A 57,671-nucleotide genomic window follows, 5' to 3' on the forward strand; every position below is an offset into this window, starting at 1 on the left:
ATTAGTGGCTTGCATAATTTCTAATGTTTCCACGCTTGTTTGATCGTTAAACATCACGCCACCGCAGCCGTTTAATTGCAGATCAATAAAGCCAGCCGTGAGATTATGCCCTTTTAAATCAATGGTTTTAATCCCACTTTCTAATTCGCTTTGTGGAATAACGGATTGAATATATTCCCCTTCAATAACCACCGCATAATCTCTTAACACCTCATTTTTGGTGTAGATTACGCTGTTAATTAATGCATACTTCATCATACCTTCCTAAAATCAAATTAAAATTAACCGCACTTATAACACACTATGAATCGCGCGCCCTTCCAATTCAGTAAAATATTTCACTGTTTTCACTTTCAATTCTTGCAATGCAGGCTCATCACATACTAAAACAAAATGGCGATGGAGCTGTAAGGCACTCACTGTCCAAAGGTGATTAATACTGCCCTCTACGGCGGCTTGTACGGCTAAGGCTTTATTATGGCCCGTTGCTAAAATCATCACTTCTTCTGCATCAAGTAATGTCCCTACACCGATTGTTAAGGCATATTTTGGTACTTGATTTACGTCATTATTAAAGAAACGAGAATTCGCGATAATAGTATCTGGCGTTAAGGTTTTAATACGGGTACGTGAACTTAAAGAAGACGCAGGTTCATTAAAAGCAATATGCCCATCAACACCTACACCGCCCATAAACAAATGAATTTTGCCGTAAGATTTAATTTTTTCTTCATAACGTCGGCATTCTTCATCATGGTCATTGGTATTACCATTTAAAATATTGATATTTTGCGGTTGAATATCAATATGGTTGAAGAAATTATTATGCATAAAACTGTGATAGCTTTCTGGATGTTCTTTTGGCAAACCCACGTATTCATCCATATTGAAGGTCACCACATGTTTAAAACTCACTTCTCCCGCTTGATTTAATTTAATCAATTCTTGATAGGTCTTAAGTGGCGTACCACCTGTTGGTAAACCTAATACAAAAGGACGTTCTGCAGTAGGTTTAAAATGATTAATTCGATCAGCAATATGACGCGCCGCCCAACGGCTGACTTGTTGTTCATTGTTCAGAGGAATGAGACGCATAATAACCTTCCTTATCAATACCACACCGACATTCTTTCCTCCCCGATTGAAGAGAGAGGAAAGAAGTAAGTGCGGTCACTTTTCCATTAATTTATAAATATTTTGCTTTTAACTCTTTCGCTTTCGCTAATTGCTCTGGTGTTGCTTTCGCTGTCATTGGCTCACGGCAATAACCTGCATCCACACCATCTAGTTTCAATAACTCTTTGATAGTGAGATATAAGCCATTCGCTAAAATGCCTTCGATAAGATCATTGGTCACATGTTGAACTTGAAGCGCATCAGCCAATTTACCTTGTTTGGTTAATTCAAAGATTTGTCTTGCGCGTACACCATTAACGTTGAATGTACTACCAATTGCACCATCCACACCTAAAGATACTGCAGGTACCATCATTTCATCAAAACCAGCCCAAATGAGGTGATTTGGATAAGCTTTTTTCAAACGTTCTAATAAATAGAAATCCCCAGCGGTAAATTTCACACCAAGCACTTTCGGGTTTTTATAAAGTTCGCCGAATTGCTCAATACCCATGTTCACACCTGTTAAGAACGGAATTGAGTACACGATCATGTTATTGCCTGTTTCCGCAATAATGGTGTCGTAGTAATGTTTGATTTCAGGGAAGCTGAATTTGTAGTAGAAAGGCGTTACCGCAGAAAGACTGTCATAGCCTAATTCGGTTGCATATTTACCTAATTCCACTGCTTCATGTAAGTTCACGCTACCCACTTGTGCGATTAATGCGACTTGGTCTTTTGCTTCATCTTTCGCGATACGGAAAATTTGTTTTTTCTCTTCCGTAGAAAGCATGAAGTTTTCACCTGTTGAGCCGCCTACATATAAACCATCAATTTTCATCTTATCAATGTTATAGCGAATAATTTCACGCAAGCCTTTTTCATTGATAGAGCCATCTTCATTGAATGATACTAATAACGCACTAAAAATACCTTTTAAGTTACGCATTTTTCTCTCCTATTTAATACGTTGTTCTAAAATGACATTTAATGTTTTTTGCTTTATTTTGACCGCACTTTCCTGCGATGCCTGTACCAATAAAGCATAAATTAAATCTAATACGAATAATTGAGCAATCTTCGTGCCGATAGAGTCGCCTTGTAACTTGCCTTGCTTATTGCCATTCACCAAAACAAGATCAGCATATTCAGTGATGGGAGAACGCAAGCTGTGCGTAATCGCAATGGTTTTGGCGCCATTTTCTTTCGCGATTTTCATGGTATGAGTGGTTTCTTGAGAATAGCCGGAATGGCTCAAACCAATTGCCACATCTTTTTTCGTCAATAAAGATGCCTGCATATACATAAAATGGTTGTTACCTGTCGCATCCACTTGCACACCGATACGCATGAGTTTATTTTTAGCATCTTCCGCAGTAATACCCGATGTGCCTACACCAAATAAAAAGACACGATTTGCTTGCTGAATGGCTTTTACTGCTTCTTCCAGCTGCTCAAAATCCAATAAATTAATGGTTTCATCCATCACGTTATTGATGGCTGATTTAAGTTTATGCGCAATATTCAAGGAGTTATCAGAATCGGTAATATCTGAATCTAATACGGTGTTATCTTTGCCATCCTTCGTCGCAAGCTCGATGGATAATTCCAATTTAAAATCACTGAAGCCTTTAAAGCCAAGAGTGCGACAAAAACGCACAAAGGTTGCTTCCCCGACTTCTAAATGGGCGGCAATTTCAGCTAGAGGACATTGCACCGCAAGATCAGGATTCAGTAAAATCGCATCCGCAATTTTCTTTTCAGTTTTCGTTAAACTGCGATATAACGAGCTGATGGTATTTAAAATATTGCCATTTTTAGCCATAAACCACTCCCGTATTTTTTGCTTGTAATAAGCAATCTTTTACCCAGTAAGCTGCACCAATCAAGCCAGCATCTTGCCCGAATTTAGCACTTTCTAATTCACAATGATAAACAGCGGGAAGTTCACTTAATAAAGATTGAACCAACGGTAAATAACCTTCTGCTAATCCGACACTACCACCAACTACGACTTTCTGCATATCTAAGCCAATCTTCAAATCTGCAATTAAATTCGCGATGGCTTGAGCTGAACGAGTCACAAGTGCGGTCGCTTTTTCATCATTTTGACGGAAACGCGCAAAGACTTCTTTCGGATCACAAGGCTCATCCCACTGAGAAGAAACCGCTTCAATCGCGCGACCAGATGCAATGGCTTCAACACAACCACGGCGACCACATCCACAAACGGGGCCATTAGGATCGGCTAAAGTATGACCAATATGTCCTGCTATGCCATTTGGCTCAGTAAGTAAACGATGATTTAAAATTAAACCGCCCCCTACTCCTGTAGAAACCGTAATAAAGGTAAAGTTTTGAACATCATTAGGATTTTGTAGTTGATACTCGGCATAGGCTGCCGCTTGCACATCATTAAGTAAGCCAATTGGTTTATCGGTGTGCTGTGCAATACTGTCTTTTAATGGGAATTGGGCTAATCCACCCAAGTTTTTAGGGTTAAGTGCGGTCAGAATGCCTTGATTAATAATGCCTGTTGAAGCAACGGCGACATAATCAAACTGCCCTTCATATTCTTTTAGCAACTGAGCAAGGGTTTGATGCATCGCTTGCGCAGCATCATCTTGTGGCGTGGAAATCTGTTTTCGCTGCTGAATCTCACCATTTTTCACTATAGCAGAAGCGATTTTCGTGCCACCAATATCTAATGCCAAACAACGCTGTAATGTCTGACCACTATCCACTGTTAATGACATATCTTCTTCCTTTATTTTTTCGCTGAATGAATGGCTTCGGTGAACCAACTTACGATATGCTCTAAACGAGTCAATGCAGAACCAACTGTCACGCAATAAGCACCAATTTCAATCGCCGTTTTCGCCAATTCAGGGGTGTTATAACGTCCTTCCGCCATGACTCGACAGCCTGCTGCTTTCAAATCTTTAACTAATTGATAATCCGGTTCTTCCGGCACAGCGCCACCTGTATAGCCTGACATCGTACTCCCCACGATATCAAAACCGAGTTTTTGACAGTACAAGCCTTCTTCTAAATTCGAACAATCCGCCATGGCTAAACAGCCTAATTCGTGGATTTTTTTGACCGCACTTTCAATATCTACTGGTCTAGGGCGATTTGTCCCATCCACGGCGATAATATCAGCACCAGCTTTCGCTAAATCTTCAATATCATGCAAAAATGGCGTGATTCGTACAGGGCTGTCAGGTAAATCACGTTTCACAATACCAATAATCGGTACATTCACAGTAGGGCGTGTTGCCTTAAGATTTTCTATGCCCTCGATACGCAATCCAGCGGCACCACCAACAACAGAAGCCTGTGCCATGGCTGCCACGATTTCTGGTTTATCCATCGGACCGTCATCGACAGGCTGACAAGAAGCAATAAGACCAAATTTGATTTTATCTAAGACTTCATTATGTGATAATTTCGACATATAAACTCCTACATTAGACAGTAACACTTGGTTTCCTTTTGGCTTTTTGGCCATTATAGTAAAACGCAGTAAAACTTGCACCATAAAAAAATATTTTTTGAAGTACAATTTCAAAATTTGTGATCGGCTTCTCAATTTTGAGATAAAGTTGCCACATTTGTACAAAATATTTTTTTTTACTTTAGAATATGAAGTAATACTTCATTACTTATAAATAGGAGAAAAAAATGAATGTGTTAGGTTATGCGCAAAAAATTGGGCAAGCCTTAATGGTACCTGTTGCTGTCTTACCAGCAGCGGCTGTACTGATGGGTATTGGTTATTGGCTTGACCCAGATGGCTGGGGAGCTAACAGTCAACTTGCTGCATTTTTAATTAAATCAGGCGGTGCTATCATCGATAACATGGGCCTGCTTTTTGCCGTTGGCGTTGCTTTCGGTTTATCTAAGGACAAACATGGTTCCGCTGCACTTTCAGGTTTAGTAGGTTACTATGTGGTAACCACTCTACTTTCACCTGGCAGTGTTGCTCAACTACAACATATCGATGTGAGTGAAGTGCCAGCTGCCTTCGGGAAAATCAATAACCAATTTATTGGGATTTTGATCGGAGTGATTTCAGCTGAACTTTATAACCGCTTCTATCAAGTAGAATTGCCAAAAGCACTCTCCTTCTTTAGCGGAAAACGCCTTGTGCCAATCGTCGTTTCTTTTGTCATGATGTTCATCAGCTTCGTATTGCTTTACATCTGGCCATATATTTTCGGCGGTTTAGTATCATTCGGTGAAAGCATTAAAGACTTAGGCGCGGTTGGTGCTGGTCTTTACGGTTTCTTCAACCGCTTACTCATTCCTGTTGGCTTACACCACGCATTGAACTCCGTATTCTGGTTTGACGTCGCAGGTATCAATGACATTCCAAACTTCTTAGGTGGTGCAAAATCACTTGCTGAAGGTACTGCAACGGTTGGTGTAACGGGTATGTATCAAGCCGGTTTCTTCCCTGTTATGATGTTCGGTTTACCGGGTGCCGCATTAGCGATTTATCTCAGCGCTAAACCAAGTCAAAGAACTAAAGTGGCATCAATCATGCTTGCGGGTGCGTTTGCCTCATTCTTCACTGGTATCACCGAGCCATTAGAATTCTCTTTCATGTTTGTTGCACCAGTGCTTTACTTCATCCACGCGGTATTGACCGGTATTTCCGTCTTTATCGCGGCGACAATGCATTGGATTGCAGGCTTCGGTTTCAGTGCGGGTCTCGTGGATATGGTGCTTTCATCACGCAACCCATTAGCCGTTGAATGGTATATGCTAATCGTACAAGGCTTAGTATTCTTCGTGATTTACTATGCAGTATTCCGTTTTGCAATTAAAGCTTTCAACTTAAAAACATTAGGTCGTACAGAAGAAGCAGAAGAAACCACTGCAGCACAACCAGCAGCGAGCCAATCTCGCGAAGAAAGAGCGGTCAAATTTATTGATGCTTTAGGTGGTGCTGATAACTTCAAAAATATTGATGCTTGTATCACTCGCTTACGTTTAAGCTTAGTGGATCAACACAAAATTAATGAAGAACAGCTCAAGTCTCTTGGCGCAAAAGGTATCGTGAAAATCGGTAATGATGGCTTACAAGTGGTTCTCGGCCCTGAAGCTGAACTTGTGGCAGAAGCCATGAAACAAAAAGTGAAATAATACACACCAAATGAAATGCCGACTCAGAAATGGGTCGGTATTTTTTTGCTAAAAATAAAGTAAAAAATGACCGCACTTTAGCCAATGATTTATCAGTTGAAGTGAGTTAAATGAATGTTTGAAAAGTGAAGATTGTTTTGAAGGGTGGTGGAACTAAGCAGAATTGGTCTTAACAGCAAGTGGCTTACTGCATCGCATCCCTGCGGGATTTCTACCTAGCCCACCATAGATTTAAAGCATCTCTGGGGTTCCAGTCTGCGATATAAAATTAAAAGATTAAGAATCTTTTAAAAGCCACTTATATATTCAGGAGACCAATCCTGACTTCCAAACAAACCACATTGGAAGGCTGTATTATGATAGAAGTCTTCCGCAATTTTGTCAATTAAGATATTGCACTAAAAGAAGTATTTTTTCGCTTTTTGTATAAAAATTAACAAAGGCATTTCAACTATCACATCAATGTAACAAAAACAAAATAACCGTCTGATTAAAGACGGTTATTTTTGCTATCGAGTGCCGTAAACAACAATGGTTTTGCCGTGCGCATGAATGAGATTCTGATCTTCCAGCATCTTAATTATTCGCCCTACGGTTTCACGTGAACAGCCCACCATTTGACCGATTTCCTGACGCGTAATTTTAATCTGCATACCATCAGGATGAGTCATAGCTTCAGGTTGTTTTGCTAGATGCATAAGCGCCTGAGCAATACGCCCTGCCACATCTAAAAAGGCCAGGTTAGTCACTTGTCGAGACGTGTTTTGCAAACGTTTTGATAACTGAGAAGTAAGGAACATTAAAATCTCAGGATTAATTTGAATAAGCTGACGATATTTTTTATAGGAAATTTCCGCAATTTCACAAGGGGTTTTCGTTTTCACCCAAGCAGAACGTTTCGAGCCTTCATCAAATAAACCTGCCTCACCAAAAAATTGTCCGGCACCTAAATAAGATAAAATCATCTCTTTGCCTTCATCATCTTTCGATGAAACCATCACGGTTCCTTTAATTAAGAAATATAAAATATTGGCATCTTCCCCTGCATGTATTAAGGTCGATTTTGCAGGATATTTATGCAAATGACAGTGAGTTAGGAACCAATCCAGAGCAGGATCGCGCTGCTGATCATCGTCTTGTAACTTTTGTTCTTCAAGTAATTCTACATCTTCTGACATATAAGCTCCTATTGATTCATTTTAGAAATTCCATTTTATCTTTTATATCAATGGATTCATGTAATTCTGACCAAACAATCACTGCACTTCCATTGTGAATCTTATTTAGTAGGTGTTGTTTTTTTTGTTCTAAAGAAAATTCGTGTGAACCATAATCGGTGCCTTCCCTAAGTACCACACTTTCCACAATATTTTCTAAGGTTTCTTTTGGCAGTTCTTGCCATGGAATAATCATATATTTATCAACTAAAGTCAATTAAGCAAAAAGCGGTTCAAGAAAACGCCATTGCTGTTCAAAACTTTGATTTGCGCCTAAACGGAAATTTGTACGGACATAACGCATAAACTGCCCTTCACAAAGCGTCACTAAATGCCCTGCAATAATACGTTCATCGACATTAAAACCACGCCCTTCGCGTAATTTTCGCATTTGTAAAATATTCACAAATTGCATTTCAAGGCGATCGAAAAATTGCGCGACACGAGCCTGTAAAAGTGGCTCTTCAAACATCAAGGCATGTCCGGTCAAAATACGTGTCAAACCAGGATTTTTACGTGCAAAGTCGAGGATCATCTGCATAATGTCACGCACTCGATTCATGGTGTTTGTTTCATTACGAATTGATGTGGTGATACGGCTAAATAAATTCGCTTCAATATTATCGATCAACGCTTCAAACATTTTGGTTTTACTTGGGAAGTAACGATAAAGTGCCGCCTCTGACACCCCCACTTCTTCCGCTAAACGCGCTGTTGTCATACGCTCCATTCCACGTTCAGAATGTAGCATATGCGTAAGTACCGTCAACACTTGTTGACGACGTTCTTTTACCGTGCGTTTTTCGATTTTTGGCGGTTTGATTTCCGCCGCAATCTCATCAACTTCAACGAGAGATAATTGTTCTACCATAGTTTATTTTTTACCTGAATGACCAAAACCGCCCTCACCGCGTTCAGTTTCGGTAAATTCACTAACAATATTGAATTCCGCTTGTACGACTGGCACAAAAACTAACTGTGCGATGCGATCACCGACTTCAATTTTGAACGGTTCATGGCCACGATTCCATACCGAAACCATTAATGGACCTTGGTAATCTGAATCAATTAAGCCCACTAAGTTACCTAATACGATACCGTGTTTATGACCTAAACCCGAACGAGGCAGAATCACTGCTGCAAGGTTCGGATCGGCAATATAAATTGAAAGGCCTGTTGGGATAAGTTTAGTTTCGCCTGGCTGAATTTCAATGCCCTCTTCAAGCAATGCACGTAAATCCAAACCTGCTGAACCTTCGGTTGCATAGGTTGGTAAAGGAAATTCGTTGCCAATGCGGCTATCTAAAATTTTTACATCAATTTTTTTCATGCTTATTATCCTTTAAAAGAAATCTTAAATACAAAAGTGCGGTCACAAAATCTAACGAATTTTGAGCCTATTTTATTTGTGATAATGCTCAACAATTTCTGTGACTAACACTTCTGCCAATTTATTTTTATCAGCTAACGGCAACGATTTTTCGCCTGTTTTCCAAAAGATCTGCAAGGCATTTTGATCTTGTCCGAATACTTGCCCACCCGATACATCATTCGCACAAATCATATCTAAATTTTTTCGTTGAAGTTTGCTCTTCGCATATTCAGCGACATTTTGCGTTTCAGCTGCAAAGCCTACAACAAACGGACGATCTTTTTCTAAACTTGCCACACTTGCGATAATGTCTGGATTTTTCACCAATTTAATAGAAAGCTCATCGTTATCATTGGTTTTCTTGATTTTTTGTTCAGCAACTTCCGCGACTCGATAATCTGCTACTGCGGCACAGCCAATAAAGATACGATTTTTGACCGCACTTTCAAGAGAGGCTTGCCACATTTCATGGGCGGTTGTCACATCAATACGATGAACGTTTTTCGGCGTAGCGAGATTAACAGGACCTGCAATTAAGGTAACATTAGCCCCACGCTTAGCAAAGGCCTCGGCAATCGCAAAGCCCATTTTGCCTGAGCTGTGATTAGAAATATAACGAACAGGATCAATAGCTTCACGCGTCGGGCCTGCTGTAATGGTAACGCTTAAATCAGCTAAATCTTGTTGAACGGCAAAAAGTGATTGAAGCGACTCAAAAATTTCAGCGGGTTCAGACATTCTCCCTGCGCCCACATCACCACAAGCCTGAAAGCCACTATTTGGTCCAACAAAATGAATGCCTCGAGCAGAAAGGGCGGTCAAATTTTGTTGTGTAATCGCCTGGCGGTACATTTGCTGATTCATAGCCGGTGCGAGCAAAATAGGGGCACTTGTCGCAAGACAAATCGTACTTAGTAAATCATTTGCCATTCCAACGGTTAAACGTGCAATAAAATCGGCGCTGGCTGGTGCAATCACAATCGCATCAGCCCATTTTGCGAGCTCAATATGCCCCATGGCTAATTCGGCTTGAGGATCAAGTAAAGATTGAGAAACCGCATTGCCCGAAATGGCTTGTAGCGTTAAAGGTGTGACAAATTCAGCGGCAGCGGGTGTTAAAGCCACTCGAACTTCTGCGTTAGATTTGCGTAATAAACGAATAAACTCAATGGTTTTATAGGCGGCGATGCCTCCTGTAATCCCGACAACAATACGCTTTCCGCTCAAGCTCATTTGCTACTCCGCTACGACTTAATAGAATGGATATGTTTTGTGTGTTAGTACTTAACAACTTAAGGTCGCCTATTTTACTTCAAATTTCACCAATAAAAAATTTTATTTTTGCGATCGCTATACCAAAAATAAAACTGACAATTCGCAATACTTAAAAACATCATGAAAATTGACCGCACTTTTTTCTTTTCATTAATTAATATGCAGACAAACTCCCCCTTAATGCCTCGTGAAAAACTGTTGAAATATGGTGTTGAAGCCCTAGAGGATCACGAATTACTTGCTATTTTCTTACGCACTGGGATTAAAGGTTGCCCTGTCATGGCATTATCACATAGCGTGCTGCAACATTTTGGCTCTCTTCGAGCCTTATTAAGTGCAGATAAAGAAGCCTTTTGCAAAGTAAAAGGATTAGGCATTACGCAGTTTATTCAACTACAAGCCACCACAGAAATGACCAAACGCTATCTCAAACAAGAATTGCTGATAGAACATGTATTTAGCGACACATCCACGGTAAAACTTTATCTTCAAGCAGAGCTTCACCACGAAGAACGTGAAATTTTTATGGTGTTATTTTTAGATAATCAACATCGTTTGATTAAAAAAGAGCGGTTATTTTTAGGCACAATTAATGTGACGAATGTTTATCCTCGTGAAATCATCAAAGAAAGCCTTTACTGCAATGCAGCCGCATTAATTTTAGCTCATAATCATCCTTCTGGTATCGCAGAACCCAGTTATTCAGATAAAATGATCACACAAAAAATTATTGAAGCCGCCGAGTTAATGGAGATTCGTATTTTAGATCATTTTATTGTCGGCAAAGGGACTTGTTATTCTTTTGCAGAGCATAATCTGTTATAGTTTTAGGGAATTTGATGATTTTTTTATCGTTCATTTCCATTTAAAGACGGAAAAATCGCTTTTAGACTTGAGAAATGAAAATAAAGTCAGTATAATTTGCGACCTTTAATATAGTAAGTGGGTCGGATACTGCGACCTGACGAGGAAGCAAGCTTAGTTTTAAGCTTCATTATCCGAACCATAAGCTCGAGCTTATATTTAAATTATTGGAGATTATTATGTCTAGAGTTTGTCAAGTAACAGGCAAGCGTCCAGCTGTGGGTAACAACCGCTCACACGCGTTGAATGCGACACGTCGTCGTTTTCTTCCAAACCTTCACACTCACCGTTTCTGGGTTGAAAGTGAAAACCGTTTCGTGACCTTACGTTTAACTGCGAAAGGTATGCGTATTATCGATAAAAAAGGCATTGATGCAGTGTTAGCTGAAATCCGTGCTCGTGGCGAAAAAATCTAAGGAGCTAAAACATGGCAGCTAAAGGCGCTCGTGAGAAAATCCGTTTAGTTTCTACAGCAGAGACTGGTCACTTCTACACAACTGATAAAAACAAACGTAATATGCCTGAAAAAATGGAAATCAAAAAATTTGATCCAGTAGTGCGTAAACACGTTATCTATAAAGAAGCAAAAATCAAATAATTTTGCTGATTTGAAAAAAGCCCGACATTGTTCGGGTTTTTTTATACCACAAATTCATTACCGAGATTATCTATGCCTGAACTTCCTGAAGTCGAAACAGCCCTGCGTGGTGTCAGCCCCTATTTGAAAGGTTTTACCATTGAAAAAATTGTAGTGCGCCAACCACAATTACGTTGGGTTGTCTCTCCTGAATTAACAACGCTTAAAAACGTCAACATTTTGGATACTTCTCGTCGTGCGAAATATCTCATTATTCACACAGAAAAAGGTTATATCATTGGTCATTTAGGGATGTCCGGCTCTGTTCGAATTGTGCCGCATGATAGCCCCATTGATAAACACGATCACCTTGATATTGTGATGAATAATGGCAAATTACTGCGTTATAACGACCCGAGACGCTTTGGTGCATGGTTATGGACTGAAAGCTTAGATGAATTTCATCTTTTTCTAAAACTTGGTCCTGAACCACTTTCAGATGAATTTAATGCCGAATACCTTTTTAAAAAATCACGCAAGAAATCGACCGCACTTAAAACATTTTTAATGGATAATGCTATCGTCGTAGGCGTAGGAAATATTTATGCCAATGAAACGCTTTTTTTATGTGGTTTACACCCCATGAAATTAGCCGAAAACCTCACACGAAAACAATGTGCTTTGCTCGTTGAAACAATTAAAGACGTCTTAGCAAAAGCCATTACGCAAGGTGGTACAACATTAAAAGATTTCTTACAACCTGATGGTCGCCCCGGTTATTTTGCACAGAAATTGTTGGTTTATGGAAACAAAGATAAACCTTGTCCAAAATGTAGCACTAAGATTGAAAGCATGGTTATTGGGCAACGCAATAGTTTTTATTGCCCTCATTGTCAGAAAAAGAAATAGGCGTTATACACGCCTATTTTTTAGAAAAAGGTGCTCCAGAAATGAGAAATTGGCATGGCGAGGAAAAGAGCCGGCAACATATTTGCCACATGGAACATTTGAATATTACAAATGCGAAAACCTGCCGCTATCATTAGCATACCGCCTACTGCGGCAAAATCACCTCGCATTTCAGGTGTCACAAAAGGAATAATAAACACCGCAGAATAAGCTAAAATCACTTGAACCAATGTTTGTGGCACAAAAATACTTGCGACAGAAATACCAAGCGATGTAGCAAAGATCATCGCGGTGAAAAAATCTAAAAAGGATTTCACAATAAGGATATCAAAATTACCACTCATCCCCTCATTCATCGCCCCGAAAATCCCCGTTCCACTAAATGAAAACAAAACCACAATCGCAACAAATTTAGATAAGAACTCTTCTTGGTTATGCATACTACTTGGTGTATCAGGGAACATCTTTTCAACAAGGCCTTTGGCTGATGATGCCAGTTTATTGATCCCCTGTTCCAATAAAAGCAACTCGCCAATTATCGTCCCTAATAACAGCGATAAAATCATTGCCGGCATATTGGTGGTTTTCGCCACCATCACAATACCCATGCCCATCGAACATAAGCCAAAGATTAAGGTTAGATTAGTGCGTAAACGCTCTGGAATGCGCCCACCGAGCACCGCACCGATAACTGCACCACCGATAATCGCCAGTGCATTGATATAAGGTCCGATAATCATATTCTTCTCCGAGTTGACTTACCCTATTATACGAAAAACAAGATGAAAATCGACCGCACTTTTGGCAATAAAAAAGGCATGGTTCCCCATGCCTTTTGTTTATTTACGATAAATTACCAGTGGTAACCTGCACCAACTGCTACCCCCACTTTACCTTGTGTATCGCTCGTACCGGCTAAACGAATAATAATTTTACCGTTGTCTGAAATACGTGACATACCTAATGCCACTGCATTTTGACCTTGGTAATTACCCGCTGCCACAGATACCATGCTCTTACCTGGAATGTAAGCCTGTGGTAATTGAGACGCCGCTAACGCGCTTGCTGTACCTGCATTGACACGTTTACCTAACTTGTTCACTTGACCATTTAAGTGGTTGATCTTGTTATTCATGTCAGCTTTTACTTCGTGTAATTGGCTGCCGTTTACCGCATCAGTACTGTCTGCTGCAATGCGTCCTGGTGCAACATTGGTAATTTGTTTATTACCTGCATCAATACCATTTTTAGTCATACTTGGACCATTTTTAATGGTGACGCCATTGCCATCAATCACAGTATCACCCGCAGTGAATTTGTTTGCAGTTACGCTTTCCACTTTAAGGTTTTTCTTGATACCTACACGAATATTGCCGCTCTTATCAATGTTGGTCATCACATTATCGCCACCATCAAACTCACTCCAGTTTGTGTTGCTATCTGCGCCTTTCACATTGATTTGGCTATTTAATTTCGCACCGTAAACATCACCTACATTTGCACCAAATTTTAAGCCATCGCTTAATGTTGCGATAGTTTCACCACCAAAGTTCATACGATTTGGTGTTTTACCATCAAGATTTGGTGCTGCATCTTTACCACTTACTACTGTAATTGGCGTTGAATTATCACCTTCACCAAGATTGATTGTTGTGGTATTAACTGTTTTCGCGGTGACATTTTCAGCTTTCAAGTCTTTTGTGGTAGAAATCGTGAAGTTAATACCATTCTGTTCAAGTTTGATATTATCACCTGCGATATAGTTTACAGTCGCACCTGGCGCTACATTAGCAACTTCAGTACCACTTACTTCACCAGTAGAGCCTTCTTTCTTCGTTGCAGTTGCATTCCAACCTTTACCCGCAAGCTCCTTCACTTCGTATAACTGACTACCATTCACAGCGTCTTTGCTATCAGGTGTCACACTTCCATCAGCCACATTACTAATTTTCTTACCAGCAGCATCAATACCTGATTTAGTAACATTCGGGCCACCAGTAATAGTTAAACCATCCTTATTAATGGTTGTATCACCTGCTTTTAAGCCATCTTTTGTTAAAGCAACATCATCACCAACTTTTACACCATCGTTATTTAAAACGGTATCGCCAGCTGTTACGCTTTCCACTTTAAGGTTTTTCTTGATACCTACACGAATATTGCCGCTCTTATCAATGTTGGTCATCACATTATCGCCACCATCAAACTCACTCCAGTTTGTGTTGCTATCTGCGCCTTTCACATTAATTTGGCTATTTAATTTCGCACCGTAAACATCACCTACATTTGCACCAAATTTTAAGCCATCACTTAATGTTGCGATAGTTTCGCCACCAAAGTTCATACGATTTGGTGTTTTACCATCCAAGTTTGGTGCTGCATCTTTACCACTTACTACTGTAATTGGCGTTGAGTTATCACCTTCACCAAGATTAATCGTTGTGGTATTAACTGTTTTCGCGGTGACATTTTCAGCTTTCAAGTCTTTTGTGGTAGAAATCGTGAAGTTAATACCATTCTGTTCAAGTTTGATATTATCACCTGCGATATAGTTTACAGTCGCACCTGGCGCTACATTAGCAACTTCAGTACCACTTACTTCACCAGTAGAGCCTTCTTTCTTCGTTGCAGTTGCATTCCAACCTTTACCTGCAAGTTCTTTTACTGCGTATAACTGACTACCATTTACCGCATCTTTCGATGTGTTGGTTACATCACCATCTTGAACATTGGTGACTTTATTACCACCAGCATTGATGCCATCTTTTGTTACAGATACATCACCAGCTTTTAAACCATCTTTATTTAAAGCAACATTATCACCAACCTTAACACCGTCATTATTCATCACGGTATCACCAGCGGTTACACTATCAACTTTAATGTCTTTAGCTAAGTTGAACGTCACATTGTGACCATCTTTAGTAATATCGATGTTCTTATCTGTATTTTTCAGATCAACGGTATCACCAGGTTTTACATTAGAAGAATTAGTACCATTCGCTGTTAAATTCCAGCCTTTATTAGCTACTTCTTCTACTTTCTTAAGCTGTGAAAAATTCACTGCATCAGTATCAGCAGTACCAGCGGCTACACCTGTGATTTTATTGCCAGCGGCATTAATACCTGCTTTAGTTACGCTTGGACCACCTTCAATAGTTAAACCTTCGTTATTAATGGTTGTATCGCCAGCTTTTACGCTATTAACTTTGATGTCTTTGTTTAATTTAACTTTAACTTCATCACCTGATGCCTCAGTAGTGATGTTCTCATCATCACCCTTAATCGTAACAGTCGAACCCAATTTTTCCACATTAGTTGAACCGCTATCACCGTTAAAAGTTAAACCTTTTGTGGTAACCGTAGTATTCGCATCAACACCTTGTTGAATCTCATCTTTCGTTTTTTTAGATAAATCAAGATGATAGTTAGTTACTAAAGCATCACCTACCTTTTCTGGATCTTTTGGCTCTACAGTAAGTGCATCTGAAGTTGTCACATTCGCTGACGTATCCACGGCATTAATTGTATAAACACTTTTACCATTATCGTCTGTTTGTTTGTCAACTGTCGTATTTTCACCTGCTACTACTTCAGTTTTAGCAGCATTAATTGCTTTAAATGCACTATAAAGTTGTGAGCCATTGATTGCGTCGGTTGAGGTCTCTGAAACCTCACCTGGTGCTAAGTTAATAAGCTGACGTTCATACCCCTTTTTACCGATAGAAACAACGTCTCCTTTATCAACTTTTGCACCACCCGCCCAAGTATATTCAGTACCTAAAATATTTTCTGTAACACGAGCTACCCCTTCTTTATCTACTTCTGAGGCTGTCCCTAATGCAACTGAGTTTAATTTATCTGCTTTTGCCCCTGTACCAAGAGCGATCGCACCAAAAGTAGATGCTTTAGCTTTCGTACCAATAGCTAATGATAACTCTGCAGGAGAATATGCTTGCACACCTATAGCAATAGCCCCCTCTCCCGAAGTTGTGCTTGTGTACGCCCCATAGTTCATCGTATCACCAGTCATCTCTTTATAGATATCTCTTAAAGCTTTTCCCTTTAGAATATATTCATCTATCTTATTACCACTCTCATCATATTTAATAAACTTTTCTGCACCTGTATAAGTTGAGCCACCGACTTTATTAAGATCATCATTACCAATTGCAATAGATGAATTACCTTGAGCCAAAGTATTGGCACCAATAGCAATAGATTGATCGCCTTTCACTTCTGTTCGTTGAGTTGTAGCCCCGTCTCCTGAACTACCTATTGCAATAGATTCTTCACTATATGCCCCGGATACATAGGCACCTGAACCAATAGCTATATTTCTTCCTCTTCCAGAAGCACTTTTATTTGCAACTGTTGCATTATTACCGATCGCAATATTAGCACCGCCGCCAGCATCAGCTTCACCCTTAAACATGCTACCTTTTCCCTCCGTAATTTTAATAAGAGGAGTACTTAAATCTACAGCCTGTGCCGGCATCATCACCGCAGATAAAGAAAGTGCAAATGCAGAAAGTTTGAAAAGAGAAGACAAACGTGTTTCGCTTGCTACACGTTGTTCGGAGTTTGAAGAAGCTTTTACGGCTCCTTTCGCTAATTCTGATGTCACGACGAAAGACTGTGTCGTTTTGTTCCAAATAATCTTAAATACTTTGTTCATAAAAAAGTTCTCCTAAGTTAAATAGATTTAGGTATCCATCACATCCCAACAATAGGAACAAGCTGGGTAAAAATAAGGTCCTGAGAGTATAGCTGACTCATCTATAAGATCAAGAAAATGATCGCTTTTTATACCATTTTTCACAAGAAATTTACATTTTCTATACAAGGTATCGTTTGCGTAAAAAGAATGCTCATTAAAATTAGGCCAAAGTCAGTAATAATGAGCATGGAATCGTCTTTATATAAGTCAAAAACAATGTAAAAGTTGACCGCACTTTTTTCTCTTAATATGCAACTCACCTACCACTTCCCTAATCCTTTTATACCCATTTAGAAGTATTTTGATTTTAAAGTTTGATCAACCTCAAACTTTTGGAAGATAACCTTAGAAAAACTACTACTTTTTGGTATCTTATGCTTGCACTGAACTATTTTTATGAGTGAATTCAAAAGCTTAATAGGAATTGTTTGCATTTAAAATTATTTTTTTATTCTTTCCTAATGGAGTGATTATCGTGAACGCATTGAGAAAAAGCCTTGTTTTGGCCACTTCTTTCGCAGCTTTAGGCGTGTATAACTCAGCGATGGCTGAAATGGTGTACAAACCTCTTGAGCAACCTGTGGAAGCAGCAAACCCAAATTTAAAAATCGAAGCAGTGAATGAAAAATTCGCTGAGAAATATCCTAGCCAATTCAATTCGTGGAAAGCGACTGAAAAAGGCGACAAAATCATCTATGCAGATGAACAAGATCCACGTTTAATCGTGTTATGGGGCGGTTATGCTTTCGCGAAAGAATATAACGCACCTCGTGGTCACGTTTATGCGGTAAAAGATCTACGTGATATTTTACGTACCGGCGCACCAAAAACTGCGACTGATGGCCCACAACCAATGGCATGTTGGACTTGTAAAGGCCCAGACGTTCCACGTTTAATCGCGGAATGGGGTGAAGATGGCTACTTTAGCGGTAAATGGGCTAAAGCCGGCGCAGAAGTGGTTAACTCAATCGGTTGTGCTGACTGTCACGATACGACATCAAAAGACTTTGCTGAAGGCAAACCTGCATTACGTATTGCTCGTCCACACGTTCTTCGTGCATTGGATCACTTAAATAATGCACTTCAAGCAAAAGCAAAAGCTGAAGGAAAAACCCAACCAGTATTAAGTTTCAATGGCGCAGCCCGTACCGAGCAACGTGCTGAAGTTTGTGCTAACTGTCACGTTGAATACTACTTCGCAGGTGATTTAAAACAAGTAACCTTCCCTTGGGATAACGGTCAAACTGTTGATGACATCGAAAAATACTACGATGATATCGGTTTCAGTGACTGGACTCACTCTCTTTCTAAAGCACCAATGTTAAAAGCTCAACACCCTGACTTTGAAATTTGGTCTTTAGGTATGCATGGTAAAAACGGCGTAACTTGTATCGACTGTCACATGCCTAAAGTACAAGGTAAAGACGGTAAAGTTTACACCGATCACCAAATCCAAAACCCATTTGATGCATTTGATAGCACTTGTGCAAACTGTCACGATCAAAGCAAAGAAAAACTTAAAGACATCGTCGCTTCACGTAAAAAAGAAGTGAAAGATGTAATGGGTCGCTTAGAAGATCAAGTTGTTCGCGCTCACTTTGAAGCAAAAGCGGCATGGGATGCAGGTGCAACTAAAGAAGAAATGGAACCTGCTTTAATGGATATCCGTCACGCACAATGGCGTTGGGACTACTCTGCAGCAAGCCACGGTGGCCACATGCACGCTCCTGATGTAATGCTTCGCGTATTAGGTTCTGGTTTAGACAAAGCAGCTGATGCTCGTGCTAAACTTGCAGCAATCTTAACTAAACACGGCGTGAAAACTCCAGTTGAAGTACCAGATATTTCTACAGCTGATAAAGCATGGAAAGTAATGGGTATCGATATCGAGAAAGAACGTCAAGCGAAAAAAGAATTCTTAGAAACTGTTGTACCTCAATGGGTAAAAGAAGCGAAAGCCAATGGCAAATTAGCTGAAGATACCGCAACAAAACAATAAAAAAAGAACCGCACTTTGTAACTAAAGTGTCGAAGTGCGGTCATTTTTAACCATATATTTGAGGTAATCAGAATGAATTTAACTTCTTTAATCAGCAAATCGGCAAAATCCCTTGCATTGCTTGCAATGCTTGCGGCAATGCCAATGGCTGCAAGTGCGGAAGAGATGGCAAAAACACCTGCCTCTCAACTGACTTATGAGCCACAATTGGATAACCAACGTGATCCAAACCAATATTGTGCAAAATGTCACAAATTTGACCAAGTTGATAAAAACCAAACTTTAGATCAATCTGGTGGTGAATTACACTTTGGTAAATTCCACGGCGCACACTTAAATCAAAAAAGCCCTAACACAGGTAAACCGATTAACTGTGTAAACTGTCACGGTAATATTTCGGAAGATCACCGTCGTGGTGCAAAAGATGTGATGCGTTTTGATGGCGATATCTTTGGTGATAAAAAACCTATGTATACCGCGCAAGAACAAAACCAAGTTTGTTTTGCTTGTCACCAACCGGCAAAACTTCGTGAAAAACTTTGGGCACACGATGTTCACGCAATGAAATTGCCTTGTGCAAGCTGCCACACATTACACCCGAAAGATGATGCGATGAAAGGTATTCAACCGAAAAATCGTGTGAAACTTTGTGTAGATTGCCACGGCGAACAACAAAAACGCAAAGCGGCAAAAGAAGCACAATCACAAACGCAATCAACCGAACAAAAGGATAAATAATGACAGCTTGTTCACGCCGAAACTTTGTTTCCGGCATGGGGGCATTAATCCTTATGACGGGGACATCAGTTACCTCTTTAGCGAAAGAGGAAAAGGCGGATAAACCGAAACGCTATGCAATGGTACACGACGAAACAGCTTGTATCGGCTGTACCGCTTGTATGGATGCTTGTCGTGAAACTAACCACGTTCCTGAAGGCGTTTCACGTTTGGAAATTCTCCGTAGTGAACCTTATGGCGAATTCCCAAATCAAGAATACGAGTTTTTCCGTCAATCTTGCCAACATTGTACAAACGCCCCTTGTGTGGCTGTTTGTCCAACCGGTGCATCATTTATTGATCCTGAAACAGGTATCGTTGATGTAACTAAAGATCTTTGCGTGGGTTGCCAATACTGTATCGCAGTTTGTCCTTATCGCGTACGTTTCATTCATCCAGAGCATCTTACTGCGGATAAATGTAACTTCTGTCGCGATACAAACTTAGCAGCTGGCAAACAACCTGCTTGTGTAGAAGCTTGTCCAACCAAAGCATTAACCTTTGGTGATATGAATGACCCAAGCAGCGAAGTGTCCCGCAAAGTGAAAGAAAAACCGGTTTATCGCACGAAAGTGGAATTAGGTACTCAACCAAATCTCTACCATATTCCATTCCAACACGGGGAGCCAAGAAGATGACATTAGATTATCCTGTTCCGTTTCACACACCTAATTTGGTGTGGGATTCAACAATCGCTATCTATTTGTTCTTACTTGGTATTTCTTCCGGTGCGGTACAATTAGCGATTGCTTATAAACGTAGTCACAAATTAGAAAATCCTAGCAAAAACTGGATTATCAGAGCAGCCGCCGTTTTAGGTTCTGTGCCAACATTAATTGGTTTAACCCTGTTAATTTTCCACTTGGCACGTCCTTGGACATTCTGGAAATTGATGTTTAACTATCAATTCAACTCTGTAATGTCTATGGGGGTAATGTTATTCCAAGTTTATATGCTGTTCTTGGTATGTTGGTGTGCAGTTATCTTCAAAGAAGATATCATGGCGCTCATCCAACGTTTTATGCCAAAACTTGGCTTTGTCGGTAAAATTATCAATGTATTAGAACGTTTAACTGGTCCTGTAGAAGTCATTCTCTTCATCTTAGCTGCTGTACTAGGGGCTTATACCGGTTTCTTACTTTCAGCATTGATTAGTTACCCAATGTTAAATAACCCTGTTCTACCAGCGTTATTCTTGGCTTCAGGCACATCTTCAGGTATTGCTGCAACCTTCTTATTTATCCTCATTGCAGGTAAATTAAAAGGTGATAGCCATGAATCACACTTCATTCATAAATTTGAAGTACCAATCATGGTAACTGAGCTTGGTTTATTAGTTTGTTTCTTCGTGGGTCTTTATTTTGGTGGTGGCCAAAAAGTGGTTGCCTTACAGAATGCATTATCTGGCTTCTGGGGTGCAGTCTTCTGGATTGGGGTATTCTTAATTGGTATCTTAATTCCACTACTTGCCAACCTTGCCGTAAAAGACAACTTAAAATACAACAAGAACTTTATTATCCTTGTGTCAATCTTCGACTTAATCGGGGTTCTCTGCTTACGTTACTTCATCTTGTATGCAGGACAACTTACCGTTGCGTAAGGATAAACTTCTTATTTAATCAAAAGGCGTATACAATACGCCTTTTGTTTATTTAAAAGACTAAAGTGCGGTTAATTTTACGTATGTTTTTCATGCTTAAAATTAACCTTATTTTGTCAAATACAACCATTAATACTGAAGAATACTATGCTCCCCGAATTCGGATTTCTCTCATTACTCTTTGCCACCACCGCGGCGCTCTTACTTTCCATCGTGCCGCAAATTGGTATTTGGCGAAATAAACCCACTCTAACCAATACAGCTTGGGGATTAAGTTATTGCTTCGGTATTTTTACAAGCGTTTCCATCGGCATTCTCGCCTACTCTTTTGCAACAGATGATTTCACATTGGAATACGTCGCGGCACATTCCAATTCTCAACTACCGACATTTTTTAAAGTTGCCGCTACTTGGGGCGGACATGAAGGCTCCATTTTATTTTGGCTTTTCACATTAAGTCTTTGGTTGGTGGCTTTTGCCTTTTTCTCTCGCAAAAATGACCGCACTTTTTCTGCACAAACCCTTTCTTTGCTCGGTTTAATTTGTCTTGGATTTGCTATTTTCATTTTGTTCTACTCTAATCCATTTGGACGTGCTTTTCCTGCCCCTTCGGAAGGGCGAGATCTCAACCCAATGCTGCAAGATATTGGCTTAATTTTCCATCCGCCACTTTTATATGTCGGTTATGTGGGCTTTGCCGTAAACTTTGCCATGTCCATTTCTGCCTTAATCTTTAATCGTTCTACACAAGCAATCGCTCGTGCGATGCGAGCTTGGGTTCTCGTTTCTTGGTTATTCTTAACATTAGGGATCGTGCTCGGTGCATGGTGGGCATATTATGAATTAGGTTGGGGCGGCTGGTGGTTCTGGGACCCAGTAGAAAATGCTTCACTTATGCCATGGTTATTGGGACTCGCACTTTTACACAGTTTGATGGTGACTGAAAAGCAAGGCATGTTTAGCTACTGGACAACACTCTTTTCCCTACTCGCTTTTGCATTCAGTGTATTAGGCACATTTATTGTCCGTTCAGGCGCATTAACTTCCGTTCACGCCTTTGCTTTAGATAGCTCCCGTGGTTATGTGTTATTACTCATTTTCTTCTTACTGACTGTCGGCTCGCTCAGCTTATTTGCGCTACGCACAAATACCAACGAAAGTGCGGTCAAATTTCCGCTTATTTCTAAAACTGGGGCGATTTTAGGCTTAAACATCGTATTGACCGTGGCCACCGTCAGTACCTTCTTAGGCACCTTCTATCCAATGCTATTCCAAGCCATGAATTGGGGCAGTATTTCCGTGGGCGCGCCTTACTTTAATAGTATTTTCTTGCCCTTGCTCACGTTAGTGCTTTTTGCCATGGCGGGCACACTTTGCTTAAACTGGTTTAAGGCTGATAAGAAACGCTTTTTCAAACGTCTGTTATTACTTATTCCCGCTGCAGTGATGGCTTATGGCATGATTTGGAATGCGCTGCAAAATGACAGTGCGTTACGTTTCCATTTCTTCGCTTATGTGTTGCTCACCCTCGCTATTTGGGTATTATTCGTCACCTTATGGCAAAATTGGGCAAAAGTCAGACTTGCCTATTTCGGGATGATTCTCGCACACTGTGGCGTGGCGATTGCCACAATGGGTGCCGTGATGAGTAGTTACTTTGGCAGTGAATTAGGTGTTAGACTTGCACCACAACAAAGCCAACAATTAGGTCAATTTGAATTCCACTACGATCGTTTTTCCAATGAAATTGGACCAAACTTTACCGCCGAAGTCGCTTTCTTTAACGTGTCAAAACAAGGCAAACCTTACGCTGAAATTGTACCAGAACGCCGTTATTATGATGTTCGCACCATGACCATGAGTGAAGTGGGCTTAGATGCAGGCTTTTGGGGTGATTTATATATTGTTATGGGCGATAACTTAGGCAAAGGTGAGTTCACATTCCGCTTGCATTATAAACCGCTTATTCGCTGGTTATGGCTCGGAGGCATTTTAATGGCACTTGGCGCATTATGTTCTGCCATCAATTTGAAGAGAAAACGCGATGAATAAAAAGTTTATTTTGTTTTTACCACTGATTTTATTATTGAGCGTTTGCTTACTGCTTTTTGTTGGTTTGCATAAAGATCCAAAACAAATTGCCTCTGCACTCATTAATAAGCCCGTGCCGGAATTCTATCAAGCAAATTTGCTTGAACCGAGTCAAATCGTCAGCCCAAGAGATTTCCCAAAGAAACCTTTCCTGCTTAATGTGTGGGGAAGTTGGTGTGGCTATTGCCAACAAGAACACCCTCTCTTGATGGAAATTTCAAAAGAAGTCCCCATTGTTGGAATCGACTATCGTGACAAACCACAAAACGGTATTGCGATGCTAGAACGCATGGGCAATCCATTTATACTCACGATTGACGATAACCGTGGTGAGTTTGCGATGCAATTAGGCGTAGATGGTGCACCAGAGACCTATATTGTCGATGAACACGGCATGATCCGTTATCGTCATTCAGGGTATATGGATCGTGAAACGTGGCTCACTGAGATCAAACCAAAACTTGATGAATTAACTAAAAAGTAAAATGAAAAAATTAACCCGATTTCTGACCGCACTTTTACTTACTTTCGCCCTTTTTGCTCACGCAGAAATGGTGGATACCTATGCGTTTAAAAACCAAGCCGATCGTACTCGAGCTGTTGAACTGGCAAAATCTTTACGTTGCCCACAATGTCAGAATCAGAACTTAGTTGAGTCCAATTCGCCGATTGCTTATGACTTACGTATTGAAGTCTATAAAATGGTGGATGAAGGAAAAACGAATCAGCAAATTATCGACACCATGACTGCACGTTTCGGTAATTTCGTGAACTATAAGCCCCCTTTCCAATGGAATACTGCACTACTCTGGCTATTGCCTATTTTGCTATTAATTGGTGCTTTTGCGTTAATTTTGTTTTCCACTAAAAAATCAGAAGACGCCCCTAAACCACTTGAAAATCAAACTCATACAGCGCCTAAAGAAGAAAAAAGTGCGGTCAAATTTGAAACAAAATCCGCCATTTGGGTCTTTGCAATCTTATTGCTTCTTCCTTTAAGTTATTACTTCTCCCTTGATCGTTTTGAGCGTGTTCAGCAAGGTGAAAAAGAGATGATTGAGCTTGCCAACAAAAAAGTAGATACATCAATGGTGCACCAAAAAGAAGATATGGTGCTCAAAATTCAAAATAAAATTCGAGAAGATGTGAATAATCCTGAACTTTGGGCCCAGCTAGGTGATGCTTATATGCAAAATGATGAATTTGATCATGCGCTCATCGCCTATAGCAATGCAGAAAAAATTTCAGGCACAACACCCGCTATTTTAGGTCTCAAAGCGACCGCTCTTTATTATCAAGCCGGCCAAAATATCACACCACAAATCCAGCAAATAATGGATGAAGCGTTAAAACAAGATAAACATGAAATCTCGGTAATCACATTATTGGCGACTGAAGCTTTTAAAAATCATGAAGCTGAAAAAGCCAAAGCTTATTGGCAGCAATTATTAGATTCAGGTAATGCTGCCGTGGATCGTCGTACTGTCATCCAACGAATCAAAATGATAGACTATTTTGAAAAAGGACAAACCTCACAATAAGCTATGTCTCATTATTCAGAAAATATCATCATTGGAGCCGGTGCTGCTGGCTTATTTTGTGCCGCACAGTTAGGAAAGCTGGGCAAACAAGCCACCATTTTTGATAACGGTAAGAAAATTGGCCGAAAAATTTTAATGTCTGGCGGCGGATTCTGTAATTTCACCAATATGGAAATTACGTCTGGCCGTTATATCAGCCAGAACAAACACTTCGTCAAATCCGCCTTAAAACGTTATACACAATGGGATTTTATTGCTTTAGTCTATGAGTACGGCATTCCTTACCACGAAAAAGAATTAGGTCAGTTATTTTGTGATAACGGTGCAGAAGATATCGTGAAGATGCTCGGAAAAGAATGTGACAAATATGGTGTTAGCATTCAACTACGCAGCGAAGTGAGCGATGTCGAAGCCGTTGAAAACAATCCTAAAGTGCGGTTCAAATTAAAGGTAAATGCAGTTGAATGGCAATGCCAGAATTTAATTATCGCCACAGGTGGGCTCTCCATGCCCGGTTTAGGTGCTTCGCCTTTTGGCTATCAAATTGCAGAACAGTTTGGATTAAATGTAATTCCTCCGCGTGCAAGCCTTGTACCGTTCACATGGCGAGAAAGTGACAAATTCTACTCTGCACTCTCTGGCGTTTCATTAGATGTGGCGGCGACGAATCAACACAAAACCTTTACTCATCAAATGCTATTTACCCATCGTGGTTTATCTGGCCCAGCCATTTTGCAAATCTCCAATTATTGGCAACCTGGTGAAAGCATTCATTTAGATTTATTGCCTTATAACGATATTCGTCATCACCTAGATGAGATGCGTCAATCTTCGCCGAAATTGCAGCTTAAAACCGTATTAAGTCGCTTATTACCGAAAAAATTAGTCGAGCTTTGGTTAGAACAAGGCTTGATTCAAGATGAAGTGATTGCAAACTTAAGTAAAGTGCGATTAGAAAATTTAGAGAATTTAATCCACAATTGGCAATTCATTCCTAATGGCACTGAAGGCTACCGCACGGCTGAAGTCACAATGGGTGGAGTTGATACTCATGAGATTTCATCTAAAACCATGGAAGCCACAAAGATTAAAGGTCTCTATTTTATCGGTGAAGTGCTCGATGTTGTCGGCTGGTTAGGCGGTTATAACTTCCAATGGGCATGGAGTTCTGCTGCCGTTTGTGCAATGGGGATTGCTGAAAGTTAAGCCCCTTTCTACATTTAAAAGACACAAAGCTGATGTTCACGCATCAGCTTTTCTATTGTTTAAGACTTAAGAATTAGCGATTTTTAAAACGATATCTTCAATTTTTTTTGCAAAATATGTCGGGTTTTCTAAATGTGCATTATGACCAGCATCAGGAATAAGCGTTAAATTGAGTTGATTGGCTTCAGCCATTTGACGAAACTTCTGATCTCGCTCACCACAAAAATAAAAAAATGGCAGTAAACTTGACCGCACTTTCTCTCGAAAATCAGGCTGTTTGGCAAGGCTAGTTGCCAATAACATATTGCCTATATTAGGCCCCAAATTGGCTTTTCGCTTTTCAATTAATGACTTACGTTGCGGTCCATTTAAATGAGAAAACACAGGCTGTTGATACCAATCATCTAGCACTGTTTCAAGCTTTTCATCGAAAAACCGCTCAGCCCACATTTTGTCATTAACTAAACGGCTTTGTTTTTCTTGCTCAGACTGTAAACCTAAATTCGCGCCTTCTAAAATCACCGCTTGTAAATTGCCTCTTTGCACTTGAGCCTGCAATGCATAATATTGTGCAATTCGCCCACCAAGTGAATAACCGATAAGAATATAAGGTTCATCTTTTATGAGGCTTTGTATTTGGCTTTCAAGAAATTGAGCCGTTTGCTCAAAATCTTCAACCGCTACAGCTTTATTCTCTCCATGAAACGGTAAATCGAGAGAGAGACAACGAAAGTGCGGTAGATTTTCGATGACTTTTTGCCAGTCTGATTTTGTACCAAGTAAGCCGTGGAGGAAGATAAGATTGGTCATGATTTGTACGGAATACATAAAATTTAGGTCGGGTTGAGCCCGACCATATAGTAAAATGCATTAATCCTATGGCTTATCAATAATATCCACGTCTGAGAAGGTCTCGTTATATATAACGATATCATTTGGATCACTGCAACCCTCAATCAAACCATATTCACTTGAATTCACAATTTTTCCATCACGGAAATAAAAAATGTGTTCTTGCCAGCCTGTATAGCCACCATAGCTATTTTTCGCATTTACTCTGGCACAAACAATGTAGTATTTTAAGAAAACAGCTGGATTATAAGTATCTGTTTCTGCGTTATAGCGTCTGCTTGTAATTCGTAAGAATTTTTTTGGTTTACTAAAGCCATCAAGCATTAAAGAATTAGGATCAATTAAAGTACGAGTTAAATGCTGGCGAATGGCTTTTTCGTAATTTTTCGGATAGCTACCATAATCCATATTACGCACATCATTCATGGTGATTTTGGTGCTTTCCTCATAAGCGATACAACCCGTTAATAGGCTCGTTACTAATGCAGCAAAAATTGCTTTGTAAGCATGTTTCTTAAGCATACTCATCTCCTTTATTTATAAATGAATTTTAGTTAGCATAAAAGTGCTAACTACTCCCCTATCACAGCATGACTAATTTGATCAATCAAACGTTTGTAAGTTGCACTGCCATCGCTAGGGTTCGTTTTGATTTCAATTAAGGTTGCACGGCGACGTGTGTAAGCCTGTTTCAACACCGCGCTTAAATCCGCCCAAGTGTAAGGTAAAGCGTATTTTAAGCCAAACATATTCGCAATTTGTGAGAAATCACCATTATGTGGCAAGCGATAGAACTGCTCTTTTACCTCTTCATCAACCGGCAACATATCAAAGATCGCACCACCATTATTGTTGATCACAAAAATAATGGTTGGTTGAGTGACATTCTTAAATAATGCTAGAGAGTTTAAATCATAAAGCGTGGACGTATCGCCAATCATCGCCACTACAGGTTGATTCGAACCAATACCAATACCTGCAGCGGTCGCCAATAAACCATCAATTCCGCTTGCACCACGGTTGGTGAAAATTGGATAACCTTCTGGCAATTTCGTTAACGCATCAACCAAGCGCACAAAAAGGCTATTTCCTAAGAACAAAATACCGTTGTAAGGTAATACACGCTCAATATGATGTGCTAATGAGGCTTCATTAAGATTGCCGCCGACTTGTTGCTCGATAAAAGTTGCACAGAATTTTGAAAGCGCAAGCGGTTCGAGCAACCAAGGTTTTTGACGCAATGGCGGATGTGCACGCAACCAATGATGTGCTTTTGCATTAAAGCGAGTTTGGGTATGGTGGCTTGGATCAACTGCATTTTGACTTTGCTCTACTACCCAAAATTCGCCTTGGAATTCCGCTAAGAATTGGTTAATACGTTTACTGATAAAACGAGAACCAAATTGGATTACGATATCTGCTTGAAGCAATTTTTGCTTCACGGTTTGATTTGCTAGCCAAATATCCGCATAAGGGGTGAGTGGCTCGACACCAGATTGAATATCCGTCAGCAAAATCCAGCCCATGGTATTTGCCCACGAGTTAATCCCCATTGCCTGTTCAGGCGTCAGTTGCCCCGCGACAATCACACCGCGTTTCGTACGCCAGCTATCCCAATTCTCGTGCATAAGCACTTCTTGTTGTAGTGGTTGATGATCAACCCAATTTTTAGGCTGGCTTAACCAACGTTGAATTGGCATTAACCACGGATGGGTGTCAATTTCTTGCTCTTGTGCATTATAAAGTGGCTCAGCAAAAGGCACATTGATATGCACTACGCCTGGTTGTTGTTTTTGTTTATAGCAAGCTTGTTCTAACGTAGAAATTAACCATTTCGCCGCATAATCGGCTTGAGGTTTCGGTAGATTGACACTTGCAACGGGGTAATCGGCAAACATATTTTGTTGCACGATAGCTTGATTCGCACCACATTCCCATAATTCAGGTGGACGATCAGCGGTAAGAATAATTAAATTCACGCCTGTTTGGCGAGCTTCTATAATCGCTGGATATAAATTTGCTGCCGCAGTGCCTGAGGTGACAATCACAGCAACAGGCGCTTGCGTAGATTTCGCAATACCCAAGGCAAAAAAGCCCAAGCCTCGCTCATCAAAGTGACTATGGCACGTTGCTCGAGAGGCATTTTGTAAACGCACAGCTTCTAGCGTTAAAGGTGTTGAGCGTGAACCTGGCGCAATACAAAAGTGACTGACCCCTTGGCGAACCAAGGTTTCTAAGATCACCTTTGACCAACAACGATTAAATACGCTTACAGACATTCTTCTTATTCTCCGTTATTCTCTGCAAACAGGGAAATGAGCCCTGCCGCTTTACGTTCAATTTCCAACCACTCTTCTACAGGTTGTGAGCCTTCCACAATACCGGCTCCAGCAAATACACGCACTTGGTTTTCTTCAATAAAAGCCGAACGAATAGTAACACAAAATTCTGAGAGATTTTGGCTCATCACGCCTAATGTTCCGGCATACCAACTACGATCAAAGGTTTCTATTTCAGCTAAAGCTTTCTTCGCTTGTTGCTGTGGTAAACCTGATACCGCTGCGGTTGGATGAATCGCCTTCAGTAAATCGGCATCCGTACAAAGTGCGGTTAATTTTGCTTGCATTTTTCGAATCAAATGCTGCACTTTTCGTAATGGCTTTAATGCGACATCATCAACGGTAATTTGTTCCACTAAGTGACTGATATTTTGTGAAATATCTTTAACTACTAACCAATTTTCATTGAGGTTTTTTTCATCATTTAACAGCCAATTCGCACGTTCATCATTTTCACTTGGATTATCACTAACAGGCGCAGTCCCCGCAAGCGCTTCCGTAAATAACTGACGATCATCTCGCGCAAACAAACGTTCAGGCGTCGAACCTACAAAACAGTTTTCAGCATTATCTGCCCATAAAAAATGGTAACAACCACTATTTTTTGCTTGGCTTGCGGCAAGAAAATCTTTTCCGTTTAACTTACTCTGAAGACCAAACACGGTTTCATTTGCTAACACAAGCTTGGTTAATTCACCTTGTCGAATGCGAGCGAGTGCTTGATTGACCCAGTCGCACCACGTTTCTTGGTTTGCTTTTGGCACCATGCTTTCGATGGTTAATTGATTAAGTGATAAAAGTGCGGTCGTTTTTTCGAATGAATTCAATACCGCTTTTGCCAGATTAAGCTCATTTGTTTCAACAAAAACTGAAATCTCCGTCTCTCCATGTTGTTGTTCAATTAAAACTTGAGGCAAAATAAACTGGCTTTCACCTTGAAACTGTAAACCACCCACTAAAGGGAAATCGTGTTCTTGGATAAATTGCTGTGCCAAATTTACATCTGAAAATGACCGCACTTTACCCATGGCTGCGACGGTTTTAGCTTCATCACGAAAACGCAAATAAAATTGCGGATAGACTGACTGCCCTTTCATCCACGCCAAAAGATCAACATCCGATTCCACCTTCGTTTGAAGATGTACAATAGATGCTTGCAGATCCGTTGTCGCCAAAGTTTCAAATTGGCGAATTAGCGCAGATTTAGCTTGTTCTAAAGGGCCCATGAAAAATAATAAAATACACAAAAAATTAGCCCATATTCTACCGCACTTTAATACTTTCAAAAAATTTTTTTATTAAATCTTTTCAAGATAAGAATTTAAGCGTAAATTAGACGTAATTTTTGAATGAAAATCTAATTATCATAGGATGTTATTAATGCGCTCATTTCCAAAATCAGACAAATTAGAACACGTTTGCTACGATATTCGCGGACCGGTTCACAAAGAAGCTTTACGCCTAGAAGAAGAAGGCAACAAAATCTTAAAACTGAATATCGGTAACCCTGCCCCATTTGGCTTTGAAGCGCCAGATGAAATTTTAGTGGATGTCATCCGCAACTTACCTTCTGCACAAGGTTATTGTGACTCTAAAGGCTTGTATTCAGCACGTAAAGCTATCGTGCAATACTACCAATCCAAAGGTATTCATGATTCAACGGTAAACGATGTGTACATCGGGAATGGTGTGTCTGAATTGATTACCATGTCAATGCAAGCCCTTCTTAATGATGGTGATGAGGTATTAGTCCCCATGCCAGATTATCCGTTATGGACAGCGGCTGTGACGCTTTCTGGCGGGAAAGCGGTACATTATTTATGTGATGAAGAAGCGGGCTGGTTCCCTGCTATTGATGATATTCGCGCGAAAGTCAATGCCAAAACGAAAGCTATCGTGGTGATCAACCCAAATAACCCGACTGGTGCGGTATACAGTAAAGCATTGCTCGAAGAAATTATCGAAGTGGCACGTGAAAATAATCTGATTATTTTTGCGGATGAAATTTATGACAAAATTCTCTACGATGGTGCTGTCCACCATCATATCGCCGCCCTTGCTCCAGATGTATTAACAATTACATTCAATGGTTTATCAAAAGCGTATCGTGTTGCGGGTTTCCGTCAAGGCTGGATGATTTTAAATGGTCCAAAACAACACGCAAAAGGCTATATTGAAGGCTTAGATATGCTGGCATCTATGCGTTTATGTGCCAACGTACCAATGCAGCATGCGATTCAAACCGCATTAGGCGGCTATCAAAGCATTAATGAATTTATTCAACCTGGTGGTCGTTTACTTGAACAACGCAATAAAGCCTATGAGTTGCTCACTCAAATCCCTGGTGTTAGCTGCGTAAAACCAATGGGGGCAATGTATATGTTCCCAAAACTCGACATCAAAAAATTCAACATTCATAGTGATGAAAAATTTGTGCTCGATTTATTACGTAAAGAGAAAGTGCTTTTAGTACATGGTAAAGGCTTTAACTGGCACTCACCGGATCACTTCCGTGTCGTGACACTTCCTTATACCGGTCAATTAGAAGAGGCAATTGGCAAATTGGCACGATTCTTAGAAACCTATCAGCAATAATAAAAAAGAGCGGTTAATTAACCGCTCTTTTTTTTATTTCATGATTTATGACTAAGCCCAGAAATAACGCACAACATGGAAGAAAATTGGTGCGGAGAAACAAAGCGAATCCATACGATCTAAAATACCGCCATGGCCACTGATCATATTCCCCCAGTCTTTCACGCCCATACTGCGTTTCATTGCTGACATTACGAGTCCACCTAAGAATCCCATTAGGCAAATTAACATACTCATTAAAAACGCCTGCCATGCATTAAATGGCGTCATCCAATGAAGTAACATACCTAATAAACTCGCGCTTAATACACCACCAACAAAGCCTTCCACTGTTTTGGATGGGGACAAGGTTGGCGCAATTTTATGTTTGCCGAAGAGTTTACCCCAAACGTATTGCAACACATCACTAGACTGCACCACCAAGATTAAGAAGATCATTAATAAAAGATTTTTTCCTTCATAACCTGAGATATCAAGTGTCAGTAAAGCCGGAATATGTGAAATACAGAATACACTAATCATCAATGCCCACTGAATTTTCGTAGAACGATCTAAGAAATTCGCAGGGTCACCCAGTAATGCTGAAAGAATCGGTAAAAATAAGAAGCCATATACTGGAATGAAGATAGTAAACATACTAAACCAATCAATGGCGACTAAAAAATATTGCAATGGCAAGATCACATAAAAACAGGCAGCGAGTGCAAGATGATCGCCTCGACGAATATTCAATAGAGAAAGAAACTCACGCAATCCCATAAATGAAATAATCAAAAAGAGTACAATCACGCCATAAAAGCCCAATAAACTCGCAATAAAGATAATCCCAATCATCACCCACCAAGCATTGATACGTGCATTCAGATTATCAATGACACTATTAGGGGTATCCACGCCAGCTCTGCGTTTTAAAATATATCCCACTGTGGAAGCAAAAATTAAGGCGATAAATAAACCACCGAAGAGTTGCCATATTTCTGTCATCATTTACTCCTAAGATTTGCCTTTTTCACTGATGTTTAAACTTAATAATGCCGATTGAGCACGTGTTAAAAATTCACCTTTAGTCTCATCTGTCCCAATCTTTAATGGTTCACCAACATAAAGATCACATAACAACGGGATCGGTAAAATAAAGCCTTTTGGTAAAACATTATTCATATTGCTAATCCAAACTGGGACAAATTCACAATCAAGATTTTCTTTGGCTAGATAATACAAACCACTTTTAAAAGGTTGAAGAGGCAAATCATCATCCGTTTTACGGGTTCCTTCAGGGAAAAGAATAAGCGAATCATTCTCCAATGCTTCCGTCATTTGTCGTATTGCCGCTTGTGGATCTTGGCTATTACGCTCAATCAGTAACATATTAAACACTTTATAGGCTAGAAAACGACGAATTGCGCCTTTCGTCCAATAATCTTTGCCTGCAACAGGACGTGTTTGCTTTCTCACTTCATAAGGTAATGAAATCCAAAGTAAGATAAAGTCACCATGGCTGTTATGATTTGCAAAATAGACACGATGTCCCTCTGAAGATTGTTCAGCAATCGCCGCTTGAGGTCGAACACCTGTAATAAAAGAGGCAAAACGACACAATAAAAAATCGATTAATCTCGCGATCATATTTACTCCTATTACTCCGTCACTTCCGCTAAACCATTTTTCACACGCTTAATACAAGTCACGATGAGCAAGATAATCAGGATATTGGCTACCCACCAGAAAAGTGAATGCAAGCTACCATTCACCGCATAGAGTAAACCGAGTACACCAAACACAAACGCACGATCGCTTTTACCCATTGGACCATCATAACGACGCGTTTTGCCTTGAACTTGACCTAGAATGCCACATAACTCACTCAACGCGGCAAGCCAAATAATACTTGAGATTTGAATACCATCAAAAGGCGCAACAAAAGCAAAAGGAAGGTAAAGTGCTGCATCAGAGACAACATCAGTAATTTCATTAAGATAACCCCCTAATCGACTTTTTTGATTAAATTCGCGTGCTAGCATGCCATCAACAGCATTTAACGCCATACGCAAAAACAACCAAATAGGAATAAGGAAGAAAAGAGTGGAAAATGTCGGAAATAGTGCGAGAACCACACCTAATAAAATTGAAAGTAAGCAAGCAATTAGCGTAACTTGATTTGCTGTTACGCCTTTTGCCGCTAATTGCCTAACTAAAGGCCGAAGTAAATTTTGAAATTTGGGTTTTAAGGCATAGATACTCATCTACCATCTCCTTGTTTTTATTAGTAAACATAAAAATTTTGCTAATAATAGAATAGTATAGAGTATTACTCAAGTTTTTATTCATCCATATAACCTAGACTTCTTAAGGCGCGTTCATCGTCTGCCCAACCAGACTTCACTTTGACCCAAAGTTCAAGGTGTACTTTATTATCAAATAAGCGTTCCATGTCAGCGCGCGCTTCCATACCAATGGTTTTAATTTTTTGCCCTTGAGCACCGATCACCATTTTCTTTTGACCTTCGCGCTCAACTAAAATCAAGCCATTGATTTCATAAGTACCACGCTCATTTACTTTAAATTGTTCAATTTCAACCGTCACAGAATAAGGTAATTCTTCACCAGTAAAACGCATTAATTTTTCACGGATAATTTCTGACGCCATAAAACGCTGTGAACGGTCTGTCACATAATCCTCTGGGAAGTGGTGAACGCCTTTACGCAAGGACTGACGAACAATTTTCTCTAATTGATGCACGTTATTACCACGTTGCGCAGAAATCGGCACAATGTGAGCAAAGTCAAATTTACTGCCTAAATCAGTAATAAATGGCAACAAATCATCTTTATTCTTGATGTTATCAACTTTGTTGATGGCGAGTACGACAGGCGCTTTGGCATTACGTAATTTATTTAACACCATTTCATCATCGGCATTCCAATGTGTACCATCTACAACAAAAATAATGAGATCCACATCCCCGATTGCTGAGCTTGCTGCACGGTTCATTAAACGGTTAATCGCGCGTTTTTCTTCGATATGAAGCCCCGGTGTATCGACGTAAATTTCCTGGTAGATACCTTCCGTTTTAATTCCCACAATACGGTGACGCGTAGTTTGCGCCTTGCGAGACGTAATCGAGATTTTTTGTCCCAAAATTTTATTTAACAGGGTAGATTTCCCTACATTTGGGCGGCCTACGATAGCGATAAAGCCACAATAGGTCTCTTGTTCTTGATTTAATTCGGTCATTTAATTTCCAATGTTTTTAAGATTTGTTCTGCGGCCGCTTGTTCTGCTTTACGGCGGCTAGAACCTTTCGCAATAAAAGTGCGGTCAATATTGGGTACATTTTTTACTGTACATTCTACGGTGAAGGTTTGGCAATGCGCCTCCCCTTCTATTTTAATCACTTCATAAGTTGGCAAGGCAAAATGCTTACCTTGTAAATACTCTTGCAAGCGCGTTTTGGCATCTTTTTGGTTATCACCCGGTTTAATTTCGGCGAGTAAAGTTTTATACCAGCTACGCACAATATCTGCTGCTTTATCAAAGCTTGAATCTAATGCCATTGCGCCAATTACTGCTTCAACACAATCCGCCAAAATAGATTCTCGGCGAAAGCCCCCACTTTTCAACTCGCCAGAACCTAAGGACATATAATCCCCAAGCTCAAAATTGCGGGCAATTATCGCCAGGGTCGGCTCACGGACTAATGTGGCACGCATTCTACTCAGTTCACCTTCATTACAACGAGGGAATTGATGATAAAGCGCATCCGCGATGACATAATTGAGAATTGAATCACCTAGAAATTCGAGACGTTCATTATGTTGAGTGGAGGCACTGCGGTGTGTCAGTGCCAATTTTAAATTTTTTAGATCGGAAAATTGATAACCAATTTTTCGTTCTAGACGATCTAAATGATTCATATTAATTAATTTTTGTAAAGAAACGGTCAAAACGGAAGCCTGTAGGCCACTCATTTGGTTCTTTTTCTAAACTCATCCAAATATAAGTGGCTTTACCCACGATATTTTTTTCTGGTACAAATCCCCAAAAACGGCTGTCATCACTATGATCACGGTTATCTCCCATCACAAAATATTGTCCTTCAGGCACAATCCATTCTGCAGCAGGTAAGCCTTCTTGTGGATAGAACTCAATCCCCGAATAACGGCGCATTGGCTCGACTAAAATCTTATGTGTCACATCACCGATTTCCAAATATTCCACTTGAGTTGGGAATGCTGGATTAGTTGGTTCTTGTTTATATTCAAATACTTTAGCTTGGCAATCTATTTCACAAGGTTTGCCATCTTTACCATGCACAATGGTTAAAGCGCTTTTTTCAACATCAAGGATAATGCGATCGCCACCTTTACCCACAATACGTTTAATGTAATCTGCTCCAGACATATTGTTTTTAGATGTTAATGCAAGGTTTTCAGCATATGCTGCTCGCGTTGCCCCTAAGCTAGTATGAAGCAACGCTTGCTCCGGTGCTTTAAACACGATCACATCACCACGTTCGGGCTTATTGCCTTCAATAATCGTATTTTGGAAAATCGGATCTTTGATGCCATAAGTGTATTTATTCACGACAATAAAATCCCCTACATATAATGTGGCTTGCATTGATCCTGATGGAATTTGAAATGGTTCAAAAATAAATGAACGTACAAGGAATACCACGGATAACACAGGGAAAAGCGAAGAAATAAATTCTGAACCTTCTGAAATTGGCTCAATTTTCGCTTTTTCTTCATCCGTTAACGCTTTGCCTGAGCGTTGTTCTGCGCGTGCGATTTGACGACGACGTCTCGGCATCACAGCAAAGCGGTGATAACACCATAAAATGCCGGAAAGTGCGGTCAAAATCAGCAACAAAATACTGAATGTGTTAGGCAACTGAAAATGGTCTAACACTTTCCAACCTGCAAATCCCACGGCTAACAACAGAATAAAAAATACATTCGACATGGCTCTTTCCTATTTATCTTTACCAACGTGTAAGATCGCTAAAAACGCTTCTTGCGGCACTTCCACGTTACCTAAAGACTTCATTCGTTTTTTACCCTCTTTTTGTTTCTGTAAGAGTTTTTTCTTACGACTCACGTCCCCACCATAACATTTTGCTAATACGTTTTTACGCAATTGTTTTACGGTTGAACGCGCAATAATGTGGTTACCTATTGCTGCTTGGATCGCGATATCAAATTGTTGACGTGGAATAAGCTCACGCATTTTTTCAACTAACTCACGACCACGATAAGGCGCATTATCTTTATGAACAATTAACGCTAACGCATCAACACGATCACCATTGATCATAATATCCACTCGCACCATGTCCGCCGCTTGGAAACGTTTGAAACCATAATCCAAAGACGCATAACCACGCGATGTTGATTTCAAGCGGTCAAAGAAATCCAATACCACTTCGCCCATTGGGATTTCATAAGTTAACGCAATTTGGTTACCGTGATACACCATATTGGTCTGTACGCCACGTTTTTCCACACAAAGGGTAATTACGTTACCTAAGAATTCCTGTGGTACCAACATATTACATTCCGCAATAGGCTCGCGGATTTCTGAAATATTATTCAATGGCGGTAATTTCGCTGGACTGTCCACATAAACCACTTCACCACTCGTCATTTCAACTTCATAAATTACAGTTGGCGCTGTGGTAATCAAATCAAGATCATATTCACGCTCTAAACGCTCTTGAATGATCTCCATGTGTAAAAGCCCTAAGAAACCACAACGGAAACCAAAACCTAAAGCGGTTGAATTCTCTGGTTCATAGAACAGCGATGCATCGTTTAGGCTTAATTTACCTAATGCATCACGGAAAGCCTCATAATCATCAGAACTAACCGGGAATAAACCCGCATAAACCTGTGGTTTTACTTTCTTAAAGCCTGGCAATACATGGCTTGCAGGATTGTGTTGGTGCGTTAAGGTATCCCCTACTGGTGCCCCTAAAATATCTTTAATCGCACAAACAACCCAACCTACTTCGCCGGTATTTAATACGGTCGTATCCACTTGTTTTGGCGTAAAAATCCCTAAACGATCAACGTTGTAAGCCTGTCCGGTAGACATTACTTTGATTTTATCGCCTTTACGCAATACGCCATTTTTAATACGAACTAATGACACCACGCCTAAATAGTTATCGAACCAAGAGTCAATAATCAAGGCTTGTAACGGTGCATCAGGATCACCTTCTGGCGCGGGAATTTTCGCAACAATTTCTTCTAATACATCTTCGATACCCACTCCGGTTTTAGCTGAACAACGCACCGCTTCCATCGCATCAATACCGACGATGTCTTCAATTTCTTCTGCAACACGTTCAGGATCTGCGGCCGGTAAGTCGATTTTATTCAAAATCGGTACCACTTCTAAATCCATTTCAATGGCGGTATAGCAGTTTGCCAAGGTTTGGGCTTCTACGCCTTGTCCCGCATCCACAACTAACAATGCCCCTTCACAAGCCGCAAGAGAACGCGACACTTCATAAGAGAAGTCCACGTGTCCTGGTGTATCGATAAAGTTTAATTGGTAAGTTTCACCATCTTTCGCTTGATAATTTAAGGTTACACTTTGCGCTTTAATGGTAATACCGCGCTCACGCTCAAGATCCATGGAATCCAACACTTGCGCTTCCATTTCACGATCCGAAAGGCCTCCACAGGTCTGAATTAATCGGTCAGAAAGGGTCGATTTACCGTGGTCAATATGGGCAATAATAGAAAAGTTGCGAATATTCTTCATAAATAGATTAGTTTTCTCAAAAATCATTAAATTTAACTGGCGGATTGTACCTGAAAAGCGCGGAAATCGCTAGGGATGAAAGGGAAAAGTGCGGTCAAATTTTCAAACCTTTTAGATAAAACAAAACCCCGAATTACTTCGGGGTTTCTTTTTTCATTCAAACTGAAATTATAGACTTTCAGTGAAAGTACGAGTAATAACGTCGCGTTGTTGTTCTGGCGTTAAAGAGTTGAAACGTACTGCGTAACCAGAAACACGGATAGTTAATTGTGGGTATTTATCCGGGTTGTTTACTGCATCTTCTAACGTTTCACGACGTAATACGTTCACGTTTAAGTGTTGACCACCTTCAACTTTAACAGTTGGTGCTACGTTTACCGGTAATTCACGGTATTCGATTTGGCCTAATTCACTTACTGCGACTACTTGGTCTTCAGCGAATTCAGCTTTTGCACATAAACAACGAGCTTCATTTTTTTCGCTGTCTAATAACCAGAATGAGTTTAAAAGATTGTCATTTGCTGCTTGAGTAATTTGAATACCTTTGATCATAAAGTGCCTCCTAATTTGGCGGTTGTATATTTATTAAACTGTGCAAATTTTATCAAACTATTTGAAGAATTCAATTAATTTTGACCTAAAACAGATTCTTTTCTCCGACTAATTTTAGAAAATTGATCTAGATTAAGGTTTTAGATGTAAAAAGATCTCACAATATCTTAAAATTTAACAAGAAATTAACATTGTTCTTAGTAAAGCCTTTCTAAGCAATTTCATTTATAATGTGCTCAAGCTTATCCAATAAGGAAATACAGAATGAAAACCTGGACAGATGTTATCGGTCAAGAGAAAGAAAAACCTTACTTTAAACACATTCTACAACAAGTCCATCAAGAGCGACTCGCGGGGAAAACCATTTACCCACCGCAAGACGAAGTGTTTAATGCCTTTAAATATACGGCATTTGATGAGGTGAAAGTCGTCATTTTAGGACAGGATCCCTATCATGGCCCAAATCAAGCGCACGGTTTAGCTTTTTCGGTTAAACCTGAGGTTGCAATTCCCCCTTCTCTACTGAATATGTATAAAGAATTGGCTAACGACATTCCTGGTTTTCACATGCCAAATCATGGTTACTTGGTGAAATGGGCGGAGCAAGGTGTGCTGCTGCTTAACACTGTGCTGACCGTAGAACGTGGCATGGCTCATTCACACGCTAAATTTGGTTGGGAAGTTTTTACAGATCAAGTGATTGCAGCACTTAATGAACATCGTGAAAAAGTCGTATTTTTACTTTGGGGAAGTCATGCGCAGAAAAAAGGGCAATTTATTAATCGCAATCGTCATTACGTTTTAACTGCCCCACATCCTTCTCCCCTTTCTGCACATCGTGGTTTTTTAGGATGTCATCATTTTTCTAAAACTAACGAATATTTAAAACAAAATGGTTTAAGTGAAATTGATTGGCAAATTTAAGATTGCGACTCAACATCAAGCGGGAGATTCTTTTCCCGCTTTTCTTCTTTTTTCTGCTCTCGTCTTTTTTTGAAAAAATCACTCAATTTCTGACCGCACTTTTCTACGAGCACGCCAGACGTAATTTCTAACGTATGATTCATTTTATAATCATCAAAGAAATGAAAGCGAGAACCTACAGCTCCAGTTTTATAATCTGATGCACCGAAGACTAATCGTTTAATCCGGCTATGTAAAATCGCACCCGCACACATAGTACAAGGCTCAAGGGTGACATAGAGTGTAGTATTGAGCAGACGATAATTTTGAATATTTTGTGCAGCGTTACGCAATGCAACAATTTCAGCGTGAGCGGTCGGATCATGTTCAATGATAGATAAATTCCAGCCTTCACCGAGAATATTTCCTTCATCATCCACCAACACTGCCCCGACAGGAATCTCACCGAGTGCTTCTGCACGATCGGCAAGCATCAGGGCGTGTTGCATAAATTTCTCGTCTAAATCTGACCGCACGTTGAATGCCTAAACTGAGAAAGGATATTTGATTGGTTCGTGAGATTGATAACCCACCACCTTGAAATCATCCATGGTCACCCAAGTCTCAAGATCTTCAAGGGTTTTAATATCAGGATTAATTTCTAATTTAGGCGAAGGGAATGGCTCACGTTTTAGTTGCACATCACGCATTAACTCTAGTTGGTCTTCATAAATATGCGCATTTACAATTTTATGATATGCCTTACCCGGTTTATTACCAGTAATTTGCGCCATTAATGCAAGGAAAGTAAAAACTTGAATTTGATTGAAGTTTAAACCAAGTGGCACATCACAAGAACGCTGATAGCTCGTTAAGTGCAATGTATCGCCTACTAAAGAGAAAGTATGTGTGTGCATACAAGGGCGCAAACAGCCAAGATCAAATTCACCCGGATTAAAGAAAGTCAGGATTTCACCACGATCATCAATGCCTCGACTTAAATTGTTCACAATTTTACGAAGTTGGTCGATGGTTTCGCCATTCGGTTTACGCCATGCTCGGCCTTGCACACCATAAACGCGGCCCATATCATCGGTGCCTTTACGATGTGGATTGGCAAGCCAAGCGGCATTTTCATTGGCATTAGCATCCCATGTTTTGGTGCCAAGCTTACGGAAGTCCGCGGCATTATCGTAACCACGGATATAACCTAAAAACTCCGCAATCGCCGCTTTCCAATAGCTTTTTCGCGTGGTAATTAAGGGGAATTGATTATTCGCAACATCATATTCTAAATCCGCATTAATCACAGTAAGGCAACGCTTGCCAGTACGCTCATTAGCAACCCACTCACCTTCATTTACAATGCGTCGACAAAGGTCTAAATATTGTTTCATAAAAAACTCCTTACTGATGAACCGCACTTTTTGCGCGATTGTATGCCCATGCCATAATTAATCCACCGCCAATAATCATCGGTAAGCAAAGGGCTTGACCACGTGTCATGATGCCTAAGAAAGATTCCACTTCGGGCTCACGAACATATTCAACGATAAAACGGAAAATCCCGTAACCAACAAGGAATAATCCTGCTACAGAACCTGCAGGGCGAGGCTTTTTAATAAAGACATTCAGAATAATAAACAACACGAAACCTTCTAAGAACGCCTCATAAAGCTGTGAAGGATGGCGTGGTAATAACAAAGGATCATTTGGAAAAATCATGGCCCAAGGAACATTGGTTTCTCGTCCCCAAAGTTCTAAATTGATGAAGTTACCAATTCGCCCCATCCCTAAACCAAATGGAATCAAAGGCGCCATAAAATCTGCTGTCCGCCAGAAGCTTCTTTTTTGAGAATAAGAGGTCCAAATCATTGAAATAATCACCCCAATTAATCCACCATGGAATGACATTCCCCCTTCCCAAACACGGAATAAATACAGTGGATCTTGTATAAAATGACCAAAGTTATAGAAGAAAACATCCCCAATACGTCCCCCTAAAAATACCCCCATAAAAGCATTAAAAAGTAACGTATCAACTTGATCGACGGTCCAACCACTATTTGGCTTATTAGCACGGCGAACGGCTAACCAACGAGCAAAGATAAAGCCTAATAGATACATTAAGCCATACCAACGCAGCCCTATATTGCTATTACCAAAAGTAAAAATAGTCGGATCAAAATGCGGAAGCATCAAAAATTCTGAATTCATAACATTCCTTATTTAATAAACATATCAACTGCGATCGCAACTAATAGCAAGGCAAAGCCTTTTTTCAAGGTTGGCACAGGGAGTTTGGAGGTGGCTGTTGCCCCTAGTTTAGAAGTGAAGAATGAAGTGCCCGTAATACCAAGCACGGCAGGCAAATAAACATAACCTAGGGAATAATCTGGCATGGAAGGATTACCCCAACCACTCACCATAAAGCTCAGCATGCCTGATAAACCAAGAAGTGCCCCACAGAATGCAGAAGAACCGATGGCTTTTTTCATATCAATCCCGCGGGAATTTAAAAATGGCACGATAAAACCGCCACCGCCAACGCCTGCTGCACTTGATGCCATCCCAATTAAAATACCACCGATAACAGATGCTTGTGTTGTTAAAGGTTTGGTTTTCCCTGTGTTTTTCTTAATAGAAATCACCATTTTTGCCGCTAAATATACGACTAAACAGGCAAAGATTTTGGCTGATACATCACGATCAAGTTTGCCAATAAACAAACCAGAGATAAAGACCGAGATCATCACCATCGGTGCCAATACTTTCACGGCACGCCAGACTATATTACCTAGTTTATGATGACGCTGTGCAGAAGAAAATCCAGTAATCACAATGGTTGCAAATGAAGTCCCTAATGCGGTGGACATCAGCAAGGGTTCAGGTACGCCTACCATCGGCAATAAATAAACCAAGGTTGGGACGATAATTAACCCACCACCAATGCCAAATAATCCGGCAAGAAAACCAACAACAGACCCGACAAGTAAACAAAGTAGAATAAAAGTGAGCATTATTGCCCCCTTGATTTATAAAATGAACGTTTTTGATATTTAGAAGAACTATTTTTACGCGGTGCATGATAAGGCTTATTTGTCTCATGCTCTTGCGAATTTTCAAGCAATGTTTTTTCGTTGCCAAACATCACTTGGGCAAACTCTTTCATCGCTTTGCGATAAACATCTTTCTTAAAGGACACAACCTGACGTACGGGATACCAAAAACTTACCCAACGCCATCCATCAAATTCCGGTGATTTTGTTGTGTTCATATTAATATTTTTTTCATCCCCCACTAATTGCAACAAAAACCAACGTTGTTTTTGCCCAATACACACGGGTTTGCTGTCATAACGCAGCAATCTTTTCGGCAGCTTATAACGCAACCAATGTTTAGACGCGTAAAGCACCTTCACATCTTTGGGTTGCAAGCCAACCTCTTCATATAATTCACGATACATGGCTTGTTCGGCACTTTCATTATCGTTAATTCCACCTTGCGGGAATTGCCACGAATTCTGCCCGTATCGTTTAGCCCAAAGCACCTGCCCTTTGCGATTACAAATGACAATGCCTACATTTGGACGGTAGCCATCAAAATCGATCACTATCGTTCACCTTAAATTTTGTACAAAAATAATTTGCAGATTGTTTCATAAATTCGCTTTTTTATCAACCGAATGGGCATATTTAGCCTATTGTGGATAACTCTGTGGGTAACACTTGGATAGTCTAAATTTAACTGTGTATAAAAATTAAAAACCGCTTTTCACACTTCACTTTTTTCATTTTTGCATAACCTTTAATCAAAAATTTTCCAAAAAAAATGACCGCACTTTTTCTCATCAAAGTGTGGTCAAAAATTCAGCTATTTTTTAGTTTAAACATTTCTGGCTTGGTGAAGAAATAACAGCGGTGAGTTATTCAATATTTCTGTGGATAAAATTGTGATTGAGCAAATGGTGACTGTTGCATAACTCTTCTTAGCAATTTACCATCGATTTTTGAGAAGAAGTTTTATCTTTAATTTCATAAAGATAACGCTTATTCACAGACACCATATTATTCACATTCAAGTAAAAATTTTAGTGGTTATTTTTCATCCAAACATTTTTTGACTAACGCTAAATAGCGTTCCCATTCAAAATATTGACCTGGATCGATCTTACGACCAGGTGAAATATCGCAATGCCCAACGATACGATCGAGCGTTATTTTCGGGTAAGCTTGCATGATATCTCGTGTTAATGCAGCAAGCACTTGGTATTGCTCCGCTGTAAAAGGTTGTTCATTACTGCCCTCTAGCTCAATCCCAATCGCAAAATCATTACATTTATCACGTCCTTCAAAGCAAGAAAGCCCCGCATGCCATGCTCTATCATTGAAACTAACATACTGTGTCACCTTGCCATCCCGTTCAATTAAACAATGGGCAGACACGCGAAATTGATAAATTTCCTCAAAATAGGGATGGATGGTTGGATCGAGTTTACCTTGGAAAAAGTCATCTACATATCCCCCACCAAATTGTTCTGGTGGCAAACTGATGTAATGAATGACGAGTAATGAAATATCCGTTACATCAGGACGTTCATCAAAATGTGGTGAAATCACTTTTCTTGCCTGGCTTAACCAGCCATTTTTTATCTTATTCATCTGTTTTTCTGCGATTAAATTTCATTTTTGCGATCGAGATCGCAAAAGAAGTGCAGTCAGTTTTACTTTCATTTTTCCCTTTTACACAATGTTGCAGCCAATCCTAGCATTTTTTTATTCAACCAAAAGGAAATTTAATTTAATGAAACTGACTTTTTCTAAACCTTTACATAAAGGTTTTACGTTAATTGAATTGATGATCGTGATTGCGATTATTGCTATTCTCGCGACGATCGCCATTCCGTCTTATCAAAATTATACCAAAAAAGCGGCTATCTCCGAATTGTTGCAAGCATCTACACCTTATAAATCTGATGTGGAGTTATGTGTCTATAGCACCAATGCCCCGACAAACTGTTCAGGTGGTTCAAATGGCATTGCAGCAGACATCACTACTGCAAAAGGCTATGTCAAATCCATTACCACAAAATCAGGTGTGATTACGGTGACAGGAAATGGTGCATTGGATGGGATCAGTTATTCTTTAACGGCGACAGGCTCAACCTCATCAGGTGTCACCTGGACAACTGCTTGCCCAAGCAATGCAGATTTATTCCCTGCGGGTTTCTGCTCTTCAGCTAAATAGCGAAACATGGCTTATCAAGCAATCGCAAAAAATGGCGAGATTTATCATATCTCGCCACAATATTGGCAACAAAACCAACAGCAACAAGCATTGCTGTTGCGTTACTTTGCGCTCCCTCTTAAAGAAGATGAACACCATTTATGGCTTGCAGTGGATTCACTCAATAATCTTGCAGCTTGTGAAACCTTTGCTTTTTTAAGTGGAAAATTAGTCGAACCGATTTTATTTGAAACGGCCGAACTCAAACAACTTTTACAATCCCTTGCGCCTAAAGCCAATCAAATCGAAGAGCAAACGACGTTTTATCATCATTCAGAAGACGAAAGCACTGCCAATTTATCTAATGATGATGAGCCCGTTATTCAATTATTAAATGGTATTTTTGAAACAGCCCTGCAAAAAAATGCCTCAGACATTCATTTAGAAACTCAGCCAAGTGGGCTATTAATTCGTTTACGTATTGATGGTGTGCTCCAACCGCAACCGATTATTAGTAAAGCGCTCGCCAATCGTGTAATTTCTCGCCTCAAACTCTTAGCCAAACTGGATATTAGTGAAACTCGATTACCACAAGATGGCCGCTTTCAATTCAAAACCACATTTTCCGATATTTTAGATTTCCGCCTTTCTACCTTGCCTACGCATTGGGGAGAAAAAGCAGTATTACGATTACAACAAAATAAACCTGTCCAACTAAGTTTTGCTGAGTTGGGTATGACACAAAACCAACAAAGTCAATTTCAACATGCGCTCAGCCAACCGCAAGGTTTAATCCTAGTGACAGGCCCAACGGGAAGTGGAAAAAGTATCTCGCTTTATACCGCACTTCAATGGCTCAACACACCAGATAAACACATTATGACGGCAGAAGATCCCGTTGAAATTGAATTAGAAGGCATCATTCAAACTCAAGTAAATCCGCAAATCGGTTTAGATTTTAGCCGATTACTTCGTACATTTTTACGACAAGATCCCGACATTATTATGCTTGGTGAAATTCGAGATGAAGAAAGTGCATTAATGGCATTAAGAGCCGCTCAAACCGGCCATTTAGTGCTTTCTACCTTACATACCAACGATGCCATCTCAGCTATTTCACGCTTACAACAACTAGGTATTCAATCTCACGAAATTGAAAACAGTCTCTTATTAGTTATCGCACAACGATTGGTACGCAAACGTTGCTTAAAGTGCGGTCAACATTTCGGTAATTCTTGTGATTGCCATCAGGGGTATCAAGGCCGTATTGGGGTATATCAATTTTTACAATGCGAAAACAACCGTTACCAAACTGATTTCGATTCACTTTATCAAAGCGCGTTAGAAAAAGTGAAAGATCACATCACTGATCTCGCCGAAATTCAACGCGTGTTAGGTAAAAAATAGGTATCACTATGGCAAAGCAAAAACTCTTTTATTTTCAAGCCTATGATCAGCGACAACAATGGCAAAAAGGCAGTCTGGTTGCCCAATCTAAACAAGCTGCACAATTCCAGTTAATCGCAAAAGGTTTTAGCCACATTCGCTTGCAACAAGATTGGCAACTGAATCAGAAACCTAAAAATGCTGAGATCAGTGCTTTATTAAATCAGCTAGCTACACTACTCAGCTCTGCCATTCCATTAAAAAATGCATTGCACATTTTGCAAGATAACTGCACGCAATTGGGATTGCATCAGTGGCTTGGCGCCTTAATTGAGTTAATTGAAAGTGGTCTTCCGTTTTCACAAAGCTTAGAAATACAAGGAAAGTATTTAAATTTTCAAGAAATTCAGCTCATTCAGGTGGGAGAAATGACAGGAAAACTGGCAGAGGTATGCACTAAAATTGCCGAACGTCGGACACAATCATTAACGCTTCAACGCAAATTGCAAAAAATTATGCTTTATCCAGCCATGGTATTAGGTATTTCGCTGTCACTTACGTTGATTTTACTACTTTTCGTTGTACCACAATTTGCTGAAATGTATGGCGAAAACTCAGCTGAGCTGCCTACATTGACTGCTGTGTTATTAGCCATGTCTCAATTCCTACAACTTCATTTTATCGCGTTGATGATTGTCTGTATTTTCGCTATTTTTATGCTGAAGATGGCATTAAAACATTCTCTTTGGCTAAATCAAAAAAAGAATGCGCTGGTTAATCGTATGCCGATTTGGGGCAATATCATTTGCCTTTCTCGTTTAATTAGTTTTAGCCATAACCTGCAATTAATGCTTCAATCCGGTGTGGCATTAACGCCGGCCTTAAATAGCTTCCTCCCCAAACAACAAACCTGGCAAATACAACGTACCTTAAAAGGTGATATTCTGCTACAACAAGAAGTGCGGTCAATTTTACAGTGGGTTTCTCAAGGTTATCCATTTTCAGAAAGCGTCAGTAGTCATCTTTTTCCAATGGAAGCACAACAAATGCTACAGATTGGAGAGAAAAGTGGAAAACTTGCGTTGATGTTGCGTCATATTGCTGATAACTATCAAGAAAAACTCAATCATCAAATTGATTTACTTTCCCAACTTTTAGAGCCTTTAATGATGCTCATCATTGGTAGTTTAATAGGTATCATAATGATGGGCATGTATCTGCCAATTTTTAATATGGGTTCGGTAATCCAGTGATAACATTAGCCTTTTTCTTATTGGGTGGTTTAGCGGGCATCCTTGCTTGGCTTTATATTGATCGTTTTATCCCCAATCTCCAACAAGAAATTTATCAGAATTATATCGAACTTTATCCTGAAAATAGGCACCTGTTTCACAGCGAAAAAGCAGCCATTCAATCTCAAAAGTGCGGTCATATTTTCCTTTATTTTTTAGGGTTTGGACTCTGTTTTGCTGTACTCTGTTATTTTCTTCAGGATGAATTATTTACTTTATGGCTCACAATTACGCTTAGCTTACTTTTTGTTATCAGTTGGCTAGACTGGCATTATCAACTGATTTCACCTACACCTTGCCTACTTTTATTTTTTCTAGGTTTATTTGGTTCGCAGCAAGAATTTTCCGTTCTAACCCTTTCTCAAAGTTTAGAAAGTGCGGTTAGTTTTTTCGGTGTTTTTTATATCATCTATCATTTGTCTAAATGGTTTTATAAGAAGGAAGCGTTAGGCCGTGGCGATTATTGGCTCGCTTTAGGAATCGGCGCTTATCTCACCATCGCACACTTACCACTTTTCTTATTCATTGCCTGTCTATTAGGCATCATAGGTTATTGGATTTCTCGTCAGCCCGTTTTACCTTTCGCGCCCTTTCTTTGCTTATCGTTAATCATCACCAGTGCAATCAACCTATAAATGTAATATATTGGCAACATTGAAAAATATTATGTTTAAGAAGTGGATGTAAAACATCCTCCTCTTAAATCAAGTAGCAAGGAATATCATGACTTATATTGTAGGACTCACTGGCGGCATCGGTAGTGGAAAAAGCACGATTGCAAATCTCTTTGTTGAACTTGGTGTACCCATTGTTGATGCGGATATTGTGGCAAGAGAAGTGGTTGAAAAAGGCTCATCGCTGCTGGCTCAAATTGCTGAGCACTTTGGAAAATCGATTCTGACTGAAGAGGGAGAATTAAATCGAGCTGAGCTACGAAAAAAAGTATTTGCAGACGAAAATGAGAAAAACTGGCTCAATCATTTATTACATCCCGCTATTCGCGAAAGAATGTTAGCGCAGTTAAATGCTCAGACCGCTCCTTATACCTTGTTTGTCGTTCCACTGCTTATTGAAAACAAGCTCACCACACTTTGCGATCGCGTGCTTGTTATCGATGTTAAACCTAAAACTCAGATAGCTCGTGCATCATCGAGAGATCATAATAATATTCAGCAAATTCAAGCTATTATGAATGCACAAGTCAGCCGAGAAGAAAGATTAAAATGGGCAGATGATATCATTTCAAATGATGCAAAATTGCCAGAAAACTTACCGCACTTAAAACAAAAAGTGCTAGAATTGCACCAATTTTATTTAAGTGAATCGAGAAAGAAAAATGTCTGATGAAATTTTTGAAGTCCCCTGCCCAACATGTCAAAAGCCAGTGCCTTGGACACAGGAAAGTCAATTTCGCCCTTTTTGCAGCAAACGTTGCCAACTCATTGATTTAGGTGAATGGGCTGCAGAAGAAAAAGCCATTCCAAGTGATACTGCTGATTTTGCCATGGATCCCAATCTCAGTGATGAATGGAGTATCAAATGAGTCTTCAGCATCAAGATAATGGTAAACAGGGTGAGTTTTTCTTACTCGATGAGCAAGGAAAGAAAATCGCTAAACTCACCTATTTTTATGAAACACCCGATACCATTAATGCTAATCACACGTTTGTTGATGAGTCTCTTCGAGGACAAGGTGTGGCAGACAAACTCTATCAAGCCTTAATTCATTTTATCCAGGCTAAAAAGCTGACATTGCACCCAACTTGTAGCTATATTGCAAGAAAATGGGAACGAACCCAATCTGCACAATCTAAAGCTTAAGCCTATTAATAAGCGTGTCATTTTTAAGGATATTTTTCCGACTTCGTGCTATCCTTAGCCCTATTTATTTCTGAGAACCATTATTTATCATGCAAGAAAATTATTTAAGCCAGCAGCGATTTGCTGATCTTCCATTACATCCTATCGTACAAAAAGCCCTACAAGACAAGGGGTTTGAATACTGTACCCCGATTCAAGCGTTATCATTACCTATTACCTTGCAAGGAAAAGATGTTGCTGGCCAAGCACAAACCGGCACAGGTAAAACGATGGCATTTTTAACGGCAACATTTCATCACTTATTAACACATCAACCTAATTTTGCCACCAATCAACCCCGTGCATTAATTCTTGCACCAACCCGTGAACTGGCCGTGCAAATTAATCATGATGCTGAGTTATTAGCAAGAACAAGTGGGTTACGAACCGCACTTGCTTATGGTGGGGATGGCTATGATAAACAGCTCAAAGCTATCGAGGCCGGTGTGGATATTTTAATTGGTACCACTGGTCGTGTGATTGACTACGTGAAACAAGGGATTATCCGTTTAGATGATATCCAAGTCGTAGTATTGGACGAAGCGGATCGTATGTTCGATTTAGGTTTCATTCGTGATATTCGTTATTTATTACGTAAATGCCCTTCTCCGCAAGAACGTCTCACCATGCTCTTTTCTGCAACGCTCTCTTACAAAGTGCGCGAACTTGCCTTTGAAGATATGAATTCCCCAGAATACATTGAAATTGAACCAGAACAAAAAACGGGACATCGAATTAAAGAGGAACTCTTCTATCCGTCAAATGAAGACAAAATTCCTCTCTTACTCACGTTAATGGAAGAGGAATGGCCCGAGCGTTGTATTGTCTTTGCAAATACTAAACATAAATGTGAAGAAATTTGGGGTTATTTAGCGGCTGATGGCCATCGTGTGGGATTGCTCACGGGGGATGTAGCACAGAAAAAACGTCTTTCATTGCTCAAACAATTTACTGATGGTGAGCTCGATATTCTCGTGGCAACTGATGTTGCAGCGCGTGGGCTACATATTTCAGACGTGACTCATGTCTTTAACTTTGATTTACCCGATGATCGAGAAGATTACGTTCATCGTATTGGCCGTACTGGTCGAGCAGGGGAAAGTGGTGTGTCTATTAGCTTTGCTTGTGAAGAATATGCGATGAATTTACCGGCTATTGAAGAATACATTGGTCATTCTATTCCGGTCAGCCAATATGACCCGAATTCATTGATTAGTGATATTCCAAAACCTTATCGTTTAAAACGCAATCCTACGCCTCAAACAAGAAATACTACGACGAGAAAAACAAACTACCGTCGTAAAAACTAAAAAGAAAAGCTGATGAATCTCTTCATCAGCTTTTTTATGATTAATGCAATCCGACTCTTCGACGTGCAGTACGCATCAATAAGAAAACCCATGGCCATAACACACCTGATGCGATGGCACCAAAGATTTCCTGCCAGTTAAAAAATGCCCCATGCAAAGAGAATTCAACCAAGAAAATAGCCACTCGAATCGCAAAAACAAAAAGAAGTACCAATAAACTTTGGAACCAAAGAGAAAGGTTGCGCAAAATTAAGTAATATTTGGAAACAAAATAGAAGGCGACAGAAAGCACCAGTGCATGAACCCCAAGAATAGAGCCTAGCACGATATCCCATAAAACCCCGAGTAAAAATGCCCAACCAATGCTTACTCTATCAGGTAACGCAAGCGTCCAGTAAAGCAAAACTAAAACCAACCAAGATGGTTTAAAAGCTTGAAAGCCTGCAGGCCATGGGGCTAACTCCATAATTAATGCCACAACAAAGAAGCATAAAATGGTCGCCCATTGAAAAATAAAACGCCCTTGCATTAGTCTTCTTCCCTATGTTGTTGCTGATCTGGAGAAATGGGTTCCTCTTGTTGAGGCATTGTGGTCGGAATGTCAGGATCCACAATTTCTTTTCCTGTATGCGGCTGTGCGCCATCCTCTTGATCATCTGTAATTTTGGTTTTGCTCACTGAATGAGTTGCTTCATTAGCTTGACTTTCTAAACGTTGCTGAACAAGACGACGTACTTCTTCTGGAGACATGGATTTGACTTTCGACATATCAAGATTGCTCGGCCAAAGTAAAAGCAAATAACGTAAACGATCTAACTCAGCCAAAGGTTTCGCTTTCACTGTTGCAAAGTAATTTGAGCCATCACGAGAGACACTTTGTACGACTGCCACAGGATAGCCTTCCACAAAACGGCCTCCCAAACCTGAAGTCACCAATAAATCGCCTTTTTCAATATCCACAGAACGAGGCACATTATCTAAAGTAAGTTCATCAGAGTGTCCTGTACCGCTCGCGATCACGCGTACATCATTACGTAAAACTTGCACTGGTATAGAATGGGTTACATCCGTTAAAAGCAAGACTCGGCTGGTGTTCTCCCCCACAGATATAATCTGACCAATCATTCCTTTTTCATCAATCACAGGCTGCCCAACATAAGCGCCATCTCGTTCACCTTGATTGATCACCACTTGCTGACGATAGACATCAGTTTCTGCTGTAAGCACTTCTGCGATTTTTTTATATTCATCGGTGCGTAAAGGCGAATTAAGCAGTAAACGAAGACGTTGGTTTTCTACCTTGAGTTGGTCCAATAATAAAAGATCGGCATTTTTCTCACGCAACTGCTCACGCAATACTTTATTTTCAATAAGCAGTTTATTGGTATCTACCAAGTTACTTGATACACCATCTAGAACCGTTCTTGGCCCATTCGCAAGGTAATACAAGCCACCCACCGCAGTCTCCATGACACTACGCGCCTTCGTCATTGATGAGGTTTGCCCATCAACTAAAATGAGTGTCATCGAAGCAATCGCCGCTAATGCGAGTCGAATACCTAATGGTGGTGCTTTACCAAAAATGGGTTTCATTCACTGTCCTAGGGTTGAAAGGAAAAGTGCGGTCAAAAAATCAGACGAATTAAAAACGCCGATTTTTCTGACCGCACTTTTAGAAATTAAATTTCGTCGCTGAAAATATCGCCGCCGTGCATATCAATCATTTCGATTGCTTCACCGCCACCACGAGCTACGCAAGTTAATGGTTCTTCTGCAATGATTGCCGGTACGCCACATTCTTTTGATAACAATACATCAATGTTGCGTAATAAAGCACCACCACCCGTTAACACCATACCACGCTCAAAAATATCTGCGGCGTGTTCTGGTTGGCATTCTTCAAGCGCCGTACGCACTGCTGCAACGATACCATTTAATGGTTGTTGAAGGGCTTCTTGTACATCACGAGAGGTTAATTTGAATGAGCGAGGCGCACCTTCAGCAAGGTTATGACCGTGCACTTCCATTTCTAAAATTTCATCGCCTTCTTGAATGTAAGCTGAACCAATTTCGTGCTTGATACGCTCTGCAGTTGGCTCACCAATAACAGAACCAAAAGTGCGACGAACATAAGAGATGATCGCTTCATCAAAACGGTCACCACCAATACGTACAGAAGATGAATACACGATACCGTTTAAAGAAATCACCGCCACTTCAGTGGTACCACCACCGATATCAATGACCATTGAACCGATCGCTGTAGAAACCGGCAAGTTTGCACCGATTGCAGCCGCCATTGGCTCTTCAATTAAATAAACTTCACGTGCACCTGCACCTAATGCTGATTCTTTGATTGCACGACGTTCAACTTGAGTTGCACCAGCCGGTACACAAACGAGTACGCGTGGGCTAGGACGCATAAAGTTACCGCTATGTACTTGTTTGATAAAGTATTGCAACATTTTTTCTGTCACAGAGAAATCAGCAATTACACCATCTTTCATCGGACGAATAGCCACGATACTTTTCGGAGTACGACCAAGCATTTGTTTTGCTTCTTTACCTACTGCCGCAATGCTTTTGTATGCCCCCATACGATCTTGACGAATTGCCACAACTGAAGGCTCATCAAGTACGATGCCTTGGCCTTTCACGTAAATTAATGTATTTGCTGTACCTAGATCGATAGAAAGATCATTTGAAAATAAACCACGAATTTTTTTGAATAACATAAGAATTCCGTCATTAGTTTGGTGAAAAATTACTCATTTCTGAGCATAGAAAAAAATTGTGCTAAATGTATCAAAAAATCGAGTTTGATAACAGGATTTTTTGCTTTGATCCTCTACACTTACCTCGCGATTTTTTCTAACAAGGTAAGTGCGGTCAATTTTAGTAGCGTTTTATGCCTGATTTCGGTCAGTGAATTGCCACTTACCGTTACCTAAAACCATCAATTGTTGCTGATGGAAAGCTTGCAAGGTTGAACGATGCCCCACACTAATAACCGTTGTATGAGGTAAACATTCTTTTAATAGACGATACATATTATCTTCTAAGCCTTCATCCATACTCGCCGTGGCTTCGTCTAGGAATGCTACTTTCGGTTTATGTAATAACAAACGAGCAAAAGCTAAGCGTTGTTGCTCACCGAGAGAAAGAATTCGTGTCCAATCTTGTTCTTGATCTAAACGATCTTGTAAATGCCCTAAAGACACTTGTTTTAATACCTCAATGATCTCATCACGATTAAAGGTCTTTTCTTCATTCGGATAAGCCAACGCAGTCAATAAGGTGCCTTGTGGTAAATAAGGTTTTTGCGATAAGAAAAGCTGATGGGTTGGACAATACACATCCCCTTCAGAATAAGCCCAAAGTCCAGCCACAGTTCTCAACAACGTGGTTTTACCCACACCTGAATTACCTTGAATTAATAGGGTTGAACCTTGTGGCAGTGTTAAATTTAAATTCTCAATTAAGGTTTTTCCAAATGGATTACTGATGCTTAAATCCTTAAAGATCACGTCAGTTTCATGTTCGTGTAAATGCGACGTAGATTGACGATTCGCCATATCAATCGCATAACTAAAGCCAGTTAAACGATCTAATGTGGCTTTGTATCCGGCAAAACCATCGTAAGAATTACGGAAGAATGAAAGATTTGAATGCAACTTACCAAATACTTGTAGCGTTTGCATCAGATCGCCGAGTTTAATTTGCTTCTCGAAATAACGTCCCACTTGAATGAGTAAAGGGAACACCACGGAAACTTGGCTTACTACTAGGTTAAAACCAGAGAATTTTAAGGTTCGATAAACAATATCCCACATGTTATTGATCACTGCGCCGAATTGTTTATAAAGTTGGCTACTCTCAACTTTCTCCCCCGCATAAAATGCCACACTTTCCGCATATTCTTTGATGCGAATTAAAGAATAACGATAGTTAGCGTTTAAGCGTTCGTTGACGAAATTCAACATAATTAACGGACGCCCTAAACGGAATGCAATCGCGGTAGTGATAATCACATAAGCAAATACCAAGAACACCATCATGCGTGGAATTTCAGTACCAAATACAATCATTGGTCCTGCTAATCCCCATAATAAGATCGTGTAAGAAATCATGGAGGTGACGGCATCAATCACCCCGGTACTTAAAGAGAGCGTGGTTCGCACATAGGATTGCACATCTTGTTGAATACGTTGATCGGGGTTATCTAAGTTAGCGGAAACATACTGCGTTTTGTAGTACGCGCGATTATTCATCCATTTATCGACCAGCTGACCATTCAACCATTCGATCCAATCAATAGAAAAACGTTGTTCTAAATAATAGCTCAGCAATGCAGCAATCACTGAGCTTGTCGCAATCACACAAAATAGCACCATTTGATCCCAAAACACAGGCTCATTAAATTCCTGCAAGGATGTGTACATATTGTTATACCACTCAGAATGCACCAAGCTAATACGCACACTGACTAATGTCATCGCCACAATTAACAAGAAAAATAGCAAAGGTTTAATACTTCGACGTGGTGAAAGATACCCGCCCGCAAATTGCCAAAATTGTTTTCCCCAATGAGTAAAACGGACCAATAAGAAAATACTAAAGCTAAACACAACTGCCGTCATCGCTAATGTTTTTGCTATCCATAAAAGCGAATTAATGGCCTCTTGAGCGTAATCCATAATCAACCTATAAAATCAAAAAAAGTGCGGTCATTTTAGGCGGTGTTTATTTTTAAGCAAGAAAAAATGTGATGGAGATAACATTTTTTGACTTTGTTACAAGCGGGTAGGAAATCAAATTGTTATAATCCAAAATAGTTAAATTTTTAATAAATTAGAGGTCGGTATGAGTGAAACTGCGATTACCATTAGTTTGCTTGCCCTCGTTGCCGTAATTGGTCTATGGATCGGGCATTTTAAAATTAAAGGTGTAGGATTAGGTATTGGTGGCGTGCTATTTGGTGGTATTTTGGTTGCCCATTTTACCACGCAATATGGCATTAAACTGGATAGCCATACGTTACATTTTGTGCAAGAGTTCGGCTTAATTCTATTTGTTTATACGATTGGTATTCAAGTAGGACCGGGCTTTTTTGCTTCCTTACGGCAATCAGGATTAACCTTAAATGGGTTAGGAATCTTAATTGTTGCACTCGGCGCGTTAGTGACGATTCTCATTTATAAGTTTGCCGATATTCCTCTTGATGTCGCACTTGGTATTTACTCGGGTGCGGTCACAAATACCCCATCTCTCGGTGCGGGTCAGCAAATTCTTTCTGAATTAGGTATGTCGCAAACGACATCTAACATGGGTATGGCCTATGCGATGGCTTATCCTTTTGGAATTTGCGGCATTTTACTTTCTATGTGGCTTATTCGCCTTTTCTTTAAAATTAAAGTGGATGAAGAAGCGGCAAATTTTGAAAAAGAAAGTGGCCACGACAAAGAGGCTCTCAAAAGCATGTCTCTAAAAGTCACCAATGCCAATCTCAACGGCATCCATTTGATTGAGATTCCAGGTTTTGATGATGAAGATGTAGTTTGTTCTCGCTTAAAACGAGGTGAATTAGTCATTGTGCCAAAAGCGGATACCGATGTTCAACTTGGTGACATTTTGCATTTAGTTGGTAATCCTGAAGGCTTGAAAAAAATGCATCTTATTATCGGGGAAGAAGTTGATGTTCCGGTCGCAAGCTTGAGTGGCGAAATTCGTTCTGAACGCGTTGTGGTTACCAATGAAAAAGTATTAGGTAAAAAAATTCGTCATCTCGGCATTCATCAAAAATACGGTGTCGTCATTTCACGTTTAAATCGTGCAGGTGTGGAATTGGTGCCAACAGCCCATACCACCCTTCAATTCGGTGACGTATTACACATGGTTGGAAAAACTGACATTCTCAACCAAGCCATTTCAGTGATCGGGAATGCGAAACAAAAACTACTACAAGTGCAAATGTTACCAGTGTTTATTGGGATTGGCTTAGGGGTATTACTAGGCTCCATTCCTTTCTATATTCCAGGTTTCCCTGTAGCATTAAAATTAGGGCTAGCAGGCGGACCATTAGTCGTCGCGTTGATCTTGGCTCGAATTGGCTCTATAGGAAAACTCTATTGGTTTATGCCGCCGAGTGCGAACTTGGCATTGCGCGAAA

Annotated in this window: 59 protein-coding genes (2 of these 59 cut by a window edge); 24 read left to right on the forward strand and 35 right to left on the reverse strand. The window is 40.1% G+C overall.

The genetic code is table 11. The features are described from left to right. The 6 genes from nagA to PARA_RS00325 all read right to left on the reverse strand — a co-directional run. On the reverse strand, positions 1-255 hold the start of the coding sequence (nagA, locus tag PARA_RS00300) for an N-acetylglucosamine-6-phosphate deacetylase (protein WP_014064020.1). The gene continues 891 nt to the left of window position 1, outside the view; only the first 255 of its 1,146 coding nucleotides appear in the window; it begins with the start codon at positions 253-255; the stop codon falls past the left edge of the window. Between the two features lie 36 nt (positions 256-291). Then, entirely contained in the window at positions 292-1,095 is an 804-nt protein-coding gene (gene nagB, locus PARA_RS00305; RefSeq protein WP_014064021.1) for a glucosamine-6-phosphate deaminase, read from the reverse strand. A 91-nt stretch (positions 1,096-1,186) separates the two neighbouring features. Beyond that, a complete protein-coding gene (gene nanA, locus PARA_RS00310) occupies positions 1,187-2,065 on the reverse strand; it encodes an N-acetylneuraminate lyase (RefSeq protein WP_005695560.1) in 879 nt (292 codons plus the stop codon). 9 nt (positions 2,066-2,074) lie between these two features. Further along, positions 2,075-2,941, reverse strand: a complete 867-nt coding sequence (locus PARA_RS00315) for a MurR/RpiR family transcriptional regulator (protein WP_014064022.1) — start codon at positions 2,939-2,941, stop codon at positions 2,075-2,077. Continuing rightward, on the reverse strand, positions 2,934-3,872 hold the full coding sequence (locus PARA_RS00320) for an N-acetylmannosamine kinase (protein WP_014064023.1): 939 nt from the start codon (positions 3,870-3,872) through the stop codon (positions 2,934-2,936). The genes PARA_RS00315 and PARA_RS00320 overlap by 8 nt, the downstream gene beginning before the upstream one ends. An 11-nt stretch (positions 3,873-3,883) precedes the next feature. Next, the gene (locus PARA_RS00325; protein ID WP_014064024.1) at positions 3,884-4,573 is read right to left on the reverse strand and encodes an N-acetylmannosamine-6-phosphate 2-epimerase; all 690 of its coding nucleotides are present in this window, start codon (positions 4,571-4,573) and stop codon (positions 3,884-3,886) included. Positions 4,574-4,800: 227 nt separating this feature from the next. Here PARA_RS00325 and nagE point away from each other — a divergent pair, with 227 nt between their 5' ends. After that, a complete protein-coding gene (gene nagE / locus PARA_RS00330; protein ID WP_014064025.1) occupies positions 4,801-6,267 on the forward strand; it encodes an N-acetylglucosamine-specific PTS transporter subunit IIBC in 1,467 nt (488 codons plus the stop codon). A gap of 509 nt (positions 6,268-6,776) precedes the next feature. Here nagE and crp read toward each other — a convergent pair. The 5 genes from crp to coaBC all read right to left on the reverse strand — a co-directional run bounded on the left by crp (position 6,777) and on the right by coaBC (position 10,089). Next, complete coding sequence (gene crp / locus PARA_RS00335) at positions 6,777-7,445, reverse strand: cAMP-activated global transcriptional regulator CRP (RefSeq protein ID WP_014064026.1); 669 nt, start codon at positions 7,443-7,445, stop codon at positions 6,777-6,779. Between the two features lie 16 nt (positions 7,446-7,461). Beyond that, positions 7,462-7,680 carry a YheU family protein gene (locus tag PARA_RS00340; protein ID WP_014064027.1) on the reverse strand — a complete coding sequence of 73 codons (219 nt, stop codon included), beginning with the start codon at positions 7,678-7,680 and terminating at the stop codon, positions 7,462-7,464. A 21-nt stretch (positions 7,681-7,701) separates the two neighbouring features. Next, positions 7,702-8,355 (reverse strand): nucleoid occlusion factor SlmA, encoded by a 654-nt coding sequence (slmA, locus tag PARA_RS00345; RefSeq protein ID WP_005698358.1) that lies wholly within the window; start codon positions 8,353-8,355, stop codon positions 7,702-7,704. Between the two features lie 3 nt (positions 8,356-8,358). After that, a complete protein-coding gene (dut, locus tag PARA_RS00350) occupies positions 8,359-8,814 on the reverse strand; it encodes a dUTP diphosphatase (protein WP_005698440.1) in 456 nt (151 codons plus the stop codon). 72 nt (positions 8,815-8,886) lie between these two features. Beyond that, the gene (gene coaBC, locus PARA_RS00355; RefSeq protein WP_014064028.1) at positions 8,887-10,089 is read right to left on the reverse strand and encodes a bifunctional phosphopantothenoylcysteine decarboxylase/phosphopantothenate--cysteine ligase CoaBC; all 1,203 of its coding nucleotides are present in this window, start codon (positions 10,087-10,089) and stop codon (positions 8,887-8,889) included. Positions 10,090-10,290: 201 nt separating this feature from the next. On the opposite strand from coaBC, the gene radC reads away from it, so the two are divergent. The 4 genes from radC (at position 10,291) to mutM (ending at position 12,481) form a co-directional block, all read left to right on the forward strand. After that, the gene (gene radC / locus PARA_RS00360) at positions 10,291-10,956 is read left to right on the forward strand and encodes a RadC family protein (RefSeq protein ID WP_014064029.1); all 666 of its coding nucleotides are present in this window, start codon (positions 10,291-10,293) and stop codon (positions 10,954-10,956) included. A 218-nt stretch (positions 10,957-11,174) separates the two neighbouring features. Further along, complete coding sequence (rpmB, locus tag PARA_RS00365; protein ID WP_005599762.1) at positions 11,175-11,411, forward strand: 50S ribosomal protein L28; 237 nt, start codon at positions 11,175-11,177, stop codon at positions 11,409-11,411. A gap of 11 nt (positions 11,412-11,422) precedes the next feature. Further along, on the forward strand, positions 11,423-11,593 hold the full coding sequence (rpmG, locus tag PARA_RS00370; protein WP_005613503.1) for a 50S ribosomal protein L33: 171 nt from the start codon (positions 11,423-11,425) through the stop codon (positions 11,591-11,593). 72 nt (positions 11,594-11,665) lie between these two features. Next, positions 11,666-12,481 (forward strand): DNA-formamidopyrimidine glycosylase, encoded by an 816-nt coding sequence (mutM, locus tag PARA_RS00375; RefSeq protein ID WP_014064030.1) that lies wholly within the window; start codon positions 11,666-11,668, stop codon positions 12,479-12,481. Between the two features lie 20 nt (positions 12,482-12,501). On the opposite strand, the gene PARA_RS00380 is transcribed toward mutM, so the two are convergent. Then, positions 12,502-13,221, reverse strand: coding sequence for a DUF554 domain-containing protein (locus PARA_RS00380; RefSeq protein ID WP_014064031.1), 720 nt, complete (start codon positions 13,219-13,221; stop codon positions 12,502-12,504). Positions 13,222-13,334: 113 nt separating this feature from the next. Continuing rightward, positions 13,335-17,159 (reverse strand): YadA-like family protein, encoded by a 3,825-nt coding sequence (locus PARA_RS10205; protein WP_014064032.1) that lies wholly within the window; start codon positions 17,157-17,159, stop codon positions 13,335-13,337. 517 nt (positions 17,160-17,676) lie between these two features. Here PARA_RS10205 and nrfA point away from each other — a divergent pair. The 8 genes from nrfA (at position 17,677) to PARA_RS00430 (ending at position 26,415) form a co-directional block, all read left to right on the forward strand. Beyond that, the gene (gene nrfA / locus PARA_RS00395; protein WP_014064033.1) at positions 17,677-19,200 is read left to right on the forward strand and encodes an ammonia-forming nitrite reductase cytochrome c552 subunit; all 1,524 of its coding nucleotides are present in this window, start codon (positions 17,677-17,679) and stop codon (positions 19,198-19,200) included. 72 nt (positions 19,201-19,272) lie between these two features. After that, positions 19,273-19,938 (forward strand): cytochrome c nitrite reductase pentaheme subunit, encoded by a 666-nt coding sequence (nrfB, locus tag PARA_RS00400; RefSeq protein ID WP_014064034.1) that lies wholly within the window; start codon positions 19,273-19,275, stop codon positions 19,936-19,938. Next, a complete protein-coding gene (gene nrfC / locus PARA_RS00405; protein ID WP_014064035.1) occupies positions 19,938-20,615 on the forward strand; it encodes a cytochrome c nitrite reductase Fe-S protein in 678 nt (225 codons plus the stop codon). Before nrfB ends, nrfC begins: the two co-directional genes overlap by 1 nt. After that, positions 20,612-21,577: a cytochrome c nitrite reductase subunit NrfD gene (gene nrfD, locus PARA_RS00410; protein WP_014064036.1), complete on the forward strand. Its 966-nt coding sequence runs from the start codon at positions 20,612-20,614 to the stop codon at positions 21,575-21,577. Before nrfC ends, nrfD begins: the two co-directional genes overlap by 4 nt. A 147-nt stretch (positions 21,578-21,724) precedes the next feature. Next, positions 21,725-23,629 carry a heme lyase NrfEFG subunit NrfE gene (nrfE, locus tag PARA_RS00415; RefSeq protein ID WP_014064037.1) on the forward strand — a complete coding sequence of 635 codons (1,905 nt, stop codon included), beginning with the start codon at positions 21,725-21,727 and terminating at the stop codon, positions 23,627-23,629. Beyond that, the gene (locus PARA_RS00420) at positions 23,622-24,152 is read left to right on the forward strand and encodes a DsbE family thiol:disulfide interchange protein (protein WP_014064038.1); all 531 of its coding nucleotides are present in this window, start codon (positions 23,622-23,624) and stop codon (positions 24,150-24,152) included. Before nrfE ends, PARA_RS00420 begins: the two co-directional genes overlap by 8 nt. 1 nt (position 24,153) lies before the next feature. Next, positions 24,154-25,209: a heme lyase NrfEFG subunit NrfF gene (gene nrfF / locus PARA_RS00425; RefSeq protein ID WP_014064039.1), complete on the forward strand. Its 1,056-nt coding sequence runs from the start codon at positions 24,154-24,156 to the stop codon at positions 25,207-25,209. Between the two features lie 3 nt (positions 25,210-25,212). Next, positions 25,213-26,415 carry an NAD(P)/FAD-dependent oxidoreductase gene (locus tag PARA_RS00430; protein WP_014064040.1) on the forward strand — a complete coding sequence of 401 codons (1,203 nt, stop codon included), beginning with the start codon at positions 25,213-25,215 and terminating at the stop codon, positions 26,413-26,415. Positions 26,416-26,481: 66 nt separating this feature from the next. Here PARA_RS00430 and menH read toward each other — a convergent pair whose 3' ends face one another. The 4 genes from menH to PARA_RS00450 form a co-directional block, all read right to left on the reverse strand. After that, positions 26,482-27,225: a 2-succinyl-6-hydroxy-2,4-cyclohexadiene-1-carboxylate synthase gene (gene menH, locus PARA_RS00435; RefSeq protein WP_014064041.1), complete on the reverse strand. Its 744-nt coding sequence runs from the start codon at positions 27,223-27,225 to the stop codon at positions 26,482-26,484. A gap of 66 nt (positions 27,226-27,291) precedes the next feature. After that, entirely contained in the window at positions 27,292-27,789 is a 498-nt protein-coding gene (locus PARA_RS00440; RefSeq protein WP_041918185.1) for a hypothetical protein, read from the reverse strand. A 50-nt stretch (positions 27,790-27,839) separates the two neighbouring features. After that, positions 27,840-29,546 carry a 2-succinyl-5-enolpyruvyl-6-hydroxy-3-cyclohexene-1-carboxylic-acid synthase gene (menD, locus tag PARA_RS00445; RefSeq protein ID WP_014064043.1) on the reverse strand — a complete coding sequence of 569 codons (1,707 nt, stop codon included), beginning with the start codon at positions 29,544-29,546 and terminating at the stop codon, positions 27,840-27,842. A gap of 5 nt (positions 29,547-29,551) precedes the next feature. Continuing rightward, entirely contained in the window at positions 29,552-30,832 is a 1,281-nt protein-coding gene (locus PARA_RS00450; protein WP_014064044.1) for an isochorismate synthase, read from the reverse strand. A gap of 154 nt (positions 30,833-30,986) precedes the next feature. Between PARA_RS00450 and PARA_RS00455 the strand changes: the two genes are divergently transcribed. Beyond that, entirely contained in the window at positions 30,987-32,201 is a 1,215-nt protein-coding gene (locus tag PARA_RS00455; protein WP_014064045.1) for a pyridoxal phosphate-dependent aminotransferase, read from the forward strand. Positions 32,202-32,252: 51 nt separating this feature from the next. Here the strand turns inward: PARA_RS00455 and PARA_RS00460 are convergent, their stop codons facing one another. The 8 genes from PARA_RS00460 to grcA form a co-directional block, all read right to left on the reverse strand. Next, positions 32,253-33,185, reverse strand: coding sequence for a phosphatidate cytidylyltransferase (locus tag PARA_RS00460; RefSeq protein WP_014064046.1), 933 nt, complete (start codon positions 33,183-33,185; stop codon positions 32,253-32,255). 9 nt (positions 33,186-33,194) lie between these two features. After that, positions 33,195-33,827, reverse strand: a complete 633-nt coding sequence (locus PARA_RS00465; protein ID WP_014064047.1) for a lysophospholipid acyltransferase family protein — start codon at positions 33,825-33,827, stop codon at positions 33,195-33,197. A gap of 11 nt (positions 33,828-33,838) precedes the next feature. Next, positions 33,839-34,444, reverse strand: coding sequence for a CDP-alcohol phosphatidyltransferase family protein (locus PARA_RS00470; RefSeq protein WP_014064048.1), 606 nt, complete (start codon positions 34,442-34,444; stop codon positions 33,839-33,841). 77 nt (positions 34,445-34,521) lie between these two features. Continuing rightward, a complete protein-coding gene (gene era, locus PARA_RS00475) occupies positions 34,522-35,436 on the reverse strand; it encodes a GTPase Era (protein ID WP_014064049.1) in 915 nt (304 codons plus the stop codon). Next, on the reverse strand, positions 35,433-36,116 hold the full coding sequence (gene rnc / locus PARA_RS00480; protein WP_014064050.1) for a ribonuclease III: 684 nt from the start codon (positions 36,114-36,116) through the stop codon (positions 35,433-35,435). The genes era and rnc overlap by 4 nt, the downstream gene beginning before the upstream one ends. A 1-nt stretch (position 36,117) precedes the next feature. Beyond that, the gene (lepB, locus tag PARA_RS00485) at positions 36,118-37,167 is read right to left on the reverse strand and encodes a signal peptidase I (RefSeq protein WP_014064051.1); all 1,050 of its coding nucleotides are present in this window, start codon (positions 37,165-37,167) and stop codon (positions 36,118-36,120) included. 9 nt (positions 37,168-37,176) lie between these two features. Beyond that, positions 37,177-38,973 carry a translation elongation factor 4 gene (gene lepA, locus PARA_RS00490; RefSeq protein WP_041918296.1) on the reverse strand — a complete coding sequence of 599 codons (1,797 nt, stop codon included), beginning with the start codon at positions 38,971-38,973 and terminating at the stop codon, positions 37,177-37,179. 168 nt (positions 38,974-39,141) lie between these two features. Continuing rightward, complete coding sequence (gene grcA, locus PARA_RS00495; RefSeq protein ID WP_005697846.1) at positions 39,142-39,525, reverse strand: autonomous glycyl radical cofactor GrcA; 384 nt, start codon at positions 39,523-39,525, stop codon at positions 39,142-39,144. Between the two features lie 264 nt (positions 39,526-39,789). Between grcA and ung the strand changes: the two genes are divergently transcribed. Further along, entirely contained in the window at positions 39,790-40,449 is a 660-nt protein-coding gene (gene ung / locus PARA_RS00500) for a uracil-DNA glycosylase (protein WP_014064053.1), read from the forward strand. Here the strand turns inward: ung and tadA are convergent. The 6 genes from tadA to ampD all read right to left on the reverse strand — a co-directional run bounded on the left by tadA (position 40,446) and on the right by ampD (position 45,089). Further along, the gene (tadA, locus tag PARA_RS00505) at positions 40,446-40,937 is read right to left on the reverse strand and encodes a tRNA adenosine(34) deaminase TadA (protein ID WP_050797950.1); all 492 of its coding nucleotides are present in this window, start codon (positions 40,935-40,937) and stop codon (positions 40,446-40,448) included. The genes ung and tadA overlap by 4 nt on opposite strands. A 36-nt stretch (positions 40,938-40,973) precedes the next feature. Then, positions 40,974-41,825, reverse strand: coding sequence for a thymidylate synthase (locus PARA_RS00510; RefSeq protein ID WP_014064055.1), 852 nt, complete (start codon positions 41,823-41,825; stop codon positions 40,974-40,976). Positions 41,826-41,835: 10 nt separating this feature from the next. After that, complete coding sequence (gene lgt / locus PARA_RS00515) at positions 41,836-42,645, reverse strand: prolipoprotein diacylglyceryl transferase (RefSeq protein ID WP_014064056.1); 810 nt, start codon at positions 42,643-42,645, stop codon at positions 41,836-41,838. Positions 42,646-42,653: 8 nt separating this feature from the next. Further along, positions 42,654-43,448 (reverse strand): sulfite exporter TauE/SafE family protein, encoded by a 795-nt coding sequence (locus tag PARA_RS00520; protein WP_014064057.1) that lies wholly within the window; start codon positions 43,446-43,448, stop codon positions 42,654-42,656. After that, positions 43,448-44,041, reverse strand: a complete 594-nt coding sequence (gene rppH, locus PARA_RS00525) for an RNA pyrophosphohydrolase (RefSeq protein WP_014064058.1) — start codon at positions 44,039-44,041, stop codon at positions 43,448-43,450. Before rppH ends, PARA_RS00520 begins: the two co-directional genes overlap by 1 nt. 484 nt (positions 44,042-44,525) lie before the next feature. Then, entirely contained in the window at positions 44,526-45,089 is a 564-nt protein-coding gene (gene ampD / locus PARA_RS00530; protein ID WP_014064059.1) for a 1,6-anhydro-N-acetylmuramyl-L-alanine amidase AmpD, read from the reverse strand. 142 nt (positions 45,090-45,231) lie between these two features. Here ampD and ppdD point away from each other — a divergent pair, with 142 nt between their 5' ends. The 8 genes from ppdD to rhlB all read left to right on the forward strand — a co-directional run bounded on the left by ppdD (position 45,232) and on the right by rhlB (position 51,502). After that, entirely contained in the window at positions 45,232-45,675 is a 444-nt protein-coding gene (ppdD, locus tag PARA_RS00535; RefSeq protein ID WP_014064060.1) for a prepilin peptidase-dependent pilin, read from the forward strand. 6 nt (positions 45,676-45,681) lie between these two features. Then, positions 45,682-47,061, forward strand: coding sequence for a GspE/PulE family protein (locus tag PARA_RS00540; RefSeq protein ID WP_014064061.1), 1,380 nt, complete (start codon positions 45,682-45,684; stop codon positions 47,059-47,061). 8 nt (positions 47,062-47,069) lie between these two features. Further along, a complete protein-coding gene (locus PARA_RS00545) occupies positions 47,070-48,293 on the forward strand; it encodes a type II secretion system F family protein (RefSeq protein ID WP_014064062.1) in 1,224 nt (407 codons plus the stop codon). Next, positions 48,290-48,967, forward strand: coding sequence for a prepilin peptidase (locus PARA_RS00550; RefSeq protein ID WP_014064063.1), 678 nt, complete (start codon positions 48,290-48,292; stop codon positions 48,965-48,967). Before PARA_RS00545 ends, PARA_RS00550 begins: the two co-directional genes overlap by 4 nt. Before the next feature lie 88 nt (positions 48,968-49,055). Beyond that, positions 49,056-49,676, forward strand: a complete 621-nt coding sequence (coaE, locus tag PARA_RS00555) for a dephospho-CoA kinase (protein WP_014064064.1) — start codon at positions 49,056-49,058, stop codon at positions 49,674-49,676. Beyond that, complete coding sequence (yacG, locus tag PARA_RS00560; RefSeq protein ID WP_005695505.1) at positions 49,669-49,875, forward strand: DNA gyrase inhibitor YacG; 207 nt, start codon at positions 49,669-49,671, stop codon at positions 49,873-49,875. The genes coaE and yacG overlap by 8 nt, the downstream gene beginning before the upstream one ends. Then, a complete protein-coding gene (locus PARA_RS00565) occupies positions 49,872-50,153 on the forward strand; it encodes a GNAT family N-acetyltransferase (RefSeq protein ID WP_014064065.1) in 282 nt (93 codons plus the stop codon). The genes yacG and PARA_RS00565 overlap by 4 nt, the downstream gene beginning before the upstream one ends. 89 nt (positions 50,154-50,242) lie before the next feature. Next, positions 50,243-51,502 (forward strand): ATP-dependent RNA helicase RhlB, encoded by a 1,260-nt coding sequence (gene rhlB, locus PARA_RS00570; protein WP_014064066.1) that lies wholly within the window; start codon positions 50,243-50,245, stop codon positions 51,500-51,502. 40 nt (positions 51,503-51,542) lie between these two features. On the opposite strand, the gene mreD is transcribed toward rhlB, so the two are convergent. The 4 genes from mreD to PARA_RS00590 form a co-directional block, all read right to left on the reverse strand. Next, positions 51,543-52,031: a rod shape-determining protein MreD gene (mreD, locus tag PARA_RS00575; protein WP_014064067.1), complete on the reverse strand. Its 489-nt coding sequence runs from the start codon at positions 52,029-52,031 to the stop codon at positions 51,543-51,545. Continuing rightward, positions 52,031-53,095 (reverse strand): rod shape-determining protein MreC, encoded by a 1,065-nt coding sequence (gene mreC / locus PARA_RS00580; RefSeq protein ID WP_014064068.1) that lies wholly within the window; start codon positions 53,093-53,095, stop codon positions 52,031-52,033. The genes mreD and mreC overlap by 1 nt, the downstream gene beginning before the upstream one ends. A gap of 86 nt (positions 53,096-53,181) precedes the next feature. After that, the gene (locus PARA_RS00585; RefSeq protein ID WP_014064069.1) at positions 53,182-54,237 is read right to left on the reverse strand and encodes a rod shape-determining protein; all 1,056 of its coding nucleotides are present in this window, start codon (positions 54,235-54,237) and stop codon (positions 53,182-53,184) included. Positions 54,238-54,408: 171 nt separating this feature from the next. Then, complete coding sequence (locus PARA_RS00590) at positions 54,409-56,199, reverse strand: ABC transporter ATP-binding protein/permease (RefSeq protein ID WP_014064070.1); 1,791 nt, start codon at positions 56,197-56,199, stop codon at positions 54,409-54,411. Between the two features lie 166 nt (positions 56,200-56,365). Between PARA_RS00590 and PARA_RS00595 the strand changes: the two genes are divergently transcribed. Further along, positions 56,366-57,671, forward strand: the 5' portion of a protein-coding gene (locus PARA_RS00595; protein ID WP_014064071.1) for a putative transporter. It continues 347 nt past the right edge of the window; only the first 1,306 of its 1,653 coding nucleotides appear in the window; the start codon lies at positions 56,366-56,368; its stop codon lies off the right edge, out of view.

Source organism: Haemophilus parainfluenzae T3T1, from assembly GCF_000210895.1.
In the GTDB taxonomy this organism is placed as follows: Bacteria; Pseudomonadota; Gammaproteobacteria; order Enterobacterales; family Pasteurellaceae; genus Haemophilus_D; species Haemophilus_D parainfluenzae_A.

What these genes read in the sequence shown, in the direction of transcription:
- mutM (WP_014064030.1), top strand. Translation starts at nt 11,666, where the DNA reads ATGCCTGAACTTCCTGAAGTCGAAACAGCCCTGCGTGGTGTCAGCCCC.
- PARA_RS00325 (WP_014064024.1), bottom strand. Translation starts at nt 4,573, where the DNA reads ATGTCGAAATTATCACATAATGAAGTCTTAGATAAAATCAAATTTGGT.
- grcA (WP_005697846.1), bottom strand. Translation starts at nt 39,525, where the DNA reads ATGATCAAAGGTATTCAAATTACTCAAGCAGCAAATGACAATCTTTTA.
- ampD (WP_014064059.1), bottom strand. Translation starts at nt 45,089, where the DNA reads ATGAATAAGATAAAAAATGGCTGGTTAAGCCAGGCAAGAAAAGTGATT.
- PARA_RS00340 (WP_014064027.1), bottom strand. Translation starts at nt 7,680, where the DNA reads ATGATTATTCCATGGCAAGAACTGCCAAAAGAAACCTTAGAAAATATT.
- nrfD (WP_014064036.1), top strand. Translation starts at nt 20,612, where the DNA reads ATGACATTAGATTATCCTGTTCCGTTTCACACACCTAATTTGGTGTGG.
- nrfE (WP_014064037.1), top strand. Translation starts at nt 21,725, where the DNA reads ATGCTCCCCGAATTCGGATTTCTCTCATTACTCTTTGCCACCACCGCG.
- PARA_RS00510 (WP_014064055.1), bottom strand. Translation starts at nt 41,825, where the DNA reads ATGAAACAATATTTAGACCTTTGTCGACGCATTGTAAATGAAGGTGAG.
- menD (WP_014064043.1), bottom strand. Translation starts at nt 29,546, where the DNA reads ATGTCTGTAAGCGTATTTAATCGTTGTTGGTCAAAGGTGATCTTAGAA.
- coaBC (WP_014064028.1), bottom strand. Translation starts at nt 10,089, where the DNA reads ATGAGCTTGAGCGGAAAGCGTATTGTTGTCGGGATTACAGGAGGCATC.
- mreD (WP_014064067.1), bottom strand. Translation starts at nt 52,031, where the DNA reads ATGCAAGGGCGTTTTATTTTTCAATGGGCGACCATTTTATGCTTCTTT.
- rpmB (WP_005599762.1), top strand. Translation starts at nt 11,175, where the DNA reads ATGTCTAGAGTTTGTCAAGTAACAGGCAAGCGTCCAGCTGTGGGTAAC.
- era (WP_014064049.1), bottom strand. Translation starts at nt 35,436, where the DNA reads ATGACCGAATTAAATCAAGAACAAGAGACCTATTGTGGCTTTATCGCT.
- PARA_RS00315 (WP_014064022.1), bottom strand. Translation starts at nt 2,941, where the DNA reads ATGGCTAAAAATGGCAATATTTTAAATACCATCAGCTCGTTATATCGC.
- PARA_RS00465 (WP_014064047.1), bottom strand. Translation starts at nt 33,827, where the DNA reads ATGATCGCGAGATTAATCGATTTTTTATTGTGTCGTTTTGCCTCTTTT.
- ppdD (WP_014064060.1), top strand. Translation starts at nt 45,232, where the DNA reads ATGAAACTGACTTTTTCTAAACCTTTACATAAAGGTTTTACGTTAATT.
- radC (WP_014064029.1), top strand. Translation starts at nt 10,291, where the DNA reads ATGCAGACAAACTCCCCCTTAATGCCTCGTGAAAAACTGTTGAAATAT.
- PARA_RS00590 (WP_014064070.1), bottom strand. Translation starts at nt 56,199, where the DNA reads ATGGATTACGCTCAAGAGGCCATTAATTCGCTTTTATGGATAGCAAAA.
- tadA (WP_050797950.1), bottom strand. Translation starts at nt 40,937, where the DNA reads ATGCAACACGCCCTGATGCTTGCCGATCGTGCAGAAGCACTCGGTGAG.
- nanA (WP_005695560.1), bottom strand. Translation starts at nt 2,065, where the DNA reads ATGCGTAACTTAAAAGGTATTTTTAGTGCGTTATTAGTATCATTCAAT.
- PARA_RS00520 (WP_014064057.1), bottom strand. Translation starts at nt 43,448, where the DNA reads ATGCTCACTTTTATTCTACTTTGTTTACTTGTCGGGTCTGTTGTTGGT.
- PARA_RS00545 (WP_014064062.1), top strand. Translation starts at nt 47,070, where the DNA reads ATGGCAAAGCAAAAACTCTTTTATTTTCAAGCCTATGATCAGCGACAA.
- rnc (WP_014064050.1), bottom strand. Translation starts at nt 36,116, where the DNA reads ATGAATCATTTAGATCGTCTAGAACGAAAAATTGGTTATCAATTTTCC.
- nagB (WP_014064021.1), bottom strand. Translation starts at nt 1,095, where the DNA reads ATGCGTCTCATTCCTCTGAACAATGAACAACAAGTCAGCCGTTGGGCG.
- lepB (WP_014064051.1), bottom strand. Translation starts at nt 37,167, where the DNA reads ATGTCGAATGTATTTTTTATTCTGTTGTTAGCCGTGGGATTTGCAGGT.
- mreC (WP_014064068.1), bottom strand. Translation starts at nt 53,095, where the DNA reads ATGAAACCCATTTTTGGTAAAGCACCACCATTAGGTATTCGACTCGCA.
- PARA_RS00585 (WP_014064069.1), bottom strand. Translation starts at nt 54,237, where the DNA reads ATGTTATTCAAAAAAATTCGTGGTTTATTTTCAAATGATCTTTCTATC.
- nagE (WP_014064025.1), top strand. Translation starts at nt 4,801, where the DNA reads ATGAATGTGTTAGGTTATGCGCAAAAAATTGGGCAAGCCTTAATGGTA.
- crp (WP_014064026.1), bottom strand. Translation starts at nt 7,445, where the DNA reads ATGTCAGAAGATGTAGAATTACTTGAAGAACAAAAGTTACAAGACGAT.
- PARA_RS00320 (WP_014064023.1), bottom strand. Translation starts at nt 3,872, where the DNA reads ATGTCATTAACAGTGGATAGTGGTCAGACATTACAGCGTTGTTTGGCA.
- PARA_RS00380 (WP_014064031.1), bottom strand. Translation starts at nt 13,221, where the DNA reads ATGATTATCGGACCTTATATCAATGCACTGGCGATTATCGGTGGTGCA.
- lepA (WP_041918296.1), bottom strand. Translation starts at nt 38,973, where the DNA reads ATGAAGAATATTCGCAACTTTTCTATTATTGCCCATATTGACCACGGT.
- dut (WP_005698440.1), bottom strand. Translation starts at nt 8,814, where the DNA reads ATGAAAAAAATTGATGTAAAAATTTTAGATAGCCGCATTGGCAACGAA.
- lgt (WP_014064056.1), bottom strand. Translation starts at nt 42,645, where the DNA reads ATGAATTCAGAATTTTTGATGCTTCCGCATTTTGATCCGACTATTTTT.
- PARA_RS00470 (WP_014064048.1), bottom strand. Translation starts at nt 34,444, where the DNA reads ATGAGTATCTATGCCTTAAAACCCAAATTTCAAAATTTACTTCGGCCT.
- PARA_RS00430 (WP_014064040.1), top strand. Translation starts at nt 25,213, where the DNA reads ATGTCTCATTATTCAGAAAATATCATCATTGGAGCCGGTGCTGCTGGC.
- PARA_RS00565 (WP_014064065.1), top strand. Translation starts at nt 49,872, where the DNA reads ATGAGTCTTCAGCATCAAGATAATGGTAAACAGGGTGAGTTTTTCTTA.
- rhlB (WP_014064066.1), top strand. Translation starts at nt 50,243, where the DNA reads ATGCAAGAAAATTATTTAAGCCAGCAGCGATTTGCTGATCTTCCATTA.
- PARA_RS00440 (WP_041918185.1), bottom strand. Translation starts at nt 27,789, where the DNA reads ATGCTTAAGAAACATGCTTACAAAGCAATTTTTGCTGCATTAGTAACG.
- slmA (WP_005698358.1), bottom strand. Translation starts at nt 8,355, where the DNA reads ATGGTAGAACAATTATCTCTCGTTGAAGTTGATGAGATTGCGGCGGAA.
- PARA_RS00460 (WP_014064046.1), bottom strand. Translation starts at nt 33,185, where the DNA reads ATGACAGAAATATGGCAACTCTTCGGTGGTTTATTTATCGCCTTAATT.
- PARA_RS00455 (WP_014064045.1), top strand. Translation starts at nt 30,987, where the DNA reads ATGCGCTCATTTCCAAAATCAGACAAATTAGAACACGTTTGCTACGAT.
- rpmG (WP_005613503.1), top strand. Translation starts at nt 11,423, where the DNA reads ATGGCAGCTAAAGGCGCTCGTGAGAAAATCCGTTTAGTTTCTACAGCA.
- PARA_RS10205 (WP_014064032.1), bottom strand. Translation starts at nt 17,159, where the DNA reads ATGAACAAAGTATTTAAGATTATTTGGAACAAAACGACACAGTCTTTC.
- nrfB (WP_014064034.1), top strand. Translation starts at nt 19,273, where the DNA reads ATGAATTTAACTTCTTTAATCAGCAAATCGGCAAAATCCCTTGCATTG.
- PARA_RS00420 (WP_014064038.1), top strand. Translation starts at nt 23,622, where the DNA reads ATGAATAAAAAGTTTATTTTGTTTTTACCACTGATTTTATTATTGAGC.
- PARA_RS00540 (WP_014064061.1), top strand. Translation starts at nt 45,682, where the DNA reads ATGGCTTATCAAGCAATCGCAAAAAATGGCGAGATTTATCATATCTCG.
- nrfF (WP_014064039.1), top strand. Translation starts at nt 24,154, where the DNA reads ATGAAAAAATTAACCCGATTTCTGACCGCACTTTTACTTACTTTCGCC.
- nrfC (WP_014064035.1), top strand. Translation starts at nt 19,938, where the DNA reads ATGACAGCTTGTTCACGCCGAAACTTTGTTTCCGGCATGGGGGCATTA.
- ung (WP_014064053.1), top strand. Translation starts at nt 39,790, where the DNA reads ATGAAAACCTGGACAGATGTTATCGGTCAAGAGAAAGAAAAACCTTAC.
- yacG (WP_005695505.1), top strand. Translation starts at nt 49,669, where the DNA reads ATGTCTGATGAAATTTTTGAAGTCCCCTGCCCAACATGTCAAAAGCCA.
- PARA_RS00450 (WP_014064044.1), bottom strand. Translation starts at nt 30,832, where the DNA reads ATGGGCCCTTTAGAACAAGCTAAATCTGCGCTAATTCGCCAATTTGAA.
- menH (WP_014064041.1), bottom strand. Translation starts at nt 27,225, where the DNA reads ATGACCAATCTTATCTTCCTCCACGGCTTACTTGGTACAAAATCAGAC.
- coaE (WP_014064064.1), top strand. Translation starts at nt 49,056, where the DNA reads ATGACTTATATTGTAGGACTCACTGGCGGCATCGGTAGTGGAAAAAGC.